Genomic DNA, 57,671 nt, shown 5'->3' with positions numbered 1-57,671 from the left:
GTATGGAATGTGCGCCTGCCTTACGCGTTGATGGCGGTACTGGTGGGCGCGGCACTGGCCCTGGCCGGCGCCGAAATGCAGACGGTGCTGGATAACCCGCTGGCCAGCCCGTTCACCCTCGGCGTTTCCGCCGCCGCCGCCTTCGGTGCAGCCCTGGCCATTGTGCTCGGGATGGGCATTCCTGGCGTGCCGGCGCAGTACCTGATTTCGGCCAACGCCTTTCTGTTCGCACTGGCATCGGTGGCATTGCTGTATCTGTTGGCACGCTGGCGTGGGTTTGGTGTGGAGAGCCTGGTGCTGTTCGGGATTGCCCTGGTGTTTGCGTTCAATGCGCTGGTGGCACTGCTGCAGTTTGTGGCGAGCCAGGACAGCCTTCAGCAACTGGTGTTCTGGACCCTGGGCAGCCTGGCCCGGGCGTCCTGGGAAAAGCTCGCGATCCTCGCTGCGGCGTTGCTGCTGTGCCTGCCGTTTTCCCTGCGTCAGAGTTGGGCGTTGACTGCCCTGACCCTGGGCGAGGAACGCGCCCGCAGTTTCGGGATTGATGTCGGCCGCCTGCGGGTGCTGTCGTTGCTGCGCATCAGCCTGCTGTCGGCGCTGGCGGTTTCGTTTGTCGGCACTATCGGTTTTATCGGGCTGATTGCTCCGCATATCGCGCGGCTGTTGGTGGGTGAAGATCACCGCTTGTTCCTGCCAGCGAGCGTGCTCAGCGGTGGCTTGATCCTGTCGATGGCGTCGATTGCCAGCAAGGCATTGATGCCCGGCGTGTTGATTCCGGTGGGGATTGTCACCGCACTGGTGGGAATTCCGTTTTTCATGGCGATTGTGATGCGTAACCGCCGAGGTGCTCTGTGACCGGATTAAGCACACAAGCATTGAGCATGCACTACGGCAGTCGCAGCGTGCTGCAGGACATTCATCTGCCGGCGTTGCTGCCCGGCACCATCACCGCGCTGATCGGCCCCAACGCTGCCGGCAAGTCGACCTTGTTGCGTGGCATCGCCGGACTGCACAAGGCGCACGGCCAGATCTGGCTGGAGGGTGTCGATCTCAATCGCCTGCCGCAAGTCGAGCGCGCGCAACAAGTGGTGTACCTGCCTCAGAGCCTGCCGGAGCGTACGCGCCTGTGCGCCTTCGAAGCGGTACTGAGTGCGGCCATGGCCGGCCATCGCGGCGCGGGTTTTGCGCCTGGGCGGCCGAGCCCGACGGTGCTCAAGGGCGTGGAAAAAATCCTCGCCGACGTCGACCTGACCGCCCTCGCCGACCGCCCGATCGATGCACTTTCCGGTGGCCAGCGCCAACTGGTGGGCCTGGCCCAGGCCTTGGTGCGCCAGCCTCGGGTGTTGCTGCTGGACGAACCCACCAGCGCCCTGGACCTGTATCACCAGTGCCAGGTGGTGGAAGCCATCACCCAGGCCACCCGCGAACGCAACCTGATCACCCTGGTGGTGGTGCACGACATCAACCTCGCCCTGGGCTTCAGTGATCAGGTGGTGGTGTTGCACAACGGTCAGTTGGCCGCTGCCGGGCCACCGCAAGTGGTGATCAATCAGGCGTTGCTGAAAAACGTCTATGGTGTGAGTGGCCGCCTGGAACAGGTGCATGGCCGCCCGCTGGTGATGGTGGATGCACGACTGCCCTTTTCTCCTGCCCTTGGATAACCGATGAACAGCTCCCAAGACGCTGCACTCGCGACTTTGCACACTGACCGCCCATTCAACCTGAGGCCGCTGCTGTTGGCCAACATGGCCTGCACCATGGCGATGATGGCATTTGTCTCGCTGATTGGCCCGATCGCTCGGGTGCTTGGCCTGGCCACCTGGCAGGCAGGTGCGGCGGTCACCGTGTCCGGGGTGATCTGGATGCTTCTGGCTCGTCCATGGGGCCAGGCCAGTGACCGACTGGGCCGGCGCCGTGTGCTGCTGCTGGGCACCGGTGGTTTCACCCTGGCCTACTGGGCGCTGTGCGTGTTTATCGATGCGTCCCTGCAACTGCTGCCATCGGCCATGTTGGCGTTTATCGGGCTGATTCTGGGTCGTGGCCTGATCGGCGTGTTCTACGCTGCGATACCGGTGGGCGGCTATGCGCTGGTGGCCGACAACATTGAGCCTGAGCACCGCGCCAAGGCCATGGCTTCCCTGGGCGCCGCCAACGCCTGCGGCCTGGTGCTGGGCCCGGCGATTGCTGCGCTGTTGGCGCGTCACAGCCTGAGCCTGCCGTTTTATGCGATGGCGGTGTTACCGCTGTTGGGATTCTTGTTGCTGCTGGCCAAATTGCCGCGCCAGGAGCTGCACCTCAAGCAGCCGCCCAAGCCGGTCAACCTCTCGGACCCACGCCTGCGTCGACCGTTGGTGGTGGCGTTTGTCGCGATGCTGTGTGTGTCGATCGCGCAGATAACCGTGGGTTTTTTCGCGTTGGATCGCTTGAAGATGAACCCGGCCGATGCGGCACAAACTGCCGGTATCGCCCTGACCATGGTCGGGCTGGCGTTGATCTGTTCGCAACTGGTAGTGCGCAAACTGGAGTGGCCGCCGCTGCGGATGATTCGCATCGGTGCGGTGGTGTCAGCCCTGGGATTTGCCGGCAGCATGTTCGCTGATACGGCCTGGATCCTGTGGCTGTGCTTTTTTGTGTCCGCGGCCGGCATGGGCTGGATCTTCCCGTCTTTCGCGGCGCTGGCGGCGAATGCGGTGGATGCGTCGGAGCAAGGCGCCACGGCAGGTTCGGTGGGTGCGGCCCAAGGCCTGGGCGTGGTGGTCGGGCCGTTGGCCGGGACCTTGATCTACGCGATCGAACCTCGCCTCCCCTACTTGGTGGCGGCGGCGCTGCTGCTATTGATCGCGTGCTGGCCGGCGGCACGGCAACCAGGTAACACCCCAGGTTGAGCTACCTGTTATTTCTGACAGTAGACGTCCATCCCTGAAAAGCCTCTGATAAAGCGCGTGGCCACAGCATTAGCTGAGGCCACCTACCTTTTCTGGAGACAAGCACCATGAGCGACGACCTGAATGACTTGACGACATTTACTGACAGAAATTGGAATGGCTGGCACCCGGACCGCCCAGACACCGCAAAGCTTGAGCCACGGACGCCTGGGAACGATCACGAGTTCTACCTCACCAATGCATCCGATGCGGTTCATGAGATGGGTATCTCCAAGTCCTACTCATTCATAAAGGGCACTGAATACACAGTGATCTTTGAATACCGGACCCTATCGGAAACGGACATCATCGTGTTGGCGGGAGGCTTGGAGCAAGCATACGGGCCACATCCACCGTCTCCCGGCTGGACGCGCCTGACTGTCCCTCTTCCGTACGTGAAAGAGGACGGAGGCACTCACCCAATCTCAATCAGACTCTGGTCAAGAAGTGCAGGCAGCGAACCCCATCGCTACGACTTGGACAACATTCTTGTCAGGTCGATTCCGGATTAACCTGCAAGGTCACGGGCCCTACAAAATCCGATACAGCAAACGCTCGATCCGCACCCGGCTGACCCGGCGCAAGAACTTGCCGACGGCCGCCGGGTACTCCACCAGGGTTTCCAGCTGCTGGTAGCGTTCAATACGCGAGGTGTGCTGGAAAATCTCGGCAAGCTCGGTGCGCCGTGGCCCTACCCACTCACCCTTGGGATCATCGATCAGCAAGGCGTTTTCCAGGTCGAGGCGAAACGCTCGTGGGTTGATGTTGTTGCCGGTCAGCAAGGTGTAGCGCTGGTCGACCCACATGCCCTTGAGGTGGTAGGTGTTGTCGCCGTCGCGCCACAGGTGCAGGTTCAGCTGGCCGCTGTCGATCATGCGCTGGTGGCGCTTGGCGAAGCGACGCAGGCTTATTTCGTAGAGATACGGTAGCGCGGCGATGACCTTGAACGGCTCGCTCGGCGGGATGTAGAAGTCGTTGGCAGTCTTGTCGCCAACAATGATGTCGATCTTCACCCCGCGGGCCAGGGCGCGGTTGATTTCCCGGGTCACCGGCAGCGGCAGGTTGAAGTACGGCGTGCAGATGGTCAGCTGGTGCTGGGCGCTGGCAATCAGCTCGCAGATCACCCGGCTCAGGGGGTTGTTCTTGCACACGCCCAGCAACGGACTGACCGTCAGGCTGCCGTTGGGCAACTGCCCCGCCGTGGTGTCATACACCGCGTGTTTCAGGCGGCTGCGCAGGTCGCCGATGTCGTTGCGCAGGCTGCGGGTGGTCGGCGGGTTGGGCAGGTCCAGGCGATGCACCGCCTTGGCGGCCACCAGGCCGTGCTCCACCAGGTGCTGCATCGAGTCGGCCAGCGCCTTGTTGTGGATCAGGTGATAACGGTCATAGCGGTACTTGTCGAACTTGTGCAGGTACACGTTATTCAGGCTGGCGCCGCTGTACAGCACGCTGTCATCGATCACGAAGCCCTTGAGGTGCAGCACGCCGAACAGTTCGCGGGTTTGCACCGGCACCCCATACACCGGCACTTCGGTGCTGTGGGACTCGGTCATGGCCTGGTACCAGGCGCTGTTGCCCGGCTGCTTGCCGGCGCCGATCAAACCACGCTGGGCCCGCAGCGAGTCGACCACCACCACGATATCCAGCCCGGGCCGGGCGGCCTTGGCAGCATGCAGCGCGTCGTAGATCTCTTGTCCCGCCTCATCCTGCTGCAGGTATAACGCCACGATGTAGATGCGCTGGGTGGCCTGGGAAATTTTCTCCAGCAGGCAACGGCGGTACTCGGCGGCGCCGGACAGCACCTCGATCGCGTCGGGCGTGAGGGGAAAACCGCGCAGCTTGGGCAACAGGGAGCGTTTGAATAACGACGGCATAGGGCTCGCAATGGGTCGAATCCGAAGGACTCCAGAGCTTACACCATGGGCTGGCTCAGGTCTTCCCGCCCAGGGTTAAAAATAATTAATTGACCAAGGAGAACGATCGTTCTACTGTAATCTCCATGAACGATATCACTCGCGACATTATCCTCGACGTTACCGAAAAGTTGATCTACCGAAATGGCATCGCTGCCACCGGCATGGATCTTCTGGTGAAAACCGCCGGCGTCTCCAGAAAGAGCGTCTACCGCTACTTCGCCAACAAGGACGAACTGGTGATTGCCGCCCTGCAACGCCGCGACGAGCGCTGGATGCAGTGGCTGCGCAGCGAAGTTGAACGCCATGCCACCACGGGCGAGCGCCTGCTGGGTGTGTTCAGTGCGCTGAAAACCTGGTTCGGCTCCGACGACTTTCGCGGCTGCGCCTTCATCAACACCAGCGGCGAGACCGGCGACCCGCAAGACCCGGTCCGCCTGCTGGCCAAGGCCCATAAACAGAAACTGTTCGAGTACGCCCTTGAACTGTGTCAAGCACATGGCACCCCCGACCCGGAACGCCAGGCCGCGCACCTGCTGATCCTGATTGATGGCGCCATTACCGTTGCCCTGGTGATGGGCGATACCACCGCTGCCGATAATGCGCAATCCATGGCGCGAACCCTATTGCAACTTTGACCTGACTTTTAAACCTGTTAAGGAGCCGTCCCATGTCATCCAACGCAGAAATACGCCCGCCGTTGCCGCCATTCACCCGTGAATCGGCGATTGAAAAAGTTCGCCTGGCCGAAGACGGCTGGAACTCCCGGGACCCGCAACGGGTATCCCTGGCCTATACCCTGGATACCCAATGGCGCAACCGCGCCGAGTTCGCCCACAACCGCGAAGAGGCCAAGGCCTTCCTGACCCGCAAATGGGCCAGAGAGCTGGATTATCGGTTGATCAAGGAGTTGTGGGCGTTTACCGGCAACCGCATTGCGGTGCGCTATGCCTATGAATGGCATGACGACTCCGGCAACTGGTTCCGCTCCTACGGCAACGAGAACTGGGAGTTTGACGAGAACGGCTTGATGGCGAACCGGTTTGCCTGCATCAACGACATGCCGATCAAGGAAAGCGAGCGCAAGTTCCACTGGCCGCTGGGGCGGCGTCCGGATGAGCATCCGGGGTTGTCGGAGCTTGGGTTGTAGGCTCGACGCTACACAACTGTGGGAGCGGGCTTGCTCGCGAAGGCAATGGCTCAGCCAACATCTCCAGCGACTGACCCACCGCTTTCGCGAGCAAGCCCGCTCCCACATTGGTATTTGCCGTATCCGTCAGTCCTGGTTCAAACCCACCCGATACAACACGCCGTTATCTTCATCCGTGAGCACATACAGGTAACCATCCGGGCCCTGGCGCACATCGCGGATCCGCGCTTTCAGGCCGCCCAGCAGTCGCTCTTCGTGGATGACCTTGTCCCCATCGAACTGCAAGCGAATCAACTCCTGGCTGACCAATGCCCCGATAAACACGTTGTGCTGCCAGGCCTTGAACCGGTCGGCGTCGTAGAACGCCATGCCACTCACGCCGGGGGATTTCTCCCAGACATGGTGCGGCGGCACTGTGCCTTCGGCGGTCTTGCCCTTGGCCTCGGGAATCGGCGTCAGGGAATAGTTGATGCCATGGGTCGCCAGCGGCCAGCCGTAGTTTTTCCCTCGTTCAATGATATTGATCTCATCCCCGCCGCGCGGGCCGTGTTCGTTTTCCCAGAGTGTGCCGCTCCACGGGTTGAGTGCCGCACCCTGGGGGTTACGCTGGCCGTAGGACCAGATTTCCGGCCTCACGCCTTCCTGGCCGACAAAGGGGTTGTCTTCCGGTATACGACCATCCGGGAAGATCCGCACCACTTTGCCTTGCAGCTTGTCGAGGTCCTGGGCGGTGGGCCGGTCGTTGTTTTCCCCAAGGGTCACAAACAGGTAACCATCGCGGTCAAACACCAGCCGCGAGCCGAAGTGGTTGCCCGTGGACAGCTTGGGCTCCTGACGCAGGATCACCTTGAAGTCTTGCAGGCCGCTCAGGTCATCGCTCAAGCGCCCACGCCCGACTGCGGTGCCTGCAGTGCCATTCGTGCCGCCGCCCTCGGCGTAGGACAGGTACACCAGGCGGTCCTCCTTGAAGTCCGGCGACAGCACCACGTCCAGCAGGCCGCCCTGCCCTTTGGCAAACACCTTCGGCACGCCACTCAGGGGCGCGGACAGTTTGCCGTCCGGGCTGACAAACCGCAGGTTGCCGGGACGTTCGGTGACCAGGAAGCCTTGCTTGTCCGGCAGGAACGCCACCGCCCACGGGTGATCGAGGCCCTTGGCAATCGGGGTGACGGTGATACTCCCTTGCTCGCTGGGAAACTGTTGGGGGGCGGCCGCCGAGACAGGCAGCGCCAGGGGCAGCAAGGCAGCGGCGCAGAAGGTCGCTAGAAGGGTTTTGCGTAACAGCATACGGTGGGTTTCCTTGTCGTCTTTACACACTCAATCGCCGCGATTGCCATTGGCGTCACGGGTGGGAGCCTTGGGCTGGATAGCCGGCGGGGTCTGCGCGCCGTCACGGCGCTGGACGCTGTTGCCGATACCGCCGTTTTGCAGGGTCGGCGGCCGCTGTGCCGGCGGAATATAGGTGCCTCGCGCTGCCGGCGCGTTGGGCTGGGTGCCCTGCATGCTGTTGGGGTTGGCCTGGTGGATGGGGCCGTTGTAGGGGTTGTTGCTGCTGCCGGGCAGGTTTTGCGCCTGTGCCAACGAACTCAAGGCCAGGCCCAACGCCAATACGGCAAGGTTGCGCAAACGGGTGTTCATGACAAAGCCTCTCTGGGCGCAAGTAATACGTGCTTTCGATAACACGCTACGCCTTGGGTTCGGCTTTGGTAACTAAATAGTTTCTCATCAGGTGTAACACGATCTGTCTGAAACCCTGGTGCCAGCCGGCTGGCCAGGGAAACTTTTGCCGAATCCGCCCTGTCACCTGAAGACCACACACTTCAGGAATACCGACATGCCACGGGCTATCTGGAAAGGCGCAATCAGTTTTGGCTTGGTGCACATCCCCGTGTCACTGGTCTCGGCCACGTCCTCCCAGGGCGTCGACTTCGACTGGCTGGACAAACGCAGCATGGACCCGGTGGGTTACAAGCGCATCAACAAGACCACCGGCAAGGAAGTCACCAAGGAGAATATCGTCAAGGGCGTGGCCTACGAGAAAGGTCGCTACGTGATCCTCAGCGAAGACGAAATCCGCTCGGCTCACCCCAAGTCCACCCAGACCATCGAAATCATCGCGTTTGTGGCCAGCGACCAGATCCCGTTGCAGAACATCGACACGCCCTACTTCCTGGCCCCCGACAAGCGCGGCGGCAAGGTGTATGCCCTGCTGCGCGAAACCCTGAAGAAAACCCGCAAGGTCGCCCTGGCCAACGTGGTACTGCACACCAAGCAGCACCTGGCGGCACTGATGCCGCTGGAGTCGGCGCTGGTGCTGGTGATGCTGCGCTGGCCTGCCGAAGTGCGTGGCCTGGACGAGTTGGAATTGGGCAGCGACGTGACCAAACCGACATTGGCCAAGGGCGAACTCGACATGGCCAAGCGTCTGGTGGAAGACATGAGTGCCGACTGGCAGCCGGACGAATACCGCGACAGCTTCCAGGAAAAGATCATGGCGCTGGTGGCGAAGAAGGCCAAGGCCGGCAAGATCGAAGACGTGGAATCCAGCGAAGGTGTCGACGAGCGCAAATCTGCGGACGTGATCGACCTGACGGAGTTGCTCAAGCGCAGCCTGGCCGGCAAGCCCGCGACCAAGGCTGCAGCCAAGAAACCTGCCGCGAAAAAGACCAGCAAGGCTTCATGAGGTAGACCGCCATGGCCAAGCCCCTGAGTGAATACAACGCCAAGCGCGACTTCGACGTGACCGCCGAACCCGCCGGCAGTGCGCCTCGCGCCAGGAACCGGGCGCATGCCCTGTCGTTCGTGATTCAAAAGCACGATGCGCGCAACCTGCATTATGACTTTCGCCTGGAGCTCGACGGCGTCCTCAAAAGCTGGGCGGTGCCCAAGGGCCCAAGCCTCGACCCGAGCCAGAAGCGCCTCGCGGTGCATGTGGAAGATCATCCATTGGGCTACGGCAGTTTCGAGGGCAGCATTCCGGCAGGCCAATACGGCGCTGGCGATGTGATCGTGTGGGATCGCGGTGTATGGCAGCCCCACGATGACCCGCACAAGGCCTACGCGGCCGGCAAGCTGAAGTTCAGCCTGATCGGCGAAAAACTGGCAGGCGACTGGACGCTGGTGCGCACCCGACTCAAGGGCAGCGGCGACAAGGAGCAGTGGTTGTTGATCAAGGAGAACGATCAGCAGGCACGCCCGGTGGCTGACTACGATGTGGTCCAGGCTGAACCGAAAAGCGTGCTGAGCGACGCAACGGTGGGGGCTGCGAAAAAGCCCGCAGCGCCGAAGAAAGCCAGGCGCAAGCCCTCAACCGACCTGCCCGATCAACTCGCGCCACAGCTGGCGACACTGGTGGACCGTGCACCGGAAGGCGATTGGGTGTACGAGATCAAATTCGACGGCTATCGCATCCTCGCGCGGATTCGCGATGGCGAAGTTCGGCTGTTCACCCGCAATGGCCATGACTGGACCGATCGCCTGCCACGCCAGGCCAAGGCCCTGGAAGCCCTGAAGCTCAAGGACAGTTGGCTTGACGGTGAGGTGGTCAGCCTGAACGCCGACGGGCTGCCGGATTTCCAGGCGCTGCAAAACGCCTTTGATATCGGCCGCAGCCTGGACATTGTCTATTACCTGTTCGATGCGCCGTTCCTGGACGGCCGCGACCAGCGCGAAGCCGCTGTCGAAGAGCGCCGCACCGCACTGAAGGACGCGGTTAGCCGCAGCAAGAGCAAGCTGCTGCGCTTCTCCGAGTCCTTTGCTGCCAACCAGCGGGATATCTTCGAAAGTGCCTGCGACCTGGCGCTGGAGGGCGTGATCGGCAAACGTGCCGGCAGCCCCTACGTTTCCAGGCGCAGCCCGGACTGGATCAAGCTCAAGTGCCGGCTGCGCCAGGAATTTGTGATCGTAGGGTTCACCCGCCCGCAAGGTTCGCGCAGCGGGTTTGGCGCGCTGTTGCTGGCGGTCAATGATGACAGCGACCTGGTGTATGCCGGGCGCGTAGGTACCGGATTCGATCAGGCCGCGCTGAAAAAGATCAGTGCACAGTTGAAGGCGCTGGAACGCCAGACTTCACCGCTGGCCAAGCCCCTGACCAGTGCCCAGGCACGCGGCGTGCACTGGGTCGAGCCGCAGCTGGTGGGCGAAGTGCAATTTGCCGAATGGACCCGCGAAGGTGTGGTGCGCCAGGCGGCGTTTGTCGGGCTGCGCACCGACAAGCCGGCGGAGCAGATTGTGCATGAGCAGCCGCGGACGGCCAAATCGCTGAAGGAAAAACCCCGCAAAAAGGCGGCGGGCACCGGCGCCGTGGCTGGGGTCAGGATTACCCATCCGGACCGAGTCATCGATGCCCAGAGCGCTACACAGAAACTGCAACTGGCACAGTTCTATGAGGGTATCAGCGAATGGCTCCTGCCCTTTCTGCGCAACCGGCCGGTGTCCTTGCTCAGGGCACCGGAAGGCATTGCCGGCGAACAGTTTTTCCAGAAGCACTCCGAGCGCCTGGCGATCCCGAATATCAAGCAACTGGACCAGGCCCTGGACCCGGGCCATGCGCGGCTGATGGAAATCGACAGCCCGGCCGCGCTCATCGGTGCCGTGCAGATGGGTACCGTCGAGTTGCATACCTGGGGCGCTACCGCTGACAAGATTGAAACCCCGGACCTGTTTGTGCTCGACCTCGACCCGGACCCGGCACTGCCGTGGAAAAGCATGCTTGAAGCGGCGCAACTGACCTTGTCGGTACTCGATGAACTGGGGCTTGAAGCGTTCGTCAAGACCAGCGGCGGCAAAGGCCTGCACCTGGTGGTGCCGCTGGCGCGCCGCGATGGCTGGGACTCGGTAAAGGCCTTCGCCAAGGCCATCGCCCAGTTCATGGCGCTGCAGTTGCCTGAACGCTTTACCGCGACTTCGGGCCCGAAGAATCGCGTGGGCAAGATCTTCATCGACTACCTGCGCAACGCCCGGGGCGCCAGCACGGTAGCCGCCTACTCGGTGCGGGCGCGGCCCGGCCTGCCGGTATCGGTACCGGTGAGTCGTGATGAGTTGAAGAGTTTGCACAGCGCCCAACAATGGACGGTGGCTAACCTGCACGAGCGTTTGCAGGGTTTGAAGAAGGACCCGTGGGCGGGTTATGCCAATCGGCAGAAGATCAGCAAGAAGATGTGGGAGAAGCTGGGGGCGCATCCGCCAGGCTGATGCGCTCCGCTGCCCGGTTCAGATGAGGATGAAGATCGCGGCCAGGCCGGCAAAGATCGCCCATTTTTCCAGGTAGTAACGGGTGCGGTTGCGTTTCTTCAACTCCTTGCCCCGCAGGCGAATCTTGTACAGGCGGGTAAATGCACGGTTCAGGCCGCCGGTCTTGTCACCGGCATCGTTGGGCGAACCGGCCGCAGCCATCACGTTGCGGCTGAACCAACGGTTGAACGCGGCCGCCCAGCGGTACTTCATCGGCCGTTCGATATCGCAGAACAGAATGATCCGGTTCTGCTCGGTGGTGTTTTCGGCGTAGTGGATGAAGGTCTCGTCAAACATCACCGGTTCACCATCGCGCCAGTAGTAGTTTTCACCGTCCACGTTGATGTAGCAGCCCGGGGAGTTGGGCGTGTCCAGGCCCAGGTGGTAACGGTAGGAACCGGCATACGGGTCACGATGGCGTACCAGCTTTGAGCCCGGTGGCAGCTCGGCAAACATCGCGGCCTTGATCGAGCCGATGCTTTGCACCAGCTCGGTGGTGCGCGGGCACAGCTTCATCGCCGAAGGATGGCTGTCGCCGTACCACTTCAAATAGAAACGCTTCCAGCCCGACTTGAAGAACGAATTGAAACCCACGTCATTGTACTGGTCGGAGCGCTTGATCTCGCCTGCGCGCAGCAGGTTCTGGCCTTCCTCGCGGATCTCTTGCCAATGCTCCTGAAGCGGGCTCAGGTCGGGAAAGTCGCTGGGGGACAGGTACGGTCGGCTGGGCAGTTTGGAAAAGAGGTAGAGAAAGCAGTTCACCGGAGCCAGGAAGGTCGAGTGATCACTGAGCTGGCGCCCCAGCTTGTGGCGCACCCGGCCACGCAGGTGGACATACGCAATAGAGGCAACGTAGAGAGCAACAATGATGAGTTTCAAGGTATTCGTCACAAGTCAGAAGAGAACAGGCTGCTCCCGCGTGCCCACAACGGCCGAGGATTGAAGATGCAGCACCTGAAATCACAATTCACAAAACCGGCAACACGAACGGCTGGGTGACAATCCGGTCGTGGCCATTGGCAGCTATTTTAGCCACACTTTGTAACCAAAGGTTAATCAAGATTTGTGAAAAGGTGTCCAGTGAGTGTGCCAGGAAGAGCAGCAGCGGGCTTGCCGGGCGGCCTGCCCGCTGCTGAAGGCGTCAGACTTTCGGTTCGTCATCCTTGCGTGTACGCAGAGAAAGCCGATATTCATCCAACTCCGAGTAGGGTACGGCTTCGCGTCGTGCCAACAGATGGCGGCCCAGCGCAATCAGTACACCCACGGTCAACCCTGCCAGCAGGCTCAGTATCATAACCAGGGCTTTCTTGGGCTTGATCGGGCTCAGCGGCTCTTGGGCACGACGGTCAATGGTTACCAGCTTGAGGCCACTCATGTCGATATTCAGGCCTCGCAAACGCGCGACTTCCGCTCGTAACGGTTCAACATCCTGCAAGAAAATGTCTTCATTCCCGCGATTTTTCAGCACCTCCACTTCACGGTTGACCTCCAGCATCTGCAACTCTTTGCCAATCTGTGCAATGCGGCTGTTGGTAAAGTCGTCGCTGGTACGCGCCTGCAACGCGGCACGTTCCGCCTCAAGCGCCTCTGTACCGAGGAAGTACAGCGGGATTTTCTGGTTGTTGACCTCGGTGCGCATTACTTGATTCGAGCCGCTACGCGAGGCATCTGCCATGGACGAAGGAGTGGTCGGGGTCTTGATGCCCATCGACTTGGCGATGGAAATGGCCTCCGCCAGCTCTGCCAGCCGGTCCGTGCGCTCCATTTTCATCTGTAAGCGCAGGGCACCCAGTTCGTCCTCCAGCTTGGCCCGTTTGAGCCTGTCGGCTTCAAGCAGCTTGGCAATCTTCGATTCCTTGTCGGTTTCGTAATTGGAGCGCGCCGCGTCGATTTTGCCCTTGAGTTCGTTCAAGCGGTTATTGACGATCACTTTAAGGTCAGCACCGACCTGGGCACGTTCCGAATCAATTGCGTAGTCTACAAAGCCGTTGAGAATCGCTACCCCGTCGATGTCTGCCGGGTATTCCAGCTCAAGCTTGATATAGCTGCTCAGGGAGTCGGACTTCTTGGGATCGGGCAGGCTCAGGTTGATGGAGTTTCGATTGAATTCTTCGAAACTCTGCTCGAGGCTTTGCCCGGTTTTCTGGAACGCCTTGAACAAGTCCTCATGGGACTTGAAAAACCCCAGGCGCGCTTCGTATGAGTCCAGTTGCGCCCCCACTTTGTTCAGGGCGTCGGCCGGCGGCAACTTATAGACTTCGGAGCGGTTCAGAGCATCCAGCTCATTGATGGCAGCCGGGCGCAGCACACTGCTGACCTGATACTCCCGCGGGGCCAGAAAAGCGTAGCCCGCCCCCAGCACCCCCGCCAGAATCGTACACCCCAGCACCAACTTCTTTTGCCGCCAGATACCATGACACAGTTCAAACAGATCAATTTCGTCCGATGCCGCATGAGCGTGGAGCCGAGGAGTTTTATTCAAAACTGATGCACCTTAAAAAGTCGACAGTCAGCGGTCACACATATTCATCAAATACTGAATGGCCGCTTGAAAATCAGGGACAACGCCCTGTACACAAGACACGAACGGTCTACCGATGGTCATCGGACCACCTCGGTCATGGAAAAATCCCACATCACCGTAGATTGTTTTCGTTCAGATTACGCAGGAGCCCCTACCCTGGTGCTGAGCGTAGACGAACTTGTAAAGAACCGTTTCCGAATCAACGCACAAAATGGCGCTAAATACCCGTGAATACTGGGAAAATTCGTACGCAACAATGAGAAAACAGACAATTCTCACAAAATCGATTCAGCTTATCCGTCAGGCATCTACGCACCAAGGTATTGACTGCTCGTTTTTTAACCAAAAAGGAATTTATATGACACCTGCTTCAAATGCGGATTTCCAGGCGCTCCAGGGGGCATGGGAACAAACGGCGCTGGAAGACAATGGTGTGCTCAATCCCACGGATGAACACAGCGCGCCAGGCGCGATCACGACAATCTCGGGCGATCAATTCCAGGTGGTGACGGTCGACGGCGAGGTTTTACTGGCAGGCAGCTTCACGCTCGATGCCAGCACGGCACCCAAAAGCATTACCTGGGTTGACTCGATGGGAGAGGATGCCGGCAAGCAGTTACCCGCGAGTTACCGGCTGGAAGGTGATCACTTCGTGTTTATTGCGGCAGATGAAGGCATGCCCCGCCCTACCCGCTTCAGTACCGGCCCAGGGCAAACCATGCGCACGTTCGTGCGCAAACCCTGACACGGAGATACATCCGTTCCTGCGACATGGTTTTCACATGCCCTTCACTTGTTGACCTATAGGGTGAAGGCTACCTACTCCAGTGAACACCTTGGCCCGTCTACCCCACGGGCCTTTTTTTGCCTGCACGGCAGCCAATCAGCACGGGCGCTTGATGGCGGTGGGGGTGTAGCACGGGGCAGCTGAGCGGGCTGGTTTTGATACCTGGGCTGACAGCATGTCCATTGCGTCTCCAATATGTTCCGGTCATTGCGACAAAAGAAGTCCGCCCTACACCGAAAGCCTCGCCATCCTTGAACCGGTAAAGAGCCTTCACTGTAGGGCGAACGGACGGAAAATAAGCCAGGCTTATTGGATGTTCAACTGTTAACAATAAAAAGCCCTGAAAAAGCCTCGATCAGCGCTATTTTTCGATGCAAATGGCTCCACTTTGTAAATGTTTTTGCTTGTATTGCCATACGAGTGCAACGCCGCCTTCAGAAACTATACCTTCACGCCATGGGTCACTACTGCTACCGACCTCTTGCCTGAAGACCGTGCCATGGCTACTCGCTCTGACCTGCGCAACACCCTGTCCCTGGACAGCCTGAACTTCTTCCTGGCGGACGTGCGTGACGGACTGGGGCCGTACCTGGCGATTTATCTGCTGGCCGTGCACCACTGGGACCCCGCCAGCATCGGCGTGGTCATGACCCTGGCCGGCATCGCGGCCCTGCTCACCCAGACGCCGGCCGGCGCATTGATTGACCGAACCCGCAGCAAACGGGCAGTGATCGTGATCGCCGCGCTGCTGGTGACTGCCAGTTGCCTGCTCCTGCCCTTCGTCAGCTCCTTCAGCCTGGTGGCGCTGACCCAGGCGGCCAGTGCAGCGGCGGCCTCGGTGTTTGCGCCGGCCATCTCGGCGATTTCCCTCGGGATCACCGGGCCGCGCGCTTTTACCCGGCGCACCGGCCGCAATGAAACCTTCAACCACGCCGGCAACGCGGTGGCGGCCCTGCTCGCAGGTGGGTTCGCCTACCTGTTCGGCCCGGTGGCGGTGTTCTATCTGATGGCAGTCATGGCTGCGGCGAGTGTCATCGCGGTCAGCTGCGTGTCAGCCCAGGCAATCGACCACGAAGTCGCACGGGGTTTCGACCCTGCGCATGGCACCGGCCATGAACAACCGTCGGGGTTGGCCGTGCTTCTGGCGAACAGGCCCTTGATGCTGTTTGCCATCTGCTGCGCGCTGTTTCACCTGGCCAATGCGGCCATGCTGCCGCTGGTCAGCCAGAAGCTGTCGCAGATCAACCTGCAGATGGCCACGCCGCTGACCTCGGCCTGCATCGTCGCGGCCCAGTTGGTGATGGTGCCGGTGGCCTGGCTGGTGGGCGTGAAGGCCGACGTGTGGGGGCGCAAGCCGTTGCTGCTCGCCGGTTTCATGATCCTGCCGCTGCGGGGCGTGTTGTATACCCTGTCCAGTGATCCTTATTGGCTGGTGGCGGTGCAGATGCTTGACGGGGTCGGCGCCGGGGTGTTCGGCGCGCTGTTTCCGGTGATCGTCAAAGACCTCACCCAGGGCACCGGACGCTTCAATGTCAGCCTGGGCGCGCTGTCCACGGCATTCGGCCTCGGCGCGGCCTTGAGCAGCAGCCTGGCAGGTTTTGTCGTGCAGTGGGCGGGTTACAACGCCGCGTTCCTGACCCTGGCCGGCGTGGCGGCCGTCGCATTGGGGCTGGTGTGGGTGGCAATGCCGGAGACTCGGGCGAATCCATCCGTGCAGCGCCATACAACTCCCGCCTGACATATGCGACAATGCGCGCCAAATTCCAACATGCACCCATTTTTCTGCTCAGCGACTGGGCCCCAAGCCTTGATGTCGCTGCCGACGTATGCCCGTTGGCCTGGGCCACAAAATGGGCCCGGCTCAAATTAGCGCACTCCAAGCTATTGATAGGTAAAGTAATTGATCTCCACAGCTAACATCACCATGCAGTTCGGCGCCAAGCCGCTATTTGAGAACGTTTCGGTCAAGTTCGGCGCAGGCAACCGTTATGGCCTGATCGGTGCCAACGGTTGCGGCAAGTCGACTTTCATGAAAATCCTCGGTGGCGACCTCGACCCGTCGGGCGGCCAGGTCATGCTGGAGCCGAACGTGCGCCTGGGTAAACTGCGCCAGGACCAGTTCGCCTACGAAGAATTCACCGTACTCGACACCGTGATCATGGGTCACGAAGAGCTGTGGAAGGTCAAGGCCGAGCGCGACCGCATCTACTCGCTGCCGGAAATGACCGAAGACGACGGCATGGCCGTGGCCGAGCTGGAAACCGACTTCGCCGAGATGGACGGCTACACCGCCGAATCCCGCGCCGGTGAGTTGCTGCTGGGCCTGGGTATCGGCATCGAGCAGCACAACGGCCCGATGAGCGAAGTGTCACCAGGCTGGAAGCTGCGTGTATTGCTGGCCCAGGCGCTGTTTTCCGATCCGGAAGTGTTGCTGCTCGACGAGCCGACCAACCACCTGGACATCAACACCATCCGCTGGCTGGAAAACATCCTGACCCAGCGTAACAGCCTGATGATCATCATCTCTCACGACCGTCACTTCCTGAACAGCGTCTGCACCCACATGGCCGACCTGGACTACGGCGAGCTGCGCCTGTTCCCGGGCAACTACGACGAATACATGACCGTGGCGACCCAGTCCCGCGAGCAGTTGCTGTCGGACAACGCCAAGAAGAAAGCGCAGATCTCCGAGCTGCAATCCTTCGTCAGCCGCTTCTCGGCCAACGCCTCGAAAGCCAAGCAGGCCACTTCCCGTGCCAAGGCGATCGACAAGATCCAGCTGGCCGAAGTCAAGCCATCGAGCCGCGTCAGCCCGTTCATCCGCTTCGACCAGACCAAGAAGCTGCACCGCCAGGCGGTCATCGTCGATCGCATGGCCAAGGGCTTTGACGGCAAGACGCTGTTCAAGGACTTCAGCTTCCAGGTTGAAGCCGGCGAGCGCGTGGCGATCATTGGCCCGAACGGTATCGGCAAGACCACCCTGCTGCGTACCCTGGTCAACGAACTGACCCCGGATGCCGGTACGGTCAAGTGGACCGACGCGGCTGAACTGGGCTATTACGCCCAGGACCATGCTTCGGACTTCGAAGACGAGTCCAACCTGTTCGACTGGATGGGCCGCTGGACCAAGGAAGGCGAGCAAGTGGTTCGCGGTACCCTGGGCCGCATGCTGTTCTCCAACGACGAGATCCTGAAGTCGGTGAAGGTGATTTCCGGTGGCGAGCAAGGTCGCATGCTGTTCGGCAAGCTGATCCTGCAAAAGCCGAACGTGCTGATCATGGACGAGCCGACCAACCACTTGGATATGGAGTCCATCGAGGCGCTGAACCTGGCGTTGGAGAACTACCCGGGTACGCTGATCTTTGTCAGCCATGACCGGGAGTTTGTGTCGTCCCTGGCCACCCGCATCATCGAGCTGAGCCCGAGTGGGGTGATCGACTTCAGCGGGACTTATGACGATTACCTGCGTAGTCAGGGTGTGGTTTTCTAAGAGCCGCCGGTAGTTTGAAATGCGAAAGCCCCGTCCAGTGTGATGGGGCTTTTTTTTGGGATATGGCTCTGCTTTTCTGTGGGAGCCGTCGAGCTTTAGCGAGGCCGCGATAGCGGTGTGCCAGGCAACATCTTTATTGACCATGCCGCCGCCTTCGCAGCCTTGCTACAGCTCGACAGCTCCCACACTTTACCGCGTCCGCTTTAGTCGTCCCGGGCCAGGGAGGCCCCATGGATCCAAAGCCGGATAGGCACGGGCCGCAATATCATCAAATATAGTTAGCCTGCTTCCTTTTACCCCAAGCCCTTGCCATGATGCCCGCACCGCCCGCCCGCGAACGAGTCCCCATGCCTGCCACACAGCCCGCCCCCCCCCAGTTCCTTGTCGATCACCCTGCAGATCGTCTCCATCGTTTTCTACACGTTTATCGCGTTTATCTGTATCGGCCTGCCGATTGCCGTCATCCCCGGCTATGTCCACGGTGAGCTGGGTTTCAGCGCGGTGGTCGCCGGGATAACCATCGGCTCGCAATACCTGGCCACGCTGCTCAGCCGCCCCATGGCGGGGCGCATGTCGGACAACGTGGGCACCAAGCGCGCTATCGTGCTGGGCCTGAGCGGGATTCTGCTGAGCGGGGTGCTGACGTTCATCGCCACGCTGGTGCAAAGCTTGCCGTTGCTGAGCCTCGGCATATTGATTGTCGGCCGGCTGTTACTCGGCGTCGCGCAGGGCCTGATCGGCGTCGGCACCATCAGTTGGTGCATGGGCGCGGTCGGTGCCGAACATACGGCACGATCGATCTCGTGGAACGGCATCGCCTCCTACGGCGCGATTGCCATTGGTGCACCGCTTGGGGTGGTGATGGTTGCCGACTACGGCTACACCAGCCTCGGAATCGCCCTCACGGCACTTTCCGCCCTGGGCCTGCTGCTGATTCGCAACAAACCTTCGGTGCCCGTGGTGCGCGGCGAGCGGCTGCCCTTCTGGGCGGTATTCGGGCGTATCGCGCCGTTCGGCGCCAGCCTGTGTCTGGCATCGATTGGCTACGGCACCCTCACCACCTTTATCACCCTCTACTACCTGAGCCGTGGCTGGACCGGCGCCGCCTGGTGCCTGACGGTATTTGGCGTGTGTTTCATCCTGTCACGGCTGGTGTTTATCTCTGCCATCAACCGCTTCGGCGGCTTCACCGCGGCGATTGCCTGCATGACCATCGAAACCCTGGGCCTGACGCTGCTGTGGCTGGCACCGTCCACCGGCGTGGCCTTGATCGGCGCCGGGCTGACCGGCTTTGGTTTGTCGCTGGTGTACCCGGCGCTGGGCGTGGAGGCGATCAAGCAGGTGCCCAACAGCAGCCGGGGCGCCGGGTTGAGTGCATATGCGGTGTTTTTTGACCTGGCGCTGGCCATTGCCGGGCCGGTGATGGGTGCGGTGGCGCTGAACCTGGGCTACTCGTGGATCTTCTTCTGCGCCGCCCTGCTCTCGGTCACCGGCCTGGGCCTGACGTTGCTGCTCAAGCTCCGCGCTTACTGATCAGCCGTCTGCAAGCCCGCCCGGGTGGATTGCCCGAGGGTGTGATTAAAGAACCGCCCGGCCTCGGAAATCAGGTCGCGGTGGATGCTTTCACGGTCAACCCCGTCGGCATCGGTGCACATGGCGGGCATCGCGGCCAGTTGGCTCTCGTCGCAAGGCGCCATGAACACAAAGTGCCCTGCCCCGGCCAGCAGCTTGAAGTCCGGCGGCTCCGGCAGTTTGCGCGCCAGGGCCTCGGCGTTCTTGTCCACGGCCACCAGCTTGTCGCCGTCGCCGCTGTAGAGCAGCACCGGTACATGCACGTCCGCCAGGGTGTGGCGGCCAAACATCAGGCTCAACGGCGCCATCAACATCAAGGCATGGATACGCGGGTCGGCCTGCGGTTGCAGGTCGTCGCGGTCGACGATCAACTCGCCCTTGGTGGTGCAGGCGTCGCGATCTTCCGGGCGTTGCTGGCAGTAGCGGCGCAGGCGGTCGAGGTCCGGCTTGGCGCCGGCGAGGATCAGCGCGGTTTCGCCACCGGCCGAATAACCGATGACGCCTACCTGGTCGACGTTGACGAATGGCGACAGCATCGGGTCGCCGAGGGTGGCGGTGATCGCTTCGGAAATCTGGATCGGGCGCCCGTACAGGTTGCTCAAGGTGCCCAGCCGGCTGTGATCCTTGTAGTTGTCGCCAGGGTGCAGCACCGCCACCACCACAAACCCCTTGCGCGCCAGGGAGGTGGCGAGGTCGTGCAGGGCCAGGGGCGTGCCGGTATTGCCGTGGGACAGCATCAGCATCGGAAAGCGGCCGATGGCGATTTTCGAGTCTTCAGTGGCGGCGATGTGATAAGCGCCCACCTGGGTGGTGTGTTCCAGGCCGGTGGACGGGTAGAACGCGACGGCTTTCATCGGCTGCAGATCCAGCGGGTCGAGAAAAGTCATGCGGTGGAAGCCCACACTCCAATGGGGGTGCGGCGCGGGCGCGGCTTGCACTGAAATCAGGCCGCCGAGCAGGGAGAGAACCAAGACTGCACAAAGACGCATCATGGGGATGTCCACCTTTGTTGCGTAAGCCCGCGTAGCTGTTGAAGTATCCATGGTTCAGGCGCTCGGACTGGCAGGGTTTACCCATGCGTGCATAACCTGGGCCAAAGTAGTGACAGCGGGTAAACGAAAAAACTCCGTACTCCGATCGCTTTTCAGGCGAGCAGAATACAGAGTTTAGGCGCCTCGAATCAGATTGATATCGAGGAACAGCAAAATTTACACAAGTCTTACGCTGCGGCGAACAATTGTTCGTTGATCACTGCGTTGGCGTCGCTGATCGCCTTGCTGCGCACTTCATCGCCATAGCCCAGGCCGTGAGCGCGGACGATTTCGATGTCGGTGATGCCGAGGAAGCCCAGCAGTACTTTCAGGTAGTCTTCGTGAGCCACACCGGTAGGCTGGCCAACGTGCAGGCCGCCGGAGGTCGACACGATGATGACTTTCTTGCCACCGGCCAGGCCTTCAGGACCGTTTTCGGTGTAGCGGAATGTCTGGCCGGCGACGGCGATACGGTCGATCCAGGCCTTGAGTTGGGTCGGGATGGTGAAGTTGTACATCGGCGCAGCCAGGACGATGGCGTCGGCCGCGAGGAATTCGGCGAGGGTGTTGGCGCTCAGCTCGGCTTCATGTTTCTGTACGGCATCACGCAGCTCGGCAGCGGTGCCCAGTGCACCCAGGGTCACGCCGGAAAAGTGGTTGATGCCTTCGCTGGCCAGGTCACGGTAGGTCACTTCAACGCCTGGCTCGGCCGCCTGCCAGGTCTTGACGACACCTGCGCTCAACTGACGGGAAACCGAGTTGTCGCCGAGGATGCTGGAATCGATATGCAACAGTTTCATGGTTAATCTCCAAGTAAGCATCGCCAAGGGCGACGGAATGGAAATAAGCCTACAGATGAAACCAATCAGCGATTAGTCAGGCAATATGCGATTATTCGTCCCACTGACAGGACAATAGGCCGACCATGCAAGATCTGAATGACCTCTACTACTTCGCCAAGGTGGTGGAAGCCGGCGGTTTCGCCGCTGCCGGGCGACTGCTGGGGATTCCCAAGTCGCGGCTGTCGCGGCGCATTGCCGAGCTGGAAGAACGCCTCGGCGCCCGCTTGCTGCAACGTACCACCCGCCAACTGACCCTCACTGCCGTGGGTGAACGCTACCTGCGCCACTGCCAGGCAATGCTGCTGGAGGCGGAAATGGCCGATGAGGCAGTGGCCAGCATGTCCAGCGAACCCCGTGGCCGGCTGCGGGTCAGCAGCCCCGTGGGCCTGGCTCACCAATTCCTGCAGACCGTGGTGGCGGAGTTTCTCACCGCCAACCCGCTGGTGCAGTTGGAGATGAACCTGGTCAACCGCCGCGTCGACCTGGTGGCCGAAGGCATTGATGTGGCCTTGCGCGTGCGCGAGCTTGGGGATGAAGACCCGCTGCTGGTGACCAAGCGCCTGCGCCAGGCCCAGACCGCGATTGTCGCCAGCCCCGACTTTGTGCGTGAGCGGCAGATCGACACCCTGGAAGACCTCAAGCAACTGCCGGTGCTGGGCGCCCTGGAAGCAGACCGCATGGTGCACTTCCGCATGCTCAGCCCGGAGGGCAGCAGCCACGACCTGGTGATGGAAGCGCGGCTGGGGATCGATGATTTCCTGGTACGCAAGGCCTGCGCCCTCGCCGGCCTGGGGTTTACCGTGCTGCCGATGATGTATTGCGAGGAGGAATTGGCCAACGGCCAGTTGGTGCAGCTCTTGCCGCAATGGTCATTGCCGGGCGGCTGGTTGCAGGCGGTGTACCCACATCGGCGCGGCGTGTTGCCGGCCGTGCGGGCCTGGATCGACCACCTGGATAACGCCTTCAAAGGTTGCGGAGACCGTTTGCTATGAGAATGACCGAAGAACAAGTCGCCACGTTTTGCCTGGGCTTGCCCGGCGCGCGGGAAGATTACAAATGGGGTGGCGTGCGGGTGTTTTCGATTGCCGGCAACAAGATGTTTGCCTTGCAGAACCTGCGGGGCGACTCGCTGGCGTTCAAGGTCGACAAGGAGCTGTTCCTGGGCCATGTGGATCGCCCCGGCATCCACCCGGCGCCGTACCTGGCACGGGCGCAGTGGATCATCATGGAAACGCCCTACCCGCTGGGCGCCGAGGAACTGCGTGGCCTGTTGCAGCGCTCCCACCAGTTGGTGGTGAGCAAGCTGCCCAAGCGCACGCAGGTCGGCTTGTTGCTAGAAGATCGAGAGTAGCGTGCCACCCAGGAACAGCTGATCAATCCAGAACACCTGGTGCAGCAACACGATCAGCCAGAACACCACCTGATAAGACACCTTGCGCGTCTTGTGGCGGAACACCTGCTGGGCAATCAACGCCCCCGGCCAACCGCCTGCCAGCTCCACCGCGTGCAGGACGTTTTCCGGGGTGCGCCAGCTGTCTTCGCGAGCCTTGCGCTTGTCGCTCCAGTACAGCAGGAACGCCACCACGCTGACCACGCCATAGGCCACCAGCGGGATCAGCGAAACCCCGCGGTACCCCAGCAGCGCCGCACCAAACAGCGGCGCGGCGCACAACAGTGCAAACACCAACGCCTTGAAGCGCGGATGCTGGATGATCATGGCTTGACGGCCGACCAGTCGATCCAGCCGAACTGCCAGGTGGCCAGGATCACCAGGCCGAAGGCGATCCGGTACCAGGCGAACGCCGCGTAGCTGTGGCTGGCGATGAACTTGAGCAGCGCCTTGACCGCGATCATCGCGAAGATGAACGAGGTGACAAAGCCGATGGCAAACACCGGCAGGTCATCCGGCTGGAACAGGTGACGGTACTTGTAGCCCGAATACACCGCTGCGCCGACCATGGTCGGCATCGCCAGGAAAAACGAGAACTCGGTGGCGGTCTTGCGTGACAGGCCGAACAACAGGCCGCCAATGATGGTAGCGCCCGAGCGCGAGGTGCCCGGGATCATGGCCAGGCACTGGGCAAAGCCGACTTTGATCGCGTCCTTCCAGGTGATGTCGTCGACGGTTTCGGCGTGCACTTCATGCTGGCGGCGCTCGGCCCACAACATGATGACGCCGCCCACCACCAACGCCGCCGCAACGGTGATCGGGTTGAACAGGTAGTGTTTGATCAGGTCGGCGAAAATCACCCCCAGTACCACCGCCGGCAATACGGCAATGATCAGGTTGACGGTGAAACGCTGGGCATTGCGCTGGGTCGGCAAGCCAATGACCACGTCGAGGATCTTGCGTCGAAACTCCCACACCACCGCCAGGATCGCGCCCAGCTGGATGATGATATTGAACGCTTCAAAGCGTTCGCCACCGAAGTTGATCAAGTCGGCCACGATAATCTGGTGCCCGGTACTGGAGATCGGCAAAAACTCCGTCAGCCCCTCTACAACGCCGAGTATCAGTGCCTGTACGGCGGTCCAAAGATCCATCGATTCCCCCAAAGGTCATGCCCACGGCATGCCTCGTTGATATTTTTTAGACGTTCACTAACGAAGAGTGCGCTGCAAGCACAGCGCAAATAATCAAGGCCGAACTGCGAAAATTCCGTGAAAAATCAGGCAGGACTCAGGTTTTTTGATTCTGGGCCGAAAGCCTATCAGACAAGCCGGAAATGTCGATGCAGCACCCAAAATTATAAGAACACGGAGTGACAGGACCATGAACAGTTTGCGCAATATGTCTATCAGCCGGCGCCTCTGGCTGATCCTGATCGTCGCCGTGCTGATGCTGCTAACCCTCGGCCTGCTTATGCTCAAGCAGATTCATGGCGACCTGTACCAGGCCAAGAGTGAGCAGACCCAGCGCGTGGTGCAAACCGCCAGCGGGATCCTGACTTATTATCACAGCCTCGAAACCAGCGGCGTCCTGAGCCGTGAAGCGGCGCAGAAGCAAGCCTTGAGCGCGGTACGTGGCTTGCGCTACGGAAAGGACGACTACTTCTGGATCAACGACCTCACGCCCGTGATGATCATGCACGCGGCCAACCCCAAGCTCGACGGCCAGAACCTGTCGGCCATCCGCGATCCGGACGGCTTTGCGGTGTTCAACGAGTTCGTGATCCTGGCCAAGGCCAAGGGCGCCGGGATGGTGAATTACCGCTGGCCCAAACCCGGCGCCGATGCGCCGGTGGCCAAGACCTCCTATATACAGCTGTTCGAACCCTGGGGCTGGATCATCGGTTCCGGCGTGTATGTCGATGACGTGCAAGGCGAGTTCCGCGGCCAGGTGTGGAAAGCCTCGGTGGTTGGCCTGGTGATCGCGCTGATCATGGCCCTGCTGGTAGTGCTGATAGCCCGCAGCATCGTGCGCCCGTTGCAGCAGGCAGTGAATGCGATGGCCAATATCGCCAGTGGCGAAAGCGACCTGACCCGCACCCTCGACACCCATGGCCAGGATGAAGTCACTCAATTGTCGCGGCACTTCAACAGCTTTACCGCCAAGCTGCGGCAGGTGGTAGGCCAGTTGCAGACCTGCGCCAACGCCTTGGGCCAGTCGTCCACCGAGCTGGGCAGCAACGCCAGCGATGCCCATGACCGTAGCCAACAGCAATCGCAGCAGATGGAACTGGTGGCGACGGCGATCAATGAAGTCACCTATGGCGTACAGGACGTGGCCAAAAATGCCGAGCATGCCGCCAGCGAAATGCGCGATGCCCAGGTGCAGGCCGAACAGGGCCAGCTCAATATCGATGGCAGCCTGCAACGGATCGACCAGCTCTCCGGCACCATCAGCCAGGCCGTGGAGGTGATCCGGACGCTGTCGACTGAAAGCACGCAGATTGGCGGCGTGCTGGAAGTGATCCGCTCGATTGCCGACCAGACCAACTTGCTGGCTCTCAACGCCGCCATCGAAGCGGCCCGCGCCGGGGAGCAAGGCCGTGGTTTTGCGGTGGTGGCCGACGAAGTACGGCTGCTGGCCCAGCGCACGCAAAAATCCACGGCAGAGATCCAGGCGATGATCGAGCGCCTGCAAGGCCATTCGGAGGCAGCGGTCAAGGTCATCAGCGACAGCCACCAGGCCTCGCAACTGACTATCGAACAAGCAGGCCAGGCGGGCGCGAGCCTGACTGCCATCGGCCAGGCGCTGCGTAATCTCAACGGGCTGAACGCCTCGATTGCCAGCGCCACGTTGCAGCAGGCGCATGTGGTGGAAGACATCAACCAGAACGTCACCCAGGCAGCCGGCTTGTCCCACAGCACCGCGCTGGCGGCGCAGCAGTCCAGCGTCGCGAGTGCGCACTTGAAAGGCCTGAGCGAACAACTCGACAGCCTTCTGCGCCAATTCAAGGTCTGACGCCGCTCAAATGTGGGAGCGGGCTTGCTCGCGAATGCGGTGTATCTGTGCCAAATTTGTTGGCTGACTCACCGCATTCGCGAGCAAGCCCGCTCCCACATTGGTTACAATCAGCGCCCTCTTCGACTCCCCCAAGGAACCGCCATGTCCGGGCTTGAACTGTTTGCCGCCGCCCTGGGGGTGATCGCTGTCTGGTTGACGGTTAAACAGAACCCGTGGTGCTGGCCCATCGGCCTGGTGATGGTGCTGCTGTACACCTGGATCTTCTTCGATGTGAAGCTCTACTCCGACATGCTCCTGCAAGTGATCTACGCCGCCCTGCAACTCTACGGCTGGTGGCAGTGGACCCGCGCCGGTGAGGTCAAGCAGGGCCGGCAAGTCACCAGCCTGGGCCTGCAACCGATCCTGCAAGGCCTGGCTGTGGGTGCTGTGGGCAGCCTGTTGCTGGGCGCAGCCATGGCCCACTGGACCGACGCCGCCCAACCCTGGCTGGACGCGGCCCTGACCGGCTTCAGCCTGGTGGCGCAGATGTGGATGGCGCAAAAACGCGTGCAGTGCTGGCCGTTGTGGATCACCGTGGATGTGATCTTCGTCGGGCTGTTCCTCTACAAAGGCCTGTACCTCACCGCCGCGCTCTACGCCTTGTTCACCGTGATCGCCGTGCAGGGCTGGCGTGAATGGCGCGCCGACCCGGCGTTGCACGCATGAAGGTGGTGGTACTGGCCGGCCCGGAATCCAGCGGTAAAAGCTGGCTGGCCGCCCAGTTGCAGGCACATTTTGGCGGGGTAATGGTGGGCGAATACGTGCGTCATTTCATCGACCACCACCAGCGCGATACCACCCTGGCGGATATCCCGGAGATCGCCCGGGGCCAGTTGGCCTGGGAAGATGCCGCCCGCGCCGCGCAGCCGGCGTTGCTGATCCTCGACACCAACCTGCTGACCAACAAGCTGTGGAGCCAGACCCTGTTTGGCGACTACCCGGCGTGGCTCGACAGCGAACTGCTCGCCCGCCACTACGACCTGCACCTGCTGCTGTCGCCGGAAGACGTGGAGTGGACCGCCGATGGCCAGCGCTGCCAGCCGGAGTTTGCCGATCGCCTGGCGTTTTTCCAGGCCAGTCGTGACTGGCTGGAGCAACATCATCTACCGCTACGGGTCATCCGTGGGGATTGGCAAGCACGCCAGGACCAGGCCTTTTCAGCTGTGGAACAACTGCTGGATTGACCGGCGGGGACGGTTTTCATGCACCGCTCGTTAGGCATGGCCCACTTTCAACGCTCTGGCGCGCAGGGCTGAAGACCGGTTATCGGGTCAACGCAGTCCTCTACCCGGGGCACAGGTCAATCCTTAAAAGGAGATTGGCCTATGAACATGCGCATCGTTGCCCGCTTGATCAACTTGCCCGAAGACCGTGGCGTTCGTGTTGAAACCGCCGCCCATCACATCCTGCTGGTGCGTTCGGGTAGCGAGGTTCGTGCCTATCAGGCGGATTGCCCCCACGCCGGGGCGCCCCTGGAGCAAGGCGTGGTCTGTGACGGGAGGATCATTTGCCCGTGGCACAAGGCGGCCTTCCGGGTGGATGACGGCCAGGTCTGCGAGCCGCCCGCGCTGGTGCAGCTCAAGCAGTACCCGGTGGAGATTCACGACGGCGTGGTCAGTGTGGGCGACGAGGCACTGCCCTCGCCCGTTGCCCCGCACACCAACGATTCGCGCTGCTTTATCGTGATTGGCGCCGGTGCAGCCGGTTCGGCGGCCGTGGCCACGCTGCGCCGCAAGGGTTTCAGCGGCCGGTTGTTGTGGATCGACCAGGAACAGGACCCCGCCTACGACCGCACCGCCCTGAGCAAATTCGTCATCTGCGGCGAGATGCCGCCGCAGGAAACACCGCCCTTGCTGGACGAGGCCACCTGCCACGCGTCGCGGATCCACGGCGAAGTGCGCCACCTCGACCCTCAAGCCAAGCGCCTCGAGCTTGCGGACGGTCGCCACTTCGACTACGACGCCGCACTGCTGGCCACCGGCGGCGAAGCCAGGCCGCTGGATGTTCCAGGCACCGTACTCAACAACGTGTTCGTGTTGCGCTCCCGGGACGATGCGGCGCGTATCGTCAAGGCGGCTCAACCGGGCACATGTGCAGTGATCATCGGCGACAGTTTTATCGGCCTGGAAGCCGCGTCCGCCTTACGCAAGCGCGGGTTGACGGTGCAGGTGGTGGGCCGTCACGAGATTCCGCTGGCGGCCCAACTGGGCAAGCGCATCGGTGCCTCACTGCGCCAATTGCATGAAGCCAACGGCGTGATATTCCACACCTCCAGCGAGCCTGCACGCCTGGAAGGCCACATGGACGTGACGACGGTGGTGCTGAAAAACGGCCACAGATTGGCCGCAGACCTGGTACTAATAGGCGTCGGCGTCACGCCTGCCACGGGGTTTGTCGAGGGGCTGGAAAAAGCCGAGGACCAGTCGCTGAAAGCCGATGCCGGTTTGTCTGTCGCGCCCGGACTATGGGCGGCGGGCGATATGGTGACCTTTCCATGGAACGGCCAACCCGTGCGCATCGAACACTGGCGTGTGGCGCAGCAACTCGGGGTGCTGGCGGCGCGCAATATGCTGGGCGCACAACAGGTGTTTGCCGATGTGCCGTTCTTCTGGACGTATCACTTCGGCAAGACCTTTGAACTGCTGGGCCACCCCCGCCACTGGAATCAGCTCCACGTGGAAGGCGACCTGCAGCGCCACGACTTCATCGCCCTGCTCTGCCAGGGCGACGAAGTGGAAGCGGTAGTTGCCTGTGAACATCAGCGGGCCATGGCGCTGCTCTCGCAACGCCTGAAGCACCCGCTGAAGAAGGCCGAGGTGCTGGAGCTGATCCGCGGGCTTTAGTAGCCCAGCGACAACCCGGTATTGCGCCGAGGGTCGTTGGCCCCATAGAAACGGTTATTGCCGACCGGCTTGCCGTCCAGGGACGGCGCGCCTACCAGGATCGCCGCCAGGTGGTTGGCGTCCTGCGGGCCGGCAAACTTGTGGCCCCAGCCTTCGAGGATTTTCTGGGTGTCGGGGCTCAGGGCAAAGCGTTCGATATTGGTCGCCTCAGGCAGCCATTGCTGGTGGAAACGCGGGGCGTCCACGGCTTCCTGGATGTTCATCTTGTAGTCGATCACGTTGAGGATGGTCAGCAAGGTGGCCGTGATGATACGGCTGCCACCCGGTGTACCCACCACCATCACCGCCTTGCCATCCTTGGTGACGATGGTCGGGCTCATGGACGACAGCGGCGTCTTGCCCGGAGCAATGGCGTTGGCTTCGCCCTGCACCAGGCCGTACATGTTCGGCACGCCGATCTTGGAGGTGAAGTCGTCCATTTCGTCGTTGAGGATCACCCCGGTCTTGCTCGCCATCACGCCCGCGCCGAACCAGTCGTTGAGGGTGTAGGTCACCGAGACCGCGTTGCCCCACTTGTCGACGATGGAGTAGTGGGTGGTGTTATTGCCTTCGTGGGGCGAAACGCCCGGCTTGATGTCCTGGGAGATCCCGGCTTTCTGCGGGTCGATGGCAGCGCGCAGTTTGGCGGCGTAATCCTTGTCCAGCAGGTGCTCGACCGGGTTCTGCACGAAGTCCGGGTCGCCGAGGTAGCTGTTGCGGTCGACGTACGCGTGGCGCATGGCTTCGATCTGGTAGTGCAGGCCCTGGGCCGAGTGATAGCCGAGGTCGGCCATCGGGTAGCCTTCGAGGATGTTCATGATTTCGCAAATGACCACCCCGCCCGAGCTCGGTGGTGGTGCGGACACCACATGGTAGCCACGGTAGTCACACTCGATGGGCGCCAGTTCGCGGGTCTTGTATTTGTCCAGGTCGGCCTGGGTGATGATGCCTTTGCCCGATTGGCTGGAATCCACAATCGCCTTGGCTACCCAGCCTTTGTAGAAACCATCGGTGCCCTTGGCGGAGATTTCCCGCAGGGTTTTCGCCAGGTCTTTCTGCACCAGCTTCTGGCCCACCAGCATCGGCTCGCCTCCGTGCAGGAAGATGCCGCGCAGGTCTTTGTCTTTCTTGAATTCGTCAGTAGCGGTGTGCAGCAGGTCGACATCGCCCTGCTCCAGGGCAAAACCGTCTTCGGCCAGCTTGATCGCCGGGGCGATGACCTGGGCGCGCTTGAGGGTGCCGTATTTGCTCAGCGCCAGTTCCATGCCCGACACAGTGCCGGGAACGCCGACCGCCAGGTGGCCCTTGGAGCTGAGGTCCGGGACCACGTTGCCGTCCTTGTCCAGGTACATGTCGGCGGTCGCGGCCAGCGGAGCTTTTTCGCGGAAATCGAGGAAGGTCTTGCGGCCGTCGGCCAGTTGCACGGTCATGAACCCACCGCCGCCGAGGTTGCCGGCTGCCGGGTACACCACGGCCAGGGCGTAGCCCACCGCCACCGCCGCATCCACGGCATTGCCACCGGCCTTGAGCACATCCACGCCCACATGGGTCGCCAGATGCTGGGCGGTGACCACCATGCCATTTTCGCCAGCCACCGGGGCCTGGGAGGCCGCCTGCACGCCGCTGACAGTCAGCACCAGCGCGGTGGCAATCAAAGTTCGGGTAAACGGTTGGTATTTCATCCCTGGCTACTCTGTTTATTAGAAGAACTGGAAAGTAATACGTTTCCGATCCAAGCCCCAGCGTTATGCCGCGTTTGTGACAGAGCCTGTCGGTAACGGAATAATGCCCATGCTATATTCCGGGCCTTTACGCCGCGCAGCAGAGGCTTTTCGATGGTGATCAAGAAGACCGGTATCCGCGCCCAGCAAGCCGACCAGACCCGCGCGCGGATTCTCCAGGCGGCGGTCAAGGTCTTCACCCGCGACGGCTATTCCGGCGGGCGTGTGGAAAGCATCTCGCGGGAAGCCGACTCCAACGACCGCATGTTGTATTACTACTTCGGCAGCAAGGAGCACCTGTTTGTGTGTGTGCTGGAGCACACCTATGAACAGTTCAACAAGGCCGAAAGCAAGCTCAAGCTCGACCTGACTGCACCGGTGCAAGCGTTGCAGGCGCTGGTGGGGTTTATCTGGAATTACTACGTCAAGCATCCCGAGTTTGTGGCGATCCTGAGCATCGAGAACCTGCACCAGGGCAAGCATGCGAAGCAGTCGGGTGAACTGCGGCGGTTGTCCGGGGAGGCGGTTGGGGTGTTGCGGCCGATCATTGAGGCGGGCCAGGCCCAGGGGCTGTTTCGTGAAGATGTGGACATCAAGCATGTGTACTTGATGATTGCTTCGTTGTGCTACTTCTATAACTCCAACCAGCACACGCTGAGTTCGTTTTTGGGGGAGGATTTGGCGGATAAGACCCAGCAGCGGGATTGGCTGGGGTTTATCAGTGATCTGGTGTTGCGCGGGGTATGCGTGACACCGCCCATCCAACGGTAGAACCTGGATCTAAATGTGGGAGCGGGCTTGCTCGCGAATGCGGTGTATCAGTCAATATATTTGGCGACTGACGAACCGCTTTCGCGAGCAAGCCCGCTCCCACATTTTTTGACCGTGTGAATCAATGGGTACCGGGATTGGCTCGCAGGTGTGCCACGGTTTGCTCCAGGCCTTCCCACTGCGGTGCATGGGGTGCGAAGCGCCCGCGCAGGTAGGCGGCCAACTCCGCCACTTGGGTGTTCGACAAACTGTCCTTGAACGCCGGCATGTAACCCAGATCCTTGGTCGCCGGAGTGCTGATCCCTTGCAAAATCACCTTGATCAGGTTGTCCGGTTGATCGCTGTGCACATTGGTATTGGTCGCCAGTGATGGGCTGACGCCGAACAGCTTCGGGCCCTGTCCGTCGGCATGGCAGGCCTTGCATGAACCTTCGAATACCCGTCGCCCATTGGCATTGGGCACCGTCGCAGCTGCCACCACCTGCGCTTCGGCGGCGCCGCTGCCGTTCAGCGAAGCCAGGTATACCGCCATCGCGCGGATGTCGGTCTTGGGCAGTTTCGCCAGTTCAGTCACGACCGGTCCCATCGGCCCCGTTGCCACGCCATGGGCATCGGAATAACCAGTGCTCAGGTAGCTGAACAATTGGTCTTCGGTCCACGGCGTCGGCGCCTTGGACAAGCCATTCAAGGCCGGCGCTTCCCAACCGTCCACCCTGCCGCCCGCGAGGAACGCCTTGCCGCCCTTCTCCGCCCCCATCAGGTTGCGCGGCGAATGGCACGCCGCGCAGTGCCCCAAACCGTTGACCAGGTAAGCGCCACGATTCCATTGCTCGCTGCGCTGGGGCTGCACGCTGATTTCCCCACGGCGCAGGAACAGCGCATTCCAGCCGGCCATCAACGGCCGGATATTGAACGGAAACTTCATCGCATTCGGCACCGGTGCCTGGCTCACCGGCGCCTGGGACATCAGGTAGGCATACAGTGCCTGCATGTCGGCATCGTTGATATTGCGAAACGCCGTATAGGGAAACGCCGGGTACAGGTTGCGCCCGTCGCGGCCAATGCCGTCGCGCATCGCCCGCTCGAACGCCGGGTAGGACCAGTTGCCAATCCCGGTTTTCTCATCCGGGGTGATGTTGCTGCTGTAAAGGGTGCCGAACGGCGTATGCATCGCCAGCCCGCCGGCATTGGTGGCACCGCCCGGTGCCGTGTGGCACACCGCGCAATCCCCCACGGCGGCCAGCAAGCGCCCGCGCTCCAGGGTGGCCTTGGACCAGGTGCCTGCACTGGGCGGTGCAATCGGGGCAATTTCGCTGTGAAACGGCCACGCGGTAGCAGCCATGCCCAGCACCGCGCCAAAGGCGGCGAACAATGAGCCGAACAACCATTTGCGGCGCTTTTCCGGGGACTTCGCCGGCTCGCCCAGGGTGCCTGCATTCAGCGCCGCCAATACCCGCTCGGGGGTAATCGGCAGCTCGCGAAAACGGATGCCGGTGGCGTCATAGATCGCATTGGCAATCGCCGCCGCGCTGGGCACCGAGGCCGACTCACCGGCGCCCATCGGGGGCTGGTCCTGGCGCGGCATCATCAGTACGTCGATCTGCGGCACTTCCGGGAAGGTCAGGATCGGATAACCGCCCCACTCCTTGCTCGCCACGGTCGACTCTTCAAAGGTCACGCGTTCCTTGAGCACACGGCTGGTGGACTGGATCACATTGCCGTGGATCTGATGCTGCACCCCTGCGGGGTTGATCATCATCCCCGAGTCATGCCCGATCACCACCCGCGTCACCGAGACATCGCCGGTCTGCTTGTCGATGGCCACGTCCGCGACCCAGGCCGCCCACGCCGCGCCGAAGCCGGGAAACTTGCTGTGGATGTAACGCGCGTAGGCAAAGCCCCGACCACGCAGCAGGTGGTCCTCATTCGCGGTTTGCATCGGCGCGGTACGCGGTGCCCAGTTGGCGCGTTCGGCGGTGGATTTCACCAGGTCGATGGCGCGCTCGTCCTTCAGGTAACGCAGGCGGTACTCCACCGGGTCGACCCCGGCGGCAAACGCCAGTTCGTCGATATAGGATTCATGGGCGAAGGTGTTGGGCAACGCCGACACACCGCGCATCCACGAGGCGCGAACGATCGGCGCCATGTCGTTGATGGTGACGCGCATGTTCGCGATGTCGTAGGGCGGGATCGAGGTGCGGTCGCCCATCTCGAACATCGCCGCCACCGGCTCGACCCGGCCGGTCAACAGCAGCGCCAGGGTGGGCGCGCCGTTGGACGGGTAGCTGGTTTCAAAGTCATAGGCGGCGATGCTGCCGTCGGCGTTCAGGCCGCCGTCGACATCCATCAATTGCGCGGTGCCCTTGGGCTCCCACAGGTGCTCCTGTTCGCGGGTCAGTTGCACCCGCACCGGCTTGCCCACCGCACGCGACAGCAGCAAGGCGTCGGCGCATACATCATCGGCGCAGTTACGGCCGTAGCAGCCGGCGGCCTCCATGCGAATCACGTCGATGGACGCTTCCGGGCATTCCAGCAACCAGGCCAGGTCGGCCCGCAGCAGGTGCGGGTTCTGGCTGCCCGACCAGACCCGGCTGCCACCGGGCTGATAATCCGCCACGCCACAGGACGGGCCGATGGAGCCGTGCATCTGGTATGGCCATAGGTAGGTGCGCGGCATGCGCTGGCTGGCGGCGGCCAGGGCTGCGTCGACGTTGCCCTGGTCGAGCACGGTGCGGCGTACCCGCGGGTTGTCGCGGATTGCCTGCTCCACATCGCTCATGTCCGGCAGTGGGTGGTTCCAGGGTTTCCAGTGCACCTGCAGTTCCTGGGCGGCCTTGATTGCCTGCTCTTCGCGCAAGGCCACCACGCCGACAAAATCACGGATCACCACCACCGCAACAATGCCCGGGATATGGGCGATGGAAGACTCGTCGACCTTCAGCAGGCTGTTGCCGACAAAGTCACCGCAATCCAGGCCCGCATACGGTGGGCGGATCACCCGACCGTGGAGCATGTCCGGCACGCGCATGTCGTGCACGTACGTCAGTTCGCCGGTGGCCTTGCCCGGGATATCCACCCGGGCTGCGCCCTTGCCCACCAGGCGGTAATCGGCGGTGGCCTTGAGCGGTGCATCGCCGCTGATGCGCAGTTGGTCATGCTCGCCCGTCACCAGTTCGCCATAAGTGATGGTGCGCCCGTCTTCGCCGCGGATAACGCCTGCGTCGACCTTGAGACTTTGAGCATTTACGGACCAGCGTTGCGCCGCCCGCGCCAGCAGGAAACGCCGGGCTTCGGCGGCGGCATTGCGCAGCGGAATCGCGGAGATCTGCAAGGTTGCGCTGGCAATGGTCGCGCCCTGGTTCGGCGCACGCTCGGTGTCGCCCAGCACCATGCGCACCTGGTCCATGGTCAGGTCCAGTTCTTCAGCGACGATCTGCGCCAGGGAGGTGCGAATGCCGGTGCCCAGGTCCACGTGGCCGTTGAAGGCGTACACCAGCCCGTCATCGTTCACTGCGATAAACAGCCCCAGTTCCTTGGGCTTGACCGTCGGTGTGCCGCCCTTGGCCACCGGCCCCGAAGGTGGCAGCACATCGTCGACGATCAGCAGGACGCCGGCCTTGGCCAGCCATTGGTCACGGGAAGGGATTGCATCAGTCATGGTCATCGATCCACGTTCAAGGCATTTGGCGGGCGGCACGCAGCACCGCGCGGAGGATTTCGATATGGGTGCCACAGCGGCAGAGGTTGCCAGACAGTTCGCTGCGCACCTCGGCTTCGCTGGGGTTGGGATTGCGGTCGAGCAAGGCCTTGGCGGTCATGATCATGCCGTTGAGGCAGTAGCCGCACTGGGCGGCCTGTTCATCGATGAAGGCCTGCTGCACCGGGTGCGGGGTCTGGCGGGTGCCGAGGCCTTCGAGGGTGACGATGTTGCGGCCCACGGCACCCGACAGGGGGAAGACGCAGGAGCGTGCAGCCACGCCGTCGATGATCACCGTGCAGGCGCCGCACTCCCCCAGGCCGCAGCCGTATTTGGGGCCGTTGAGTTGCAGGTCATTGCGCAGGATCAACAACAGCGGGGTGTCGGCCATTGCGCTGACTTCGCTGGTGTGGCCGTTGACCTCAAGCGTTACCGTGATGTTCTGGCTGGTCATTCGCTTCGCCCGTTGGATTTGGTGAAGTGTCCACTACATCAAACAGTCAAAAAAAAGCGTCGCGTACCTGGGGTCTCGCGACACACTTGACGGGTGAAGTGGTTACTACATCAACGTAGAGCAAAAACGGTGCCAGAAGATGGATGAATAGCTGTGGCGAGGGAGCTTGCTCCCGCTGGGTTGCGAAGCGACCCCAAAAGATGGGCCTGCCGCGCAGTCCGGCGGGAGCAAGCTTCCTCACCACAGGGGATCGGGGTCAGGTTTGGGGGTCTTCGATCATTTTGCGTAGCAGGAAGAGTACGGCGACGCGTTCGGCGGGGTTGAGGTTGCTCAGGGTCAGTTCGGTGATGGTGGCGGCGCAGGGCACGGTTTGCTGCACAAGGGCGGCGCCGGAGTCGGATAGGTTGACCACGACTTTGCGTTTGTCCTGCGGGTCGGGTTCGAGGGTGATCAGTTCGCGGGCCTTGAGGCGTTCGACGATGCCACGGATGGTCGCCTGGTCGACGGCGGTGGCCTTGACCAGTTCGGTGAGCGAACTTGCACCGTGATCGCGCAGGGCGCACAGGGTGACGAACTGCACGGCGGTGAGCTGGGAGTCGCCGACGTTCTGCTGGAAGATTGCCAGGTGACGCTGGTAGGCCTTGCGCAGCAGGTGGCCGACTTGCTCGGAGAAAACGTAGGAATCAGGCACGGCGGGCTCGGGAAGGCGGTGGTCGATGGGGTGGCATGATGGCGGGGTTGTGGAAATGACTCAAGGATCTCATTGCCGGAACGCGGTTGAAATGTGGGAGCGGGCTTGCTCGCGAATGCGGTGTGTCAGGTGGCGCATGTGTGACTGACGTACCGCATTCGCGAGCAAGCCCGCTCCCACATTGGATTTTTAGTGGGCCAGGGAGGCTTGAGGGGCTACGACGTCGCCGGCGATGACTACGGCCTCATCATCGAGGTAGACGTCGCAATTGCGCAGCGGGATGTCCATGTGGCACGGGGTCTTGCGGGTGCCGCCGACTTCGGTGTTCGGGCCGGTGGAGAACAGGAAGTTGCCGTAGAACGCGCGGGCGTCCATGCACATGCCGTCGTTCTTGTCGTGCAGGCCCATGGCCGTCCATTGCGCCCGTGGCTGCAGGCCCCAGCCGATGTGGGAGATGCCATATACCTCGGGGTCGTTGAAGTATTTCATGTAGTCGCGCAGGTATTCGGCCTCGAAACCACCGTGGATTCTGGTGATGAAGCCCTTCTCGATCTCCAGGGTGATTTTCTCCCGGGTGTAGGTCTTGAACGGCAGCAGGATGTCGCCGATATCCAGCACCAGCACGCCCTCTGCAGTTTCCTCATTGGGCCAGGAGAACAGGAAGCCGCTCGGCCAGTGGTCCCAGCGTCCCGGTTCGTCGGCAAAGCCGTATTCGGTGACGGACGGGTATTGCCCCAGCGCCGCCCGGAAATCACTGCCGGCGCGGGATTTGACGTGGATCGAGCGAGCTTTTTTCAGCAGTTCTTCAGCGGCCAGCACGCGCACTTTGTCCTCTTCGGTCGGCAGCATGCGCGCCAGCACTTCCGGGGGTTCAACCGCCAGCAGGATGCGCGTGCCGGTCTTGAGGATCTGTTCCTGCTCCGGCGAGTGCAACAGCATCATGGTGTCGACGATCAGGTCTGCCGCTTCCAGCGCCCGCTGCGCCGCGATATTGCCGGTCAGGGCAGTGTCGCCACAGTAGGCGGTCATGTCATTGCCCATCGCCCGGGGATGGTTGAACGACGGCAACTCCACCGCATACACCTTGGCCCCCAGGCGCTGCGCCGCGTCCATCGCGGCGCGCACGGTGCGCGGGTCGGAGTAATGGCTCTTGAGCACGGCGACGCTCTGGGTCGGGTCGACCTTCGAGAGCTTCAACACATGCTCAAACATCTGGGTCAGTTCGCAATCACTTACCGGCATTTCCTGTCTCCTCAGCTGCTGCACCAAGATCTTGCAGGGCGCTTCACTCTAGTGCGTTTTTATAGCGTATACGCCAATTAATCACGATAAGAACTGATTTCATCCTGGACTGCAAGCACCACGCCAAAACGTTACGAATCCACACAAGCCCAGTTATATATGGAGATAACCGGTTACAAGGGATCGATATGGCCAAAAAAACAATTTTTCAGGCGTGGGCTTTTCATTTGAAAAAATGAGCGTATACACTTTAAAAGCCTTGCGGACAGACGCCGCCGGCCATTATTCGAAAAAGAGGACCACGCCCCATGGGAAGCACACAAAAAATCGCAATCGTCGGCGCCGGCCTTGGCGGTGCCGCCGCTGCCACCCTGCTGCAACAGGCAGGGTTCGACGTGGACATCTACGAGCAGGCGCCGGAGTTTTCCCGCCTGGGTGCCGGGATCCACATGGGCCCCAACATCATGAAAATCTTCCGCCGCATGGGCATCGAAAAACAGCTGGATCTGATGGGTTCGCACCCCGAGCACTGGTTCAGCCGCGATGGTGAAACCGGCGACTACCTGTCACGCATTCCCCTGACTGGCTACGGCGCGTCCTACATCACCGTGCACCGCGGCGATCTGCATGCGCTGCAGATGTCCACCCTCAAGCCCGGCACCCTGCACTTCAACAAGCGCCTGGAAACCCTTGAAGAAACCGATACCCAGGTGCGCCTGACTTTCGCCGACGGCGAGGTAACCTACGCCGACATCGTGATCGGTGCCGACGGCATCAACTCGCGCATTCGTGAAGAGCTGCTGGGTGCCGAAAAACCGCTGTACAGCGGCTGGGTCGCGCACCGTGCGCTGATCCGTGGCGACCAGTTGGCCAAGTACGACCTGAAGTTCGAAGACTGCATCAAGTGGTGGACCGAGGACCGGCACATGATGGTCTACTACACCACCGGCAAGCGCGACGAGTACTACTACGTCACCGGCGTGCCGCACCCGGAATGGGACTTCCAGGGCGCCTTCGTCGACAGCAGCCGGGAGGAGATGTTCGACGCCTTCAAGGGCTACCACCCGACCGTCCAGGCCCTGATCGAATCCACCGAAAGCGTGACCAAATGGCCGTTGCGCAACCGCAACCCGCTGCCGTTGTGGAGCCGTGGTCGCCTGGTATTGCTGGGCGATGCCTGCCACCCGATGAAACCCCATATGGCTCAGGGCGCCGGCATGGCCATCGAAGACGCCGCGATGCTGACGCGCTGCCTGCAGGAAACAGGGATCGGCGACTACCGCACCGCGTTCGAGCTGTATGAAGCCAACCGCAAGGAACGCGCGTCCCGGGTGCAGGCCGTGTCCAACGCCAACACCTGGCTGCGCACCCAGGAAGATCCGGACTGGGTCTACGGCTATGACCTCTACGCCCAGCAACTGAAATCGGGGGTGGCGGCGTGAGCAGCTTTCTCTATGGCGGCAACGTCCAGGCCAATGGTATCCGCCAGCATTACCTGCGTTACGGCGGCAAGGGCCCGGCACTGATCCTGATTCCCGGCATCACCAGCCCGGCGATTACCTGGGGTTTTGTCGCCGAACGCCTGGGTTTGCACTTCGACACCTACGTGCTGGACGTGCGCGGTCGCGGCCTGTCGTCCACCGGCCCGGAGCTGGACTACAGCGCCGACACCTGCGCCGATGACATTGGCGCGTTTGCCGACGCCCTGAAGCTCGACAGCTATCACCTGGTCGGCCATTCCATGGGCGCGCGGTTTGCCGTACGCAGTGCGGTGCGCCATCCACAAGGTGTCAACCGCGTGGTGTTGATCGACCCGCCGATGTCCGGACCGGGTCGCCGCGAATACCCAAGCAAACTGCCGTGGTACGTCGATTCGATTCGTCAATCCCAGGTCGGCATGGATGCAGAGGCGATGCGCGCCTTCTGCGCCACCTGGACCGACGAACAACTGCAACTGCGCGCCGAATGGCTGCACACCTGCTACGAGCCGGCCATCGTTCGCGCCTTCAACGACTTCCATACCGTCGATTTCCATCAGGACCTGCCCCACCTGGGGGCTCCTGCCCTGCTGATTGTTGCCGGACGCGGCGGTGTAATTCAGGCCGAAGATGTCGCGGAAGTCCGACAGTTACAGCCGACCCTACAGGTCGCCCATGTGCCAAATGCAGGACACATGATCCCCTGGGATGACCTTGAAGGCTTTTTCGCTGCCTTCGGCGACTTCCTCGGCCAGCCCCTGACTGCATAACGGAGACCATCATGCTCAAGCCTTATCGCATCGGCCAGATTGTGCCGAGCTCCAACACCACCATGGAAACCGAGATCCCGGCGATGCTTAACGCGCGCCAGGCGATCCGCCCGGAACGTTTCACCTTTCACTCCAGCCGCATGCGCATGAAGCAAGTGCGCAAGGAAGAACTGGCGGCCATGGACGGTGAGTCCGACCGTTGCGCCATCGAACTGTCCGACGCCAAGGTCGACGTGCTGGGCTACGCCTGCCTGGTAGCGATCATGGCCATGGGGCTGGGTTACCACCGCAAGTCCGAGCAACGCCTGCGCAAGGCCACCGCCGACAACGACGCCAACGCCCCGGTGATCACCAGCGCCGGCGCCCTGATCGAAGGCTTGAAAGTCATGGGCGCAAAACGCATCGCCATTGTTGCGCCGTACATGAAACCGCTGACCGAACTGGTGGTGAACTACATCCGCGAAGAAGGCTTTGAAGTGGTGGACTGGCGCGCCCTGGAAATCCCCGACAACCTCGAAGTGGCCCGCCACGACCCGGCCAACCTGCCGGCGATTGTTGCCGGGATGAACCTGGAAGGTGTCGACGTAATCGTACTGTCGGCCTGCGTACAAATGCAGTCCCTGCCCGTGGTCGCGAAGGTCGAAGCCCAGACCGGCCTGCCGGTGCTCACCGCCGCCATCGCCACCACCTACGCCATGCTCAAGGCCCTGGACCTGGAACCCATCGTCCCCGGCGCCGGCGCCCTGCTCTCCGGCGCCTACTAAAAACGCTTTTGTGGCGAGGGAGCTTGCTCCCGCTGGGGTGCGAAGCGCCCCCAAAAAAAACAGGCCTGCTACGCAGCCCAACGGGAGCAAGCTCCCTCGCCACAAGGTTATGTGCACTGTCCATTACCGAGGACTGAAAGATGAGCGAACAATCCGCCGACGCCAACTACCAGGGCGTCTGGGGTAACCGAATCGGCTTCGGCAAAAAATCCGCCCTGCTGATGATCGACTTCATGCAAGGCTATACCACCGAAGGCGCGCCACTGTTTGCCCCCGAAGTGCGCATCGCCGTGGCCGAAAGCGTCGAGCTGCTGGCCTGCGCCAGGCGTCACGGAATCAGCGTGGTGCACACCAATATCCGTTACCATCCGGGCCATTTCGCCGACGGCGGTATCTGGGTAAAAAAGGCCCCGGTGATGAAAGACATGGTCGAGGGCAACCCCCTCGCCGCGTTCTGCACCGAGGTCTTGCCCCTGGCCAATGAAGTGGTCATCACCAAACAATACGCCAGCGCGTTTTTCGGCAGCAGCCTGGCCCCGATGCTGCACGCCCAGGGCATCGACACCGTGGTGCTCGCCGGCTGTTCCACCAGCGGCTGCATCCGGGCCACCGCAGTGGATGCGGTGCAACACGGGTTTCGTACCATCGTCGTGCGCGAATGCGTCGGCGACCGCCACCCGGCGCCCCATGAAGCCAACTTGTTCGATATCGACAGCAAGTACGGCGACGTGGTGAGCAAGCAGGAGGCGATGAGCAAGTTCAAGGAGCAGTAACGCGTCAACAGGAACCACGACAAAGAGCGTGGTCCGGAAAAAACTGAGCGCCCACGCTGGAATGCAGTCGAATGTGGGAGCAAGCCCGCTCCCACACTTGATCACCTCCAACAGGGCCACCTCAGTCTTCTGTCACTGCCTTTGGAAGTCGCTTTCACAGCACTCCGAAGTGCTGAAAAAGCGGCCGTATAAAAACCATAAGTCACCGCCAGGAGACACCCCAATGCCCATTGCGAATGCAGCGCCCGCGACTACGGTCGCCGATCCGGTCCACACGCTCTACCACAAGATCACCTGGAAGCTGATTCCGTTCCTGTGTTTCTGCTACCTCGCGGCCTACCTGGACCGCATCAATATCGGCTTCGCCAAACTGCAGATGCTCGACCAGCTGCACTTCAGCGAAACCGCGTTCGGCCTCGGTGCCGGGCTGTTTTTTGTCGGCTACATCATCTTCGAAGTCCCCAGCAACCTGATCCTGGAAAAGGTCGGGGCGAAGATCTGGATCGCCCGCATCATGATCACCTGGGGCCTGCTTTCGGCCTGCACCATGCTGGTCACCTCCACCACCCAGTTCTACATCCTGCGGTTCCTGCTGGGTGCGGCCGAAGCCGGGTTTCTACCGGGCGTGCTGTATTACCTGACCACCTGGTTTCCCACCCATCGCCGGGGGCGGATCATCGCCCTGTTCATGATCGGCCTGCCGCTGTCCAGCGTGATCGGCGGCCCGTTGTCGGGCTGGATCATGGGCCACTTCGACAACATGGCCGGCCTGCGCGGCTGGCAGTGGCTGTTCCTGATCGAAGCAGTGCCCAGCGTGCTGCTCGGTGTGTGGACCTTCTGGGCGCTGCCCAATACCTATCAGCAAGCCAAGTGGCTGTCGCCGGAAGAAAAAACCCTGCTGGAAAGCGAACTGCGCAAGGACGACGCCGACGGTGCCGCCAGCAAACACAGCTTCCGCGACGGCTTCTTCAACCTCAAGGTGTGGATGCTCGGCGGTATCGACTTCTCGATCCTGCTCAGTGCCTATGCCATGGGGTTCTGGATGCCCACATTCATCCGCAACGCCGGGATTACCGACACTTTCCACATCGGCATCCTCACGGCCCTGCCCAGCGTGGCGGCCCTCTTGGGCATGCTGCTGATCGGCGCCAGCTCCGACAAACACCGCGAACGCCGCTGGCACATCATCGTGCCGTTCTTCATCGGCGCGGCGGCGATGGCTACCAGTACGTTCTTCACCCATAACGTGGTCGCCACCGTGGCGCTGTTTGCGATTGCCTCGGCGGCGATCATCGGTGCGGTGCCGGTGTTTTTCAGCCTGCCGGCGACCTTCCTGAAAGGCACCGCAGCGGCCACCGGCTTTGCCCTGGCCTGCTCGCTGGCGAACATCGCGGGCCTGGTGAGCAACTCGCTGATGGGCGTGGCGATTGACGTCACCGGCAGCAGCGCGGGGGCCTTGTGGTTTTTTGCCGGCTGCCTGATTCTCAGCAGCTTCCTGGTGATCGCCTTGCCGGCGAAGCTGGTAAACCGTTAACAACAATTTTTCGGGTGAGTCTCCATGCAAGGTTTCATCAAGCGCTGTGCCCTGCTTGTCGCCGTGGGCCTGTGTGCCGGTACGGCGCAGGCCGCAGAAAAGGTCATCTTCGACACCGACTTCAACGTGCTCAACGATGACGGCCAGGCCTTTATCATGCTCGCCCAGCTGCACGGGCAAAAACGCATCGACCTGCTGGGCATGACCCTGGTCAGCGGCAACGCCTGGGTCGACCAGGAACAGGTCGACGCCCTCAAGGCGGTGGAACGCATGGGTGTGGAGAAGGAAGTCGGCGTGTATTCCGGCGCCGCCTACCCGCTGCTGCATGACTACGCCACCTATGAGGCGGAAAAAGCCCTGTTCGGTTCCGGCTGGCCGGGTGCGTTCAAGAACCCGCGGCCAACCAGTGCCTCACAACTGGTCGCGCCACCGGACGGCCTGGCGACCCACACCAGGCTGCGCAAGGAAACCGCCGCCCAGTTCATCGTCGACAGCGTACGGGCCAACCCCCACGAGGTAACGATCCTGGCGGTCGGCCCACTGACCAACATTGCCCTGGCGATTCGCTCGGCCCCGGACATCGTGCCGCTGATCAAGCGCATCGTGTACATGGGCGGCGCGCTGGAGATTCCGGGCAACACCACGCCGGCGGCGGAGTTCAACTGGTGGTTCGACCCGGAGGCGGCGAAGATCGTGTTGCGCTCGCCCATCGAACACGTGATTTTTCCCAACGATGTCTGTGAGAAAGTCACCTTCGACAAGTCGGTGTATGAGCGGGTGATCGCACACAAAGGCCCGATTGCCGACCTGTACAAGCACGAGTTCGGGCCACTGTTCGCCAAGGACCCGGCTTACCACAGCTTCACCTGGGACAGCCTGCCGGCACTGTTTCTCGTGAACCCGGGGATCGTCACCGAATCCCGCGAGCTGTGGGTGGACGTGGACGCCACCTTCGGCGCCGACTACGGCCGGGCACTGGGCTACAAGAAAGGCGCGCCGGTCGGCACGCAAAAGGCCAAGGTGGTCTTCGCGGTGGACCAGAAGCAGTTCTGGGACGGTTATGTAGGGTTGGTGACGCTGCCGACGCCGGTCAACATCTTCCGCTGAGTGCGCCGGAACTTGAGGGGCTGTGGTTTAATTGCGCGCCTTTGCCCAGCCCTTCAAGGAATCCGTTGTCGATGAATCAGCCCGCCACCAAAGTCCTGGTCATTGGCTACGTCTGGCCAGAGCCTCGCTCCTCGGCGGCCAGCGGGCACATGATGCAGATTCTGGAGAGTTTCCTGGCCCAAGGCTGGGACATCACCTTCAGCAGCCCGGCGGTCACCGGCGAACACAAGGCCGACCTGCCCGCCCTGGGCATTCGCGAATGCGCGATCGAGTTGAATAACAGCAGTTTCGACGCGTTTATCCAGCAATTGGCTCCGGATATCGTGCTGTTCGACCGTTTCATGATGGAAGAACAGTTCGGCTGGCGCGTGGAAAAATCCTGCCCGAATGCTCTTCGGGTGCTGGAAGCATCCGACCTGCAAAGCCTGCGGGATGCCCGCCACCAGCGCCTCAAGGATTTCCTGAAGGCGCACCCCGAAGCTGATGACTTCGACGCGCTGTTCAGCCGGGACCTGGCCGCCGAATTCGATGACATGGCCGATACCGACCTGGCCAAGCGCGAGATCGCCGCGATCTACCGCTGCGACATCAGCCTGATGATCTCCGACGTGGAAATCCAGTTGCTGACCGAACACTTCAAGGTGCCCGCTGCCCTGCTCCACTGGTGCCCGCTGATGCTGGCGCCGCCCACCGAAGCCTTTGCCCCCTTTGAGGACCGTGCCCACTTCCTGAGCATCGGCAATTTCCGCCATGCGCCGAACTGGGATGCGGTGTTGTGGATGAAGAACAGTGTGTGGCCGCTGATCCGCCAGCAATTGCCCGGCGCTCAACTTCACGTGTACGGCGCCTATACGCCACCCAAGGCCACCGCGCTGCACAACCCGGCCCAGGGCTTCCACTTGATGAATTGGGCCGAGGATGCATTGCAGGTCATGAGCGCTGCGCGTATCTGCCTGGCGCCACTGCGCTTTGGTGCCGGGATCAAGGGCAAGCTGGCCGACGCGATGCTCTGCGGCACACCCAGCGTTACCACACCGATTGGCGCCGAAGCCATGGGCGAACCGTGGCCCGGCGTGGTCGAACACAGCGCCAGTGCACTGGCGGCTGCGGCGGTTGCGTTGTATCAAGACCCGCCACGCTGGACCCAGGCCCAGGAAGATGGCCGGCAGTTACTGGCCCGCCGTTACGCCCACGACCTCCACGGCCCGGCCCTGGTGGAGCGCCTGGAGCAGTGCCGCCGCCAGTTGGCCGAGCACCGTCGGAACAATTTCACCGGCAGCATGCTGCGCCACCACCTGCACAAAAGTACCCAGTACATGGCGCAGTGGATCGAGGCGAAAAACCGTACGCTGTAGACACAGACGCTGGCGAGGTGGCGCGCAAGGGGGCATTATCCTTTTCGCAACCACAATAAAGCGACTGCAGCATGACCCGAGCAGCGAGAATCACCGATCCTTCCTACGAGCTGATGGACGATCACAACGGTCTGTCCATCATCTATCGCCAACACGGCTTCCCGTGCCCGTTGGTGCGCTGGCATTTCCACAAGGAATACGAGCTGCACCTGATCGTTGCCAGCTCCGGCAAGGTGTTTATCGGCGACTACATCGGCAACTTCTACCCGGAAAGCCTGTTCCTCACCGGCCCCAACCTGCCCCACAACTGGATCAGCCAGGTGGCCGAGGACGAAGTGGTGCCCAAGCGCGACATGCTGGTGAACTTCACCGACGAGCTGTTCGACGGCGGCAGCCATGTCTTTGCCGAGCTCAAGACCCTGGCGCCACTACTGGAACGGGCGCAATACGGCATCGAATTTCGCTGCAAGAAGACCATCGCCCAGGCCATGACCCTGATGCAGCGCATCGAGGACGCCCAGGGCATGGCGCGCCTGGGGCACTTCTTTATCCTGATGGAAGTGCTGAGTGCCTGCGAGGACTACCAGCTGCTCTCCGGCGTGACCACGCCGCAATTGGCGGACGAACACAGCATCGACCGCACCAACCGCGCGGTGGACTACATTTTTGCCCACTACGCGCGGGAGCTGTCCCTGGAAGAGGTGGCCGAATACCTCGGCATGAAACCCACCTATTTCTCCCGCGTGTTCAAACAAGCCACCGGCCGCACCTTCATCGAATTCGTCAACCGCCTGCGCATCAGCAAGTCCTGCGAGCTGCTGGCCGATGGTGACAAAGCCGTGACCGATGTGTGCTTCGAGTCAGGCTTCAACAACATCTCCAATTTCAACCGCCGCTTCCAGCAGCTCAAGGGCATGACCCCCTCGCACTACCGGCGCCTGGCGGTGCAGCGCTTGACCGAGCAGAACCTCGCCTGAAAACGCGCGTTCCTGTGGGAACCCGCTTGTGTGGGAGCGGGCTTGCTCGCGAATGCAGTGTGTCAGGCAGCGCAAATGTCGGCTGATTCACCGCCTTCGCGAGCAAGCCCGCTCCCACATTTGCATCGCGCTCACGCAGGAAGCCGATCGCTCCCAGCGAATCGTTTCAGCAATTTTCCGCCTCAGTGCAAAAAAGTATCAGTAAAAGTGCTCCCAAGGATTTGTCAGCACGTCAATTGAAGGCTGTAATCAACGCACACTCTTCCAGCTGTCGTGGAAGACACAACAACAATAACTGTCCTTCTGCAGCCCCTGGGCGCAGAAATGGAGTGCGCGATGAAGTTCACAGCCAAAGCTCTGCTTGCCTGCACCTGCATGACCCTCAGCGCCGTCAGTCTTGGCGCGCAAACCCTGACCATTGCCACCGTCAACAACAGCGACATGATCCGCATGCAAAAGCTCTCGAAAACCTTCGAGACCGAGCATCCGGAGATCAAGCTGAACTGGGTGGTACTCGAAGAAAACGTCCTGCGCCAACGCCTCACCACCGACATCGCCACCCAGGGCGGACAGTTCGACGTGTTGACCATCGGCATGTACGAAGCTGCACTCTGGGGCGCCAAAGGCTGGCTGGAACCGATGAAGGACCTGCCTGCTTCCTACGACCTGGACGACGTTTTCCCTTCCGTGCGTGACGGCCTTTCCGTCAAGGGCTCGCTGTACGCCCTGCCGTTCTACGCCGAAAGCTCCATCACCTACTATCGCACCGACCTGTTCAAGGACGCCGGGCTGACCATGCCCGAGCACCCGACCTGGACCCAGATTGGCGAATTCGCCGCCAAACTCACCAACAAGGACAAGGAACAGTACGGCCTGTGCCTGCGGGGCAAAGCCGGTTGGGGCGAGAACATGGCGCTGATCACCACCCTGGCCAACGGCTACGGTGCACGCTGGTTCGATGAGAAGTGGCAACCGGAATTCAACGGGCCAGAGTGGAAAGACGCACTGAACTTCTACGTCGACAACATGAAGAAATCCGGCCCGCCGGGCGCTTCCAGCAACGGTTTCAACGAAAACCTGGCGCTGTTCAACAGCGGCAAGTGTGCGATCTGGGTCGACGCCAGCGTCGCCGGCTCGTTCGTGACCGACAAGACCCAAAGCAAAGTGGCTGACCACGTCGGCTTCACCTTTGCCCCCCACGAGAAGACCGACAAAGGTACTTCGTGGCTGTACTCCTGGTCCCTGGGGATTCCAACCAGTTCCAAAGCCAAGGACGCTGCCAAGGTGTTCACCACCTGGGCCACTTCCAAGGAATACAGCCAGTTGGTCGCCAAGACCGACGGGATTGCCAACGTACCGCCAGGTACCCGCAAATCGACCTACAGCGACGAATACATGAAGGCCGCGCCGTTTGCCAAGGTGACGCTGGAATCGCTGAAAGTCGCCGACCCGAAAGACCCGTCGGCCAAGCCGGTGCCGTATGTGGGCATCCAGCTGGTGACCATTCCTGAATTCCAGGCGATTGGTACCCAGGTCGGCAAGTTCTTCTCCAGCGCACTGACCGGTGGCTCCACCGCCGAAAAAGCCCTGGCGGATGCACAGACCTTCACCGAACGCGAAATGAAGCGGGCCGGTTATCCCAAGTAAAGCGGTCTCACCACCGTAAATGCTTTATGTGGGAGGCTCTTGGTGGGAGCTGGCTTGCCTGCGATGCAGACACCTCGGTCTGTCAGTTAAACCGGGGGGATGCCATCGCAGGCAAGCCAGCTCCCACACAAGCCAGCTCCCACATTGGCCGCGCTTCGACTCTCGCTCTGCATGTACCTGACTGGTCCTGATCACCATGAATACCACCACTGCCCAAGTGCAAACCGCTACGCCGGACAAGCCGCGTAAAAGCCGCCTGATCAACCCCGGCTGGTTCCTCGTCAGCCCCTCGGTGGCCTTGTTGCTGCTGTGGATGATCGTGCCGCTGGGCATGACCCTGTACTTCTCGCTGATTCGCTACAACCTGCTCTACCCCGGCGAAAACCAGTTCGTGGGGCTGGAGAACTTCACCTACTTCATCACCGACTCGGGCTTCTTGCCCGGCGCCACCAACACCCTGTTGCTGGTAGGCAGCGTCTTGCTGATCAGCGTGGTGTTTGGCGTACTGATCAGCGCCCTGCTGGAAGCCAGCGAGTTCTTCGGTCGCGGCCTGGTGCGGGTGTTGCTGATTTCACCGTTCTTCATCATGCCCACCGTCGGTGCGCTGATCTGGAAGAACCTGATTTTCCATCCGGTGTCGGGGATCCTCGCCTACGTGTGGAAGCTGTTCGGCGCCCAGCCGGTGGACTGGCTGGCCCATTACCCGTTGCTGTCGATCATTATCATCGTGTCCTGGCAGTGGTTGCCCTTCGCGATCCTGCTGCTGATGACCGCCATGCAGTCCCTCGACCAGGAACAGAAGGAAGCCGCCCGCCTCGACGGTGCCGGCGCCATCGCGATCTTCTGGCACCTGACCCTGCCGCACCTGGCGCGCCCGATTGCCGTGGTGGTGATGATCGAAACCATCTTCCTGCTCTCGGTGTTCGCCGAAATCTTCACCACCACCAACGGTGGCCCCGGCTACGCCTCGACCAACCTCGCCTACCTGATCTACAACCAGGCGCTGGTGCAGTTCGACGTGGGCATGGCCTCGGCCGGCGGCTTGATTGCCGTGGTCATCGCCAATATCGCGGCGATCATCCTGGTGCGGATGATCGGCAAAAACCTGACTGACAAGCCTTGAGGGCCGCGCCATGACGCTTCAACAATCCCGCCGCCTGCAAAGCGTACTGCTCGGCACCCTGGCCTGGGCCATCGCGATCCTGATTTTCTTCCCGATCTTCTGGATGGTGTTGACCAGCTTCAAGACCGAAATCGACGCGTTCGCCACGCCGCCGCAGTTCATCTTCACGCCGACGCTGGAGAACTACCTGCACATCAACGAGCGCAGCAACTACTTCAGCTACGCCTGGAACTCGGTGCTGATTTCCTTCAGCGCCACCGCCCTGTGCCTGCTGATCTCGGTACCGGCCGCCTACTCCATGGCGTTCTACGAGACCAAGCGCACCAAGGGCACGCTGCTGTGGATGCTCTCCACCAAGATGTTGCCGCCGGTGGGCGTACTGATGCCGATCTACCTGCTGGCCAAGAGCTTCGGCCTGCTGGATACGCGCATTGCGCTGATCATCATCTACACCCTGATCAACCTGCCGATCGTGGTCTGGATGGTTTACACCTACTTTAAGGACATCCCCAAGGACATCCTCGAAGCCGCCCGCCTGGACGGCGCCACCCTGTGGCAGGAAATGGTCCGGGTGCTGCTGCCGATCGCCAAGGGCGGCCTGGCTTCCACGGTGTTGCTGTCGCTGATCCTGTGCTGGAACGAGGCGTTCTGGTCGCTGAACCTGACCTCGTCCAATGCCGCGCCGCTCACCGCGTTGATCGCCTCCTACTCCAGCCCCGAAGGTTTGTTCTGGGCCAAATTGTCTGCCGTGTCGACCCTGGCCTGTGCGCCGATCCTGATCTTTGGCTGGATCAGCCAGAAACAGCTGGTCCGCGGTTTGTCCTTCGGCGCCGTGAAGTAACGGCTCCTTCAAAAATATTTAGAAGCGGAGGCCCATCATGGCCAACCTGAAAATCAAGAATCTGCAAAAAGGCTTCGAAGGCTTCTCCATCATCAAGGGCATCGACCTTGAGGTGAACGACAAGGAATTCGTGGTGTTCGTCGGCCCGTCGGGCTGCGGCAAATCCACCCTGCTGCGCTTGATTGCCGGCCTTGAAGAAGTCACCGAAGGCACCATCGAGCTGGATGGCCGCGACATCACCGAGGTCACCCCGGCCAAGCGCGACCTGGCAATGGTGTTCCAGACCTACGCCCTGTACCCGCACATGAGCGTGCGCAAGAACATGTCGTTTGCCCTGGACCTGGCCGGCGTCGACAAGAAGATTGTCGAGAGCAAGGTCAACGAAGCAGCACGTATCCTGGAGCTGGGCCCTTTGCTTGAGCGCAAGCCAAAGCAGTTGTCCGGCGGCCAGCGCCAGCGTGTCGCCATTGGCCGTGCGATTGTGCGTAACCCGAAGATCTTCCTGTTCGACGAACCCCTGTCCAACCTCGATGCCGCCCTGCGGGTGCAGATGCGCCTGGAGCTGTCGCGCCTGCATAAAGAGCTGCAAGCCACGATGATCTACGTGACCCACGACCAGGTCGAAGCCATGACCCTGGCCGACAAGGTTGTCGTACTCAACAGCGGCCGCGTGGAACAGGTGGGCTCGCCGCTGGAGCTGTATCACCAGCCGGCCAACCTGTTTGTCGCAGGCTTTTTGGGCACGCCGAAAATGGGTTTCCTCAAGGGCAAGGTCACTCGCGTTGACCCACAGAGCTGCGAAGTCGAACTGGACGCCGGCGGCCGCATCAGCCTGCCCCTCTGCAGCGCGACCTTGAGCGTCGGCAGCGCCGTGACCCTGGGCATTCGCCCGGAGCACCTGGAAATCGCCGCGCCGGGGCAAGCCACCCTGACCGTCACCGCCGACGTCGGCGAGCGCCTCGGCAGCGACACCTTCTGCCATGTGATTACCGCCAGCAAGGAGCCGTTGACCCTGCGGATCCGTGGCGACATGGCCAGCCAATATGGCGAGACCCTGCAGCTGTACCTGGACCCGACCCAATGCCATCTGTTCGACGCTGAGGGTGTTGCCGTGGCCCGCCCACTGCGCGCCGCCGCCTGATTTCGCGAGAATTTCCCGATGAAACTGAACAAGCAAAACCTCACGCAACTGGCGCCCGAAGTGCAACTGCCGGCCTATGCGATTGCCAATACCAGCCAGGGCATCGCGCACATCGGCGTTGGCGGGTTCCACCGCGCCCACCAGGCGTATTACACCGATGCTCTGATGAATACCGGCGTCGGCCTGGACTGGAGCATTTGCGGCGTGGGCCTGCGGGCTGAAGACCGCAAGGCCCGGGACGACCTGGCCGGCCAGGACTACCTGTTCACCCTGTATGAACTGGGCGACACCGACGACACCGAAGTGCGCGTGATCGGCTCCATCAGCGACATGCTGCTGGCCGAAGACGGCGCCCAGGCGTTGATCGACAAGCTGGCCAGCCCGCAGATTCGCATCGTCTCGCTGACCATCACCGAAGGCGGCTACTGCATCGACGACAGCAACGGCGAGTTCATGGCCCACCTGCCGCAGATCCAGCATGACCTGGCCAACCCGGGCTCGCCGAAAACCGTGTTCGGGTTTATCTGCGCGGCGTTGACCCAGCGCCGGGCCGCCGGGGTGCCGGCATTTACCGTGATGTCCTGCGATAACCTGCCCCACAACGGCGCCGTGACTCGCAAGGCGTTGCTGGCCTTCGCCGCGCTGCATGACGCTGACCTGCACGAGTGGATCAAGGCCAACGTGAGCTTTCCGAATGCGATGGTCGACCGCATCACGCCAATGACCAGCACCGCGCACCGCCTGCAACTGCATGACGATCACGGCATCGACGACGCCTGGCCGGTGGTCTGCGAGCCGTTTGTGCAATGGGTGCTGGAAGACAAGTTCGTCAACGGCCGCCCGGCGTGGGAGACGGTGGGCGTGCAGTTCACCGACGACGTGACACCGTATGAAGAGATGAAGATCGGCCTGCTCAACGGCAGCCACCTGGCATTGACGTACCTGGGCTTCCTGAAGGGCTATCGCTTCGTCCACGAGACCATGAACGACCCGTTGTTCGTGGCCTACATGCGCGCCTACATGGACCTGGACGTCACGCCCAACCTGGCGCCGGTTCCGGGTATCGACCTGACCGAATACAAGCAGACCCTGGTGGACCGCTTTTCCAACCAGGCGATTGCCGACCAGCTGGAGCGCGTGTGTTCCGATGGTTCGTCGAAGTTTCCCAAGTTCACCGTACCGACCATCAACCGCCTGATTGCCGATGGTCGCGAGACCGAGCGTGCTGCGCTGGTGGTGGCGGCCTGGGCGTTGTACTTGAAAGGCGTGGATGAGAATGGGGTGATCTACCGCATTCCAGACCCTCGCGCCGAGTTTTGCCAGGGGCTGGTGACGGAAGTTGCGTTGATCAGCAAGCGGCTGCTGGGGGTGGAAGAGATTTTTGGTACGGCTATTCCCAACTCGCCCGAGTTTGTGGCAGCGTTTGAGCGGTGTTTCGAGAGCCTGCAGGATGTGGGTGTGAGCAAAACGCTGGAGCGGCTGCTCGCCAATCTCAACTGACGGAACCGAATCAAAAATGTGGGAGCGGGCTTGCTCGCGAAAGCGGTGGATCAGTCAATATTTGCATAACTGACACACCCTATTCGCGAGCAAGCCCGCTCCCACATTGACCGAGTTCTCCATAACAATATGCTGAGCGACCTACCATGACCCAGCAAAACCTCTACCTCGGCATCGACTGCGGCACCCAGGGCACCAAGGCCATTGTCCTCGACGCCAGCAGCGGCAAAGTCCTGGGCCTGGGCGCCGCCAGCCACACGCTGATCAGCGGTGCCAATGGCCGCCGCGAACAGCACACCCAGGAGTGGCTGGACGCGTTTACCGAAGCCACTCACCGCGCCTTGCAACAGGCCGGGGTTGACGGCCAGGACATCCTCGCCATCGGCGTTTCCGGCCAGCAACACGGCCTGGTGTTGCTGGATGACCAAGGCCAGGTGTTGCGCCCCGCCAAGCTGTGGTGCGACACCGAAACCGCGCCGGAAAATGATCGCCTGCTGCAACACCTGGGCGGTGAAAGCGGCTCCCTGGAACGCCTCGGCGTGGCCATCGCGCCGGGCTACACCGTGTCCAAGCTGCTGTGGACCCGCGAACAGCACCCGGAGGTGTTCGCACGCATCGCGCATATCCTGCTGCCCCACGACTACCTCAACTACTGGCTCACCGGCCGCGCCTGCGCCGAATACGGCGATGCCTCCGGCACCGGCTATTTCAACGTGCGCACCCGTGAATGGGACCTGGCACTGTTGCGCCACATCGATCCCGACGGGCGCCTGGAAGCTGCGCTGCCCGAATTGATCGAGGCTAACCAGCCAGTGGGCACCATCCTGCCAGCCATCGCCGAGCGCCTGGGCATCAACCCGAACGCCCGGGTGTCCAGCGGCGGCGGCGACAACATGATGGGCGCCATCGGCACCGGCAATATCGCCCCCGGCGTGATCACCATGAGCCTGGGCTCATCCGGTACCGTGTACGCCTTTGCCGATCAGGCCAATGTCAGCCCGCAGGCGTCGGTGGCGACTTTCTGTTCATCCAGCGGCGGCTGGCTGCCGTTGATCTGCACCATGAACCTGACCAACGCCACCGGGGTCATCCGCGAGCTGTTCGACCTGGATCTGGTGGCGTTCAACGGGTTGGTGGCCCAGGCACCGATCGGCGCCGACGGCGTGAGCATGCTGCCGTTCCTCAATGGCGAGCGGGTGCCCGCCCTGCCCCACGCCACCGGCAGCCTGCACGGCCTGACCATGACCAATCTGACCCGCGCCAACCTGTGCCGCGCCGTGGTCGAAGGCACTACCTTCGGCTTGCGCTATGGCCTGGACCTGCTGCGCCAGACCGGCCTGCAAAGCCAGAGCATCCGCCTGATCGGCGGCGGCTCGAAAAGCCCGGTGTGGCGGCAGATGGTCGCGGATATCATGAACACCGAAGTGGTCTGCACCGAACAAAGCGAAGCCGCAGCCCTGGGTGCGGCAATCCAGGCCGCGTGGTGCCAGTCCGGTGAAAGCCTGGCGCAGTTGTGCCAGCGCTGCGTGAGCGTCGACGCAGCCAGCCGCACACTGCCGGATGCCGGCAGCGTCAGCGCCTACCAGCAGGCTTATGAGCGTTATCAACAGCACGTGGCATCCCTTTAAGAGCGAACGAATATGTATTTGGTATGTGGCGAAGCGCTGTTTGATTTTTTCAGCGAGGACGATGCCAGCGGCAAGGCATCCAGGGTCAATTACAAGGCGATTGCCGGCGGCTCGCCGTTCAACGTCGCGGTAGGCTTGCGTCGACTGGGAATCGACGCGGGCTTTTTCGCCGGGATCTCCGACGACTACCTGGGCCGACGCCTGTTGCAGGTGCTCAAGGACGAAGGCGTGGGCGAGGATTACCTCGTGGAATTCTCAGCGCCCACCACCCTGGCAATGGTCGCCGTGGGCGCCAATGGCTCACCGCAATACAGCTTTCGCGGTGAAGGCTGCGCTGACCGCCAGTTGCAACTTGAGCATCTACCGGCGTTGGGCGACGAAGTGCGTGGCGTACACATCGGCTCGTTCTCACTGGTGGTGCAGCCGATTGCCGACACGTTGCTGGCCCTGGTACGCCGGGAAAGCGGCAAGCGCCTGATCAGCCTCGACCCCAACGTACGCCTGAACCCGGAGCCGAACATCGAGCTGTGGCGCGCCCGCGTGGCCGAGCTGGTCAAGCATGCCGACCTGATCAAGGTCAGTGACGAAGACCTGCACCTGCTCTACCCCGGCCAAACACCGGAAAGCGTCCTGCAGGGCTGGTTGCAGCACCGTTGCCAACTGGTGTTCCTGACCCGCGGCGGCGACGGCGCGACGGTGTTCAGCCGCCAGCACGGTAGCTGGTCGGCCCCGGCGGTCAAGGTGGTCATGGCGGACACGGTTGGGGCTGGCGATACCTTCCAGGCCGCGTTGATTGCCTGGCTGACCGAGCAGCAACTGGACTCGGTGGAGGGCCTGCAACAGCTGACCCGGGAGCAGATCAGCAGCATGCTCACCTTCGCTATCCGCGCCGCGGCACTCACCTGCAGCAAGACCGGTCCGGACCTGCCCTATCGTCGTCAGTTGGACTGATAAATACGCGGCAAAAAATCAATATGCCACTATGTAAGCCACGTATCACGTGGCTTACAGCCCTGCGGTTATCTGTCCGAAAATCCTGCATTGTGTAAAAAACTGTACTAGACCCAAGAAACATGTGCAGTTTTTATAACAAAAACAGGGCAGGATCCATGCGCAATAAACGGACTTTTCAGCCTCGCGCCGTGTTGGCTGTCGGCATCCTCTCACTGCATTACCTGGCCCCCCAACAAGCCCTGGCGGCTTGCGTGCTCACCCCGGGTCCTGGCAACGATGCCTACACCTGCGACAGCGGGAGCAGTCCGACTGGGCTTACGGACCTTGCCGGCAATAACACCCTGACTCTGCCCGCAGGCGGCACGGGCACCATCAACGGCAATATCACTTTCGGCGCCGGCACTGATTTTGTCGACATCAATTCCGGGCGCATTGTCGGGAGTATCACCCAGGGCGACGGTGCCGATCGCTTCCAGATCAGCGCCGGCACCGTGACCGGTGCGGTTTCCCAGGGCAACGGCATCGATGATTTCGTGATGAGCGGCGGGCAGATCCAGTCCCTGGCCCAGGGCGATGGCCGCGACACGTTCCTGATGACCGGCGGCACCATCGTCGGCGCTTTCGAGGATGGCGACGTGGCCCGGCAAACCGCAGGCACCATCGGGCGGGTCGACATGAAGCTCGACAACAACATCTACGACATGTCCGGCGGGTCGATCCTCGGCAACCTGGTGACCGGTTTCGGCACGGATACCATCATCGTCTCCGGCGGCGGCATCGGCGGCAATATCAGCACCAGTGGCGGCAACGACAGCATTACCGTCAGTGGCGGCGTGATCAACGGCGAGATCCGCGCCAGTGTCGGCAACGACACACTCAACTGGCTCAATGGCGGCCAGATCAAGTCCGCGGTGCTGATGGGCGATGGCGACGACACTGCGCTGCTCAGCGGCCTCGACGAAAACCTGCTCGGCACTACGCCTTCGATTGACGGCGGCCTGGGCAACGACCAACTGACCTTCGACAACACCACTTCCAGCACCGCCGCCCGCTATATCGGCTGGGAAACGGTCAACCTCAACAACAACGCGCGTTTCGACCTGGCCGGCGACTTTTTCCTCGGCGACAGTGCCAGCAATACCGGCACCTTCAACATCGATGGCAGCAGCACCCTGGGCGTGACGCAAGGCAGTATCCGCCCCTACACCGCAGGCGCACTGGCCACCCTGAATAATGCCGGCACCATCGACATGACCAGCCGCAGCAACAGCGCCACCGATACGTTGACGGTGTACGGCAACTACGTCGGCAACAATGGGCAGCTCTGGTTGCAAACCGTGCTGGGCGACGAGAACTCGGCCACCGACAAATTGATTGTGTCTGACGGGACCATCAGCGGGCACACACAAATGACCGTGAGCAATCTCGGCGGCCTGGGCGGTCTCACGCAAAACAGCGGGATCGAAGTGGTGCAAGCCCTCAACGGCGCCACCAGCAGCACCGATGCGTTTGCCCTGAAAGGCTCGGTATCCGCCGGAGCTTATGAGTATCTGCTGTTCAAAGGGGGTGCCACCGCCGGCACGGAAAATAACTGGTACTTGCGTTCGTCGGTGGTCGCCGTGCAGCCACCGGTGGTGCCACCTGTCCCGCCGACGCCACCGGTGGTGGTGCCCGTGCCGCCGATTCCGCCAGTGCCGCCCGTGGTCGCGCCGGATGAACCGCCCGTGGAGCCACCGACCGCGCAACCCGTCGCCCCGGTCGAGCCCCCTGCTCCACCGCCCAGCCAGGTCGCGGCTGCCACCTCGCCGGAGTCGGCAGCGAGCAACCCGGTGTTGCCTGCCGCCATCGCCGGGGCCGAGCCGATTCCGTTGTATCGCCTGGAGGTGCCGGTGTACTCGTTGGTCGTCCCGGCCGCGCAGTTGATGACCCTGCAAGCCCTGGGCACCTTCCACGACCGCCAGGGCGAACAAAGCCTGCTCAGCGAGACCGGACCGGTTCCGGCGGGCTGGGGCCGTGCCTATGGCAGTGACTTCAACAAGAGCTGGTCGGGTACGGTATCGCCGAGCTTCGACGGTTCCATCAAGGGCTATCAAGTGGGCCATGACCTCTACGCCTCCGAGACCAGCGGCGGACAGCTCCAGCGTTTCGGCCTGTTCATCGGCCAAAGCCGCCTGCAAGGTGACATCAAGGGCTTTTCAATGGGCTTCCAGGACAACCGCTCCGGGCGGGTCAAGCTGGATGGCGATAACTTCGGCGCCTACTGGACCCTCACCGATCCCAAGGGCTGGTACGTTGACCTGGTGGCCATGGGCACGCGCTTCGACGGTGACAGCAAGTCCGACCGTGACGTGAAGATCGACAACAAGGGCCACGCCCTGGCCCTCTCGGCGGAAGCCGGCTACCCGATTACCGTCTCCGAACACTGGGTGGTGGAACCCCAGGTGCAGGTGATCAACCAGCAGATTGACATGGACCACCAGAATGACGGCATCTCCAAGGTTTCATTCGATTCCCAGGACTACTGGACCGGCCGCCTCGGCGCACGCCTGAAGGGGCGTTACCTGGTGCAGAACACCCCGATCGAACCGTATGTGCGAGCCAACGCCTGGCGCACCTTCGGTGGCAGTGACACGGTGACCTACGACGACGTGGACCGGATTAAAACCGATCACAAGTCATCCACTGCCGACCTCGGTGTGGGCGTTGTCG

49 protein-coding genes (2 of these 49 cut by a window edge) are annotated in these 57,671 nt (G+C 61.8%); 35 read left to right on the top strand and 14 right to left on the bottom strand.

The genetic code is table 11. The annotated features are described in order from the left end of the window. The 4 genes from HX817_RS30225 to HX817_RS30210 all read left to right on the top strand — a co-directional run. Window positions 1-852: the 3' portion of an iron ABC transporter permease gene (locus HX817_RS30225; protein ID WP_023658859.1), read on the top strand. It extends 216 nt beyond the left edge of the window; 852 of the gene's 1,068 nt are visible here — the last part of the coding sequence; its start codon lies beyond the left edge, outside the window; its stop codon occupies window positions 850-852. Window positions 853-878: 26 nt separating this feature from the next. Next, window positions 879-1,658, top strand: a complete 780-nt coding sequence (locus HX817_RS30220) for an ABC transporter ATP-binding protein (RefSeq protein ID WP_177042257.1) — start codon at window positions 879-881, stop codon at window positions 1,656-1,658. A 3-nt stretch (window positions 1,659-1,661) separates the two neighbouring features. Then, entirely contained in the window at window positions 1,662-2,882 is a 1,221-nt protein-coding gene (locus tag HX817_RS30215) for an MFS transporter (RefSeq protein ID WP_003218442.1), read from the top strand. A gap of 107 nt (window positions 2,883-2,989) precedes the next feature. After that, window positions 2,990-3,433 carry a hypothetical protein gene (locus HX817_RS30210; RefSeq protein WP_008436193.1) on the top strand — a complete coding sequence of 148 codons (444 nt, stop codon included), beginning with the start codon at window positions 2,990-2,992 and terminating at the stop codon, window positions 3,431-3,433. 18 nt (window positions 3,434-3,451) lie between these two features. On the opposite strand, the gene pssA is transcribed toward HX817_RS30210, so the two are convergent. Beyond that, a complete protein-coding gene (pssA, locus tag HX817_RS30205) occupies window positions 3,452-4,795 on the bottom strand; it encodes a CDP-diacylglycerol--serine O-phosphatidyltransferase (RefSeq protein ID WP_003218446.1) in 1,344 nt (447 codons plus the stop codon). A gap of 125 nt (window positions 4,796-4,920) precedes the next feature. On the opposite strand from pssA, the gene HX817_RS30200 reads away from it, so the two are divergent. Together HX817_RS30200 and HX817_RS30195 are read left to right on the top strand one after the other, a co-directional pair. Then, window positions 4,921-5,472 (top strand): TetR/AcrR family transcriptional regulator, encoded by a 552-nt coding sequence (locus HX817_RS30200; protein ID WP_177029186.1) that lies wholly within the window; start codon window positions 4,921-4,923, stop codon window positions 5,470-5,472. Window positions 5,473-5,504: 32 nt separating this feature from the next. Then, the gene (locus HX817_RS30195) at window positions 5,505-5,984 is read left to right on the top strand and encodes a nuclear transport factor 2 family protein (RefSeq protein ID WP_087692671.1); all 480 of its coding nucleotides are present in this window, start codon (window positions 5,505-5,507) and stop codon (window positions 5,982-5,984) included. 126 nt (window positions 5,985-6,110) lie between these two features. On the opposite strand, the gene HX817_RS30190 is transcribed toward HX817_RS30195, so the two are convergent. Continuing rightward, entirely contained in the window at window positions 6,111-7,271 is a 1,161-nt protein-coding gene (locus tag HX817_RS30190; RefSeq protein WP_177042255.1) for a PQQ-dependent sugar dehydrogenase, read from the bottom strand. Between the two features lie 30 nt (window positions 7,272-7,301). Then, a complete protein-coding gene (locus tag HX817_RS30185; RefSeq protein WP_087692672.1) occupies window positions 7,302-7,622 on the bottom strand; it encodes a hypothetical protein in 321 nt (106 codons plus the stop codon). Between the two features lie 196 nt (window positions 7,623-7,818). On the opposite strand from HX817_RS30185, the gene HX817_RS30180 reads away from it, so the two are divergent. Together HX817_RS30180 and ligD are read left to right on the top strand one after the other, a co-directional pair. Further along, on the top strand, window positions 7,819-8,667 hold the full coding sequence (locus HX817_RS30180; RefSeq protein ID WP_003218456.1) for a Ku protein: 849 nt from the start codon (window positions 7,819-7,821) through the stop codon (window positions 8,665-8,667). An 11-nt stretch (window positions 8,668-8,678) separates the two neighbouring features. Continuing rightward, on the top strand, window positions 8,679-11,177 hold the full coding sequence (gene ligD, locus HX817_RS30175; RefSeq protein WP_177042253.1) for a DNA ligase D: 2,499 nt from the start codon (window positions 8,679-8,681) through the stop codon (window positions 11,175-11,177). A gap of 18 nt (window positions 11,178-11,195) precedes the next feature. Here the strand turns inward: ligD and lpxO are convergent, their stop codons facing one another. Both lpxO and HX817_RS30165 read right to left on the bottom strand, forming a co-directional pair. Next, complete coding sequence (gene lpxO, locus HX817_RS30170) at window positions 11,196-12,095, bottom strand: lipid A hydroxylase LpxO (protein WP_008436177.1); 900 nt, start codon at window positions 12,093-12,095, stop codon at window positions 11,196-11,198. A 262-nt stretch (window positions 12,096-12,357) separates the two neighbouring features. Then, window positions 12,358-13,698 (bottom strand): LPS O-antigen chain length determinant protein WzzB, encoded by a 1,341-nt coding sequence (locus HX817_RS30165; RefSeq protein WP_177042251.1) that lies wholly within the window; start codon window positions 13,696-13,698, stop codon window positions 12,358-12,360. A gap of 400 nt (window positions 13,699-14,098) precedes the next feature. Here HX817_RS30165 and HX817_RS30160 point away from each other — a divergent pair, with 400 nt between their 5' ends. The 4 genes from HX817_RS30160 to HX817_RS30145 all read left to right on the top strand — a co-directional run bounded on the left by HX817_RS30160 (window position 14,099) and on the right by HX817_RS30145 (window position 19,550). Beyond that, window positions 14,099-14,485: a TIGR03067 domain-containing protein gene (locus tag HX817_RS30160; RefSeq protein WP_177042280.1), complete on the top strand. Its 387-nt coding sequence runs from the start codon at window positions 14,099-14,101 to the stop codon at window positions 14,483-14,485. 541 nt (window positions 14,486-15,026) lie between these two features. Next, window positions 15,027-16,265, top strand: a complete 1,239-nt coding sequence (locus HX817_RS30155; RefSeq protein ID WP_087692676.1) for an MFS transporter — start codon at window positions 15,027-15,029, stop codon at window positions 16,263-16,265. A gap of 162 nt (window positions 16,266-16,427) precedes the next feature. After that, window positions 16,428-18,017 carry an ABC-F family ATPase gene (locus HX817_RS30150; RefSeq protein WP_008436174.1) on the top strand — a complete coding sequence of 530 codons (1,590 nt, stop codon included), beginning with the start codon at window positions 16,428-16,430 and terminating at the stop codon, window positions 18,015-18,017. 351 nt (window positions 18,018-18,368) lie between these two features. Continuing rightward, window positions 18,369-19,550 (top strand): MFS transporter, encoded by a 1,182-nt coding sequence (locus HX817_RS30145; protein ID WP_177042278.1) that lies wholly within the window; start codon window positions 18,369-18,371, stop codon window positions 19,548-19,550. Here HX817_RS30145 and HX817_RS30140 read toward each other — a convergent pair. Together HX817_RS30140 and HX817_RS30135 are read right to left on the bottom strand one after the other, a co-directional pair. After that, entirely contained in the window at window positions 19,544-20,581 is a 1,038-nt protein-coding gene (locus HX817_RS30140) for a dienelactone hydrolase (protein ID WP_008436172.1), read from the bottom strand. The genes HX817_RS30145 and HX817_RS30140 overlap by 7 nt on opposite strands. Window positions 20,582-20,808: 227 nt before the next feature. Next, on the bottom strand, window positions 20,809-21,420 hold the full coding sequence (locus HX817_RS30135) for an FMN-dependent NADH-azoreductase (RefSeq protein ID WP_003215366.1): 612 nt from the start codon (window positions 21,418-21,420) through the stop codon (window positions 20,809-20,811). Between the two features lie 125 nt (window positions 21,421-21,545). Between HX817_RS30135 and HX817_RS30130 the strand changes: the two genes are divergently transcribed. Next, the gene (locus HX817_RS30130) at window positions 21,546-22,454 is read left to right on the top strand and encodes a LysR substrate-binding domain-containing protein (RefSeq protein WP_003215364.1); all 909 of its coding nucleotides are present in this window, start codon (window positions 21,546-21,548) and stop codon (window positions 22,452-22,454) included. Next, entirely contained in the window at window positions 22,451-22,813 is a 363-nt protein-coding gene (locus tag HX817_RS30125) for an MmcQ/YjbR family DNA-binding protein (protein WP_032899493.1), read from the top strand. The genes HX817_RS30130 and HX817_RS30125 overlap by 4 nt, the downstream gene beginning before the upstream one ends. Here HX817_RS30125 and HX817_RS30120 read toward each other — a convergent pair. After that, on the bottom strand, window positions 22,796-23,179 hold the full coding sequence (locus HX817_RS30120) for a DUF1294 domain-containing protein (protein ID WP_003215359.1): 384 nt from the start codon (window positions 23,177-23,179) through the stop codon (window positions 22,796-22,798). The two genes, HX817_RS30125 and HX817_RS30120, sit on opposite strands and share 18 nt — an antisense overlap. Beyond that, on the bottom strand, window positions 23,176-24,006 hold the full coding sequence (locus HX817_RS30115; protein WP_003215357.1) for an undecaprenyl-diphosphate phosphatase: 831 nt from the start codon (window positions 24,004-24,006) through the stop codon (window positions 23,176-23,178). Before HX817_RS30115 ends, HX817_RS30120 begins: the two co-directional genes overlap by 4 nt. A 229-nt stretch (window positions 24,007-24,235) precedes the next feature. On the opposite strand from HX817_RS30115, the gene HX817_RS30110 reads away from it, so the two are divergent. From HX817_RS30110 to HX817_RS30095, 4 genes are all read left to right on the top strand, one after another. Continuing rightward, window positions 24,236-25,870, top strand: coding sequence for a methyl-accepting chemotaxis protein (locus tag HX817_RS30110; RefSeq protein WP_177009413.1), 1,635 nt, complete (start codon window positions 24,236-24,238; stop codon window positions 25,868-25,870). Between the two features lie 144 nt (window positions 25,871-26,014). Beyond that, window positions 26,015-26,578: a nicotinamide riboside transporter PnuC gene (gene pnuC / locus HX817_RS30105; RefSeq protein ID WP_003215352.1), complete on the top strand. Its 564-nt coding sequence runs from the start codon at window positions 26,015-26,017 to the stop codon at window positions 26,576-26,578. After that, window positions 26,575-27,096: an AAA family ATPase gene (locus HX817_RS30100; RefSeq protein WP_177022621.1), complete on the top strand. Its 522-nt coding sequence runs from the start codon at window positions 26,575-26,577 to the stop codon at window positions 27,094-27,096. The genes pnuC and HX817_RS30100 overlap by 4 nt, the downstream gene beginning before the upstream one ends. 141 nt (window positions 27,097-27,237) lie before the next feature. Further along, window positions 27,238-28,755, top strand: a complete 1,518-nt coding sequence (locus HX817_RS30095) for an FAD-dependent oxidoreductase (RefSeq protein ID WP_177042249.1) — start codon at window positions 27,238-27,240, stop codon at window positions 28,753-28,755. Here HX817_RS30095 and ggt read toward each other — a convergent pair. Further along, a complete protein-coding gene (gene ggt, locus HX817_RS30090) occupies window positions 28,752-30,476 on the bottom strand; it encodes a gamma-glutamyltransferase (RefSeq protein ID WP_003215346.1) in 1,725 nt (574 codons plus the stop codon). The genes HX817_RS30095 and ggt overlap by 4 nt on opposite strands. 153 nt (window positions 30,477-30,629) lie before the next feature. Between ggt and HX817_RS30085 the strand changes: the two genes are divergently transcribed. Then, complete coding sequence (locus HX817_RS30085; protein ID WP_003215344.1) at window positions 30,630-31,286, top strand: TetR/AcrR family transcriptional regulator; 657 nt, start codon at window positions 30,630-30,632, stop codon at window positions 31,284-31,286. A gap of 121 nt (window positions 31,287-31,407) precedes the next feature. On the opposite strand, the gene HX817_RS30080 is transcribed toward HX817_RS30085, so the two are convergent. The 4 genes from HX817_RS30080 to HX817_RS30065 form a co-directional block, all read right to left on the bottom strand. After that, window positions 31,408-34,944: a molybdopterin cofactor-binding domain-containing protein gene (locus HX817_RS30080; RefSeq protein ID WP_177042248.1), complete on the bottom strand. Its 3,537-nt coding sequence runs from the start codon at window positions 34,942-34,944 to the stop codon at window positions 31,408-31,410. Between the two features lie 16 nt (window positions 34,945-34,960). After that, a complete protein-coding gene (locus HX817_RS30075) occupies window positions 34,961-35,437 on the bottom strand; it encodes a (2Fe-2S)-binding protein (RefSeq protein WP_087692683.1) in 477 nt (158 codons plus the stop codon). A gap of 256 nt (window positions 35,438-35,693) precedes the next feature. Then, entirely contained in the window at window positions 35,694-36,128 is a 435-nt protein-coding gene (locus tag HX817_RS30070; RefSeq protein WP_003215338.1) for a MarR family winged helix-turn-helix transcriptional regulator, read from the bottom strand. 189 nt (window positions 36,129-36,317) lie between these two features. Further along, window positions 36,318-37,370, bottom strand: coding sequence for a 2,5-dihydroxypyridine 5,6-dioxygenase (locus tag HX817_RS30065; RefSeq protein WP_177042246.1), 1,053 nt, complete (start codon window positions 37,368-37,370; stop codon window positions 36,318-36,320). A 308-nt stretch (window positions 37,371-37,678) separates the two neighbouring features. Here HX817_RS30065 and HX817_RS30060 point away from each other — a divergent pair, with 308 nt between their 5' ends. From HX817_RS30060 to HX817_RS29985, 16 genes are all read left to right on the top strand, one after another. Then, on the top strand, window positions 37,679-38,812 hold the full coding sequence (locus HX817_RS30060) for an FAD-dependent monooxygenase (RefSeq protein WP_003215332.1): 1,134 nt from the start codon (window positions 37,679-37,681) through the stop codon (window positions 38,810-38,812). After that, window positions 38,809-39,618 carry an alpha/beta fold hydrolase gene (locus tag HX817_RS30055; RefSeq protein ID WP_177019833.1) on the top strand — a complete coding sequence of 270 codons (810 nt, stop codon included), beginning with the start codon at window positions 38,809-38,811 and terminating at the stop codon, window positions 39,616-39,618. Before HX817_RS30060 ends, HX817_RS30055 begins: the two co-directional genes overlap by 4 nt. An 11-nt stretch (window positions 39,619-39,629) precedes the next feature. Next, complete coding sequence (locus HX817_RS30050; RefSeq protein ID WP_003215329.1) at window positions 39,630-40,382, top strand: hypothetical protein; 753 nt, start codon at window positions 39,630-39,632, stop codon at window positions 40,380-40,382. A 140-nt stretch (window positions 40,383-40,522) separates the two neighbouring features. Then, a complete protein-coding gene (locus HX817_RS30045; protein WP_003215327.1) occupies window positions 40,523-41,155 on the top strand; it encodes an N-carbamoylsarcosine amidohydrolase in 633 nt (210 codons plus the stop codon). Window positions 41,156-41,378: 223 nt separating this feature from the next. Next, window positions 41,379-42,689, top strand: a complete 1,311-nt coding sequence (locus tag HX817_RS30040; RefSeq protein ID WP_102606104.1) for an MFS transporter — start codon at window positions 41,379-41,381, stop codon at window positions 42,687-42,689. 24 nt (window positions 42,690-42,713) lie between these two features. Beyond that, on the top strand, window positions 42,714-43,796 hold the full coding sequence (locus tag HX817_RS30035; protein ID WP_008436139.1) for a nucleoside hydrolase: 1,083 nt from the start codon (window positions 42,714-42,716) through the stop codon (window positions 43,794-43,796). Between the two features lie 71 nt (window positions 43,797-43,867). Further along, on the top strand, window positions 43,868-45,151 hold the full coding sequence (locus HX817_RS30030; RefSeq protein ID WP_177042244.1) for a glycosyltransferase: 1,284 nt from the start codon (window positions 43,868-43,870) through the stop codon (window positions 45,149-45,151). A gap of 71 nt (window positions 45,152-45,222) precedes the next feature. Next, window positions 45,223-46,128 (top strand): AraC family transcriptional regulator, encoded by a 906-nt coding sequence (locus tag HX817_RS30025; protein ID WP_003215319.1) that lies wholly within the window; start codon window positions 45,223-45,225, stop codon window positions 46,126-46,128. A gap of 336 nt (window positions 46,129-46,464) precedes the next feature. Beyond that, window positions 46,465-47,775 (top strand): sugar ABC transporter substrate-binding protein, encoded by a 1,311-nt coding sequence (locus HX817_RS30020; protein ID WP_003215317.1) that lies wholly within the window; start codon window positions 46,465-46,467, stop codon window positions 47,773-47,775. Between the two features lie 196 nt (window positions 47,776-47,971). Beyond that, window positions 47,972-48,898, top strand: a complete 927-nt coding sequence (locus tag HX817_RS30015; protein WP_003215314.1) for a carbohydrate ABC transporter permease — start codon at window positions 47,972-47,974, stop codon at window positions 48,896-48,898. A gap of 10 nt (window positions 48,899-48,908) precedes the next feature. After that, window positions 48,909-49,739, top strand: a complete 831-nt coding sequence (locus HX817_RS30010) for a carbohydrate ABC transporter permease (protein ID WP_003215312.1) — start codon at window positions 48,909-48,911, stop codon at window positions 49,737-49,739. A gap of 37 nt (window positions 49,740-49,776) precedes the next feature. Then, window positions 49,777-50,880: an ABC transporter ATP-binding protein gene (locus HX817_RS30005; RefSeq protein WP_177042242.1), complete on the top strand. Its 1,104-nt coding sequence runs from the start codon at window positions 49,777-49,779 to the stop codon at window positions 50,878-50,880. A gap of 18 nt (window positions 50,881-50,898) precedes the next feature. Further along, the gene (locus HX817_RS30000) at window positions 50,899-52,380 is read left to right on the top strand and encodes a mannitol dehydrogenase family protein (RefSeq protein WP_177042240.1); all 1,482 of its coding nucleotides are present in this window, start codon (window positions 50,899-50,901) and stop codon (window positions 52,378-52,380) included. 146 nt (window positions 52,381-52,526) lie between these two features. Further along, entirely contained in the window at window positions 52,527-54,008 is a 1,482-nt protein-coding gene (gene xylB, locus HX817_RS29995; RefSeq protein ID WP_134326704.1) for a xylulokinase, read from the top strand. Between the two features lie 12 nt (window positions 54,009-54,020). Next, window positions 54,021-54,959, top strand: a complete 939-nt coding sequence (locus tag HX817_RS29990; protein WP_177019829.1) for a carbohydrate kinase — start codon at window positions 54,021-54,023, stop codon at window positions 54,957-54,959. A 158-nt stretch (window positions 54,960-55,117) separates the two neighbouring features. After that, window positions 55,118-57,671, top strand: the 5' portion of a protein-coding gene (locus HX817_RS29985; protein WP_177042238.1) for an autotransporter outer membrane beta-barrel domain-containing protein. The gene runs 113 nt beyond the window's last position; 2,554 of the gene's 2,667 nt are visible here — the first part of the coding sequence; it begins with the start codon at window positions 55,118-55,120; its stop codon lies beyond the right edge, outside the window.

Source organism: Pseudomonas sp. C6002 (assembly GCF_013385805.1).
GTDB lineage: Bacteria > Pseudomonadota > Gammaproteobacteria > Pseudomonadales > Pseudomonadaceae > Aquipseudomonas.
This window is presented reverse-complemented; position numbering and strand designations above follow the sequence as displayed.

Coding starts and splice junctions, on each gene's coding strand:
- HX817_RS30215 (WP_003218442.1), top strand. CDS start 1,662: ATGAACAGCTCCCAAGACGCTGCACTCGCGACTTTGCACACTGACCGC.
- HX817_RS30100 (WP_177022621.1), top strand. CDS start 26,575: ATGAAGGTGGTGGTACTGGCCGGCCCGGAATCCAGCGGTAAAAGCTGG.
- pssA (WP_003218446.1), bottom strand. CDS start 4,795: ATGCCGTCGTTATTCAAACGCTCCCTGTTGCCCAAGCTGCGCGGTTTT.
- pnuC (WP_003215352.1), top strand. CDS start 26,015: ATGTCCGGGCTTGAACTGTTTGCCGCCGCCCTGGGGGTGATCGCTGTC.
- HX817_RS30125 (WP_032899493.1), top strand. CDS start 22,451: ATGAGAATGACCGAAGAACAAGTCGCCACGTTTTGCCTGGGCTTGCCC.
- HX817_RS30135 (WP_003215366.1), bottom strand. CDS start 21,420: ATGAAACTGTTGCATATCGATTCCAGCATCCTCGGCGACAACTCGGTT.
- HX817_RS30115 (WP_003215357.1), bottom strand. CDS start 24,006: ATGGATCTTTGGACCGCCGTACAGGCACTGATACTCGGCGTTGTAGAG.
- HX817_RS30190 (WP_177042255.1), bottom strand. CDS start 7,271: ATGCTGTTACGCAAAACCCTTCTAGCGACCTTCTGCGCCGCTGCCTTG.
- HX817_RS30010 (WP_003215312.1), top strand. CDS start 48,909: ATGACGCTTCAACAATCCCGCCGCCTGCAAAGCGTACTGCTCGGCACC.
- HX817_RS30210 (WP_008436193.1), top strand. CDS start 2,990: ATGAGCGACGACCTGAATGACTTGACGACATTTACTGACAGAAATTGG.
- ligD (WP_177042253.1), top strand. CDS start 8,679: ATGGCCAAGCCCCTGAGTGAATACAACGCCAAGCGCGACTTCGACGTG.
- HX817_RS30075 (WP_087692683.1), bottom strand. CDS start 35,437: ATGACCAGCCAGAACATCACGGTAACGCTTGAGGTCAACGGCCACACC.
- HX817_RS29990 (WP_177019829.1), top strand. CDS start 54,021: ATGTATTTGGTATGTGGCGAAGCGCTGTTTGATTTTTTCAGCGAGGAC.
- HX817_RS30045 (WP_003215327.1), top strand. CDS start 40,523: ATGAGCGAACAATCCGCCGACGCCAACTACCAGGGCGTCTGGGGTAAC.
- HX817_RS30185 (WP_087692672.1), bottom strand. CDS start 7,622: ATGAACACCCGTTTGCGCAACCTTGCCGTATTGGCGTTGGGCCTGGCC.
- HX817_RS30220 (WP_177042257.1), top strand. CDS start 879: ATGCACTACGGCAGTCGCAGCGTGCTGCAGGACATTCATCTGCCGGCG.
- xylB (WP_134326704.1), top strand. CDS start 52,527: ATGACCCAGCAAAACCTCTACCTCGGCATCGACTGCGGCACCCAGGGC.
- HX817_RS30005 (WP_177042242.1), top strand. CDS start 49,777: ATGGCCAACCTGAAAATCAAGAATCTGCAAAAAGGCTTCGAAGGCTTC.
- HX817_RS30025 (WP_003215319.1), top strand. CDS start 45,223: ATGACCCGAGCAGCGAGAATCACCGATCCTTCCTACGAGCTGATGGAC.
- HX817_RS30050 (WP_003215329.1), top strand. CDS start 39,630: ATGCTCAAGCCTTATCGCATCGGCCAGATTGTGCCGAGCTCCAACACC.
- HX817_RS30200 (WP_177029186.1), top strand. CDS start 4,921: ATGAACGATATCACTCGCGACATTATCCTCGACGTTACCGAAAAGTTG.
- HX817_RS30180 (WP_003218456.1), top strand. CDS start 7,819: ATGCCACGGGCTATCTGGAAAGGCGCAATCAGTTTTGGCTTGGTGCAC.
- HX817_RS30120 (WP_003215359.1), bottom strand. CDS start 23,179: ATGATCATCCAGCATCCGCGCTTCAAGGCGTTGGTGTTTGCACTGTTG.
- HX817_RS30040 (WP_102606104.1), top strand. CDS start 41,379: ATGCCCATTGCGAATGCAGCGCCCGCGACTACGGTCGCCGATCCGGTC.
- ggt (WP_003215346.1), bottom strand. CDS start 30,476: ATGAAATACCAACCGTTTACCCGAACTTTGATTGCCACCGCGCTGGTG.
- HX817_RS30000 (WP_177042240.1), top strand. CDS start 50,899: ATGAAACTGAACAAGCAAAACCTCACGCAACTGGCGCCCGAAGTGCAA.
- HX817_RS30020 (WP_003215317.1), top strand. CDS start 46,465: ATGAAGTTCACAGCCAAAGCTCTGCTTGCCTGCACCTGCATGACCCTC.
- HX817_RS30015 (WP_003215314.1), top strand. CDS start 47,972: ATGAATACCACCACTGCCCAAGTGCAAACCGCTACGCCGGACAAGCCG.
- HX817_RS30060 (WP_003215332.1), top strand. CDS start 37,679: ATGGGAAGCACACAAAAAATCGCAATCGTCGGCGCCGGCCTTGGCGGT.
- HX817_RS30085 (WP_003215344.1), top strand. CDS start 30,630: ATGGTGATCAAGAAGACCGGTATCCGCGCCCAGCAAGCCGACCAGACC.
- HX817_RS30130 (WP_003215364.1), top strand. CDS start 21,546: ATGCAAGATCTGAATGACCTCTACTACTTCGCCAAGGTGGTGGAAGCC.
- HX817_RS30065 (WP_177042246.1), bottom strand. CDS start 37,370: ATGCCGGTAAGTGATTGCGAACTGACCCAGATGTTTGAGCATGTGTTG.
- HX817_RS30095 (WP_177042249.1), top strand. CDS start 27,238: ATGAACATGCGCATCGTTGCCCGCTTGATCAACTTGCCCGAAGACCGT.
- HX817_RS30160 (WP_177042280.1), top strand. CDS start 14,099: ATGACACCTGCTTCAAATGCGGATTTCCAGGCGCTCCAGGGGGCATGG.
- HX817_RS30195 (WP_087692671.1), top strand. CDS start 5,505: ATGTCATCCAACGCAGAAATACGCCCGCCGTTGCCGCCATTCACCCGT.
- HX817_RS30155 (WP_087692676.1), top strand. CDS start 15,027: ATGGCTACTCGCTCTGACCTGCGCAACACCCTGTCCCTGGACAGCCTG.
- HX817_RS30110 (WP_177009413.1), top strand. CDS start 24,236: ATGAACAGTTTGCGCAATATGTCTATCAGCCGGCGCCTCTGGCTGATC.
- HX817_RS30030 (WP_177042244.1), top strand. CDS start 43,868: ATGAATCAGCCCGCCACCAAAGTCCTGGTCATTGGCTACGTCTGGCCA.
- HX817_RS30080 (WP_177042248.1), bottom strand. CDS start 34,944: ATGACTGATGCAATCCCTTCCCGTGACCAATGGCTGGCCAAGGCCGGC.
- HX817_RS30035 (WP_008436139.1), top strand. CDS start 42,714: ATGCAAGGTTTCATCAAGCGCTGTGCCCTGCTTGTCGCCGTGGGCCTG.
- HX817_RS30140 (WP_008436172.1), bottom strand. CDS start 20,581: ATGATGCGTCTTTGTGCAGTCTTGGTTCTCTCCCTGCTCGGCGGCCTG.